Source organism: Collinsella sp. TF05-9AC, from assembly GCF_003438495.1.
Classification (GTDB): domain Bacteria; phylum Actinomycetota; class Coriobacteriia; order Coriobacteriales; family Coriobacteriaceae; genus Collinsella.
Window position 1 is genome coordinate 1 of record NZ_QSSH01000018.1, and the last position, 47,321, is coordinate 47,321.

47 protein-coding genes and 1 tRNA gene are annotated in these 47,321 nt (G+C 59.7%); 20 read left to right on the forward strand and 28 right to left on the reverse strand.

Features of this window, described 5'->3' with window-relative positions; translation table 11 throughout:
* Positions 1 to 203 precede the first annotated feature (203 nt).
* The 15 genes from DXC52_RS06110 to hflX all read left to right on the forward strand — a co-directional run bounded on the left by DXC52_RS06110 (position 204) and on the right by hflX (position 18,304).
* Positions 204 to 1,874 (forward strand): ribonuclease J, encoded by a 1,671-nt coding sequence (locus tag DXC52_RS06110; RefSeq protein ID WP_117746567.1) that lies wholly within the window; start codon positions 204 to 206, stop codon positions 1,872 to 1,874.
* A 1-nt stretch (position 1,875) separates the two neighbouring features.
* Positions 1,876 to 4,656 (forward strand): DNA translocase FtsK, encoded by a 2,781-nt coding sequence (locus DXC52_RS06115; protein WP_233504885.1) that lies wholly within the window; start codon positions 1,876 to 1,878, stop codon positions 4,654 to 4,656.
* On the forward strand, positions 4,656 to 6,143 hold the full coding sequence (locus DXC52_RS06120; RefSeq protein ID WP_117746568.1) for a RodZ family helix-turn-helix domain-containing protein: 1,488 nt from the start codon (positions 4,656 to 4,658) through the stop codon (positions 6,141 to 6,143). The genes DXC52_RS06115 and DXC52_RS06120 overlap by 1 nt, the downstream gene beginning before the upstream one ends.
* 52 nt (positions 6,144 to 6,195) lie before the next feature.
* Positions 6,196 to 6,693, forward strand: a complete 498-nt coding sequence (locus DXC52_RS06125) for a YajQ family cyclic di-GMP-binding protein (RefSeq protein ID WP_117746569.1) — start codon at positions 6,196 to 6,198, stop codon at positions 6,691 to 6,693.
* A gap of 26 nt (positions 6,694 to 6,719) precedes the next feature.
* Positions 6,720 to 8,069 carry a 30S ribosomal protein S12 methylthiotransferase RimO gene (rimO, locus tag DXC52_RS06130; protein WP_117746570.1) on the forward strand — a complete coding sequence of 450 codons (1,350 nt, stop codon included), beginning with the start codon at positions 6,720 to 6,722 and terminating at the stop codon, positions 8,067 to 8,069.
* A 99-nt stretch (positions 8,070 to 8,168) separates the two neighbouring features.
* Positions 8,169 to 8,717, forward strand: coding sequence for a CDP-diacylglycerol--glycerol-3-phosphate 3-phosphatidyltransferase (pgsA, locus tag DXC52_RS06135; RefSeq protein ID WP_233504893.1), 549 nt, complete (start codon positions 8,169 to 8,171; stop codon positions 8,715 to 8,717).
* 27 nt (positions 8,718 to 8,744) lie between these two features.
* Positions 8,745 to 9,260: a CinA family protein gene (locus DXC52_RS06140; RefSeq protein WP_233504886.1), complete on the forward strand. Its 516-nt coding sequence runs from the start codon at positions 8,745 to 8,747 to the stop codon at positions 9,258 to 9,260.
* Between the two features lie 257 nt (positions 9,261 to 9,517).
* Positions 9,518 to 10,666, forward strand: a complete 1,149-nt coding sequence (gene recA, locus DXC52_RS06145) for a recombinase RecA (protein WP_117746573.1) — start codon at positions 9,518 to 9,520, stop codon at positions 10,664 to 10,666.
* Positions 10,667 to 10,677: 11 nt separating this feature from the next.
* Positions 10,678 to 11,370, forward strand: a complete 693-nt coding sequence (locus DXC52_RS06150; RefSeq protein WP_117746574.1) for a regulatory protein RecX — start codon at positions 10,678 to 10,680, stop codon at positions 11,368 to 11,370.
* A 257-nt stretch (positions 11,371 to 11,627) separates the two neighbouring features.
* On the forward strand, positions 11,628 to 13,178 hold the full coding sequence (gene rny, locus DXC52_RS06155; RefSeq protein WP_115596193.1) for a ribonuclease Y: 1,551 nt from the start codon (positions 11,628 to 11,630) through the stop codon (positions 13,176 to 13,178).
* Position 13,179: 1 nt separating this feature from the next.
* Entirely contained in the window at positions 13,180 to 14,265 is a 1,086-nt protein-coding gene (locus DXC52_RS06160) for an ATP-binding protein (RefSeq protein WP_117746575.1), read from the forward strand.
* A 74-nt stretch (positions 14,266 to 14,339) separates the two neighbouring features.
* Positions 14,340 to 14,657 carry a stage V sporulation protein S gene (locus DXC52_RS06165; RefSeq protein ID WP_006235982.1) on the forward strand — a complete coding sequence of 106 codons (318 nt, stop codon included), beginning with the start codon at positions 14,340 to 14,342 and terminating at the stop codon, positions 14,655 to 14,657.
* Positions 14,658 to 14,706: 49 nt separating this feature from the next.
* Positions 14,707 to 16,077 carry a tRNA (N6-isopentenyl adenosine(37)-C2)-methylthiotransferase MiaB gene (gene miaB, locus DXC52_RS06170; protein WP_117746576.1) on the forward strand — a complete coding sequence of 457 codons (1,371 nt, stop codon included), beginning with the start codon at positions 14,707 to 14,709 and terminating at the stop codon, positions 16,075 to 16,077.
* Positions 16,077 to 17,015: a tRNA (adenosine(37)-N6)-dimethylallyltransferase MiaA gene (gene miaA, locus DXC52_RS06175; protein WP_117746577.1), complete on the forward strand. Its 939-nt coding sequence runs from the start codon at positions 16,077 to 16,079 to the stop codon at positions 17,013 to 17,015. Before miaB ends, miaA begins: the two co-directional genes overlap by 1 nt.
* Positions 17,015 to 18,304, forward strand: coding sequence for a GTPase HflX (gene hflX, locus DXC52_RS06180; protein ID WP_117746578.1), 1,290 nt, complete (start codon positions 17,015 to 17,017; stop codon positions 18,302 to 18,304). Before miaA ends, hflX begins: the two co-directional genes overlap by 1 nt.
* Here the strand turns inward: hflX and DXC52_RS06185 are convergent.
* Positions 18,289 to 18,993 carry a heparan-alpha-glucosaminide N-acetyltransferase gene (locus DXC52_RS06185; protein ID WP_117746579.1) on the reverse strand — a complete coding sequence of 235 codons (705 nt, stop codon included), beginning with the start codon at positions 18,991 to 18,993 and terminating at the stop codon, positions 18,289 to 18,291. The two genes, hflX and DXC52_RS06185, sit on opposite strands and share 16 nt — an antisense overlap.
* On the reverse strand, positions 18,993 to 19,637 hold the full coding sequence (gene lexA, locus DXC52_RS06190; protein WP_040359862.1) for a transcriptional repressor LexA: 645 nt from the start codon (positions 19,635 to 19,637) through the stop codon (positions 18,993 to 18,995). The genes DXC52_RS06185 and lexA overlap by 1 nt, the downstream gene beginning before the upstream one ends.
* Positions 19,638 to 19,800: 163 nt before the next feature.
* On the opposite strand from lexA, the gene DXC52_RS06195 reads away from it, so the two are divergent.
* The 3 genes from DXC52_RS06195 to dut are packed head-to-tail and all read left to right on the forward strand — an operon-like array spanning position 19,801 to position 21,193.
* The gene (locus tag DXC52_RS06195; protein WP_158554603.1) at positions 19,801 to 20,250 is read left to right on the forward strand and encodes a LysM peptidoglycan-binding domain-containing protein; all 450 of its coding nucleotides are present in this window, start codon (positions 19,801 to 19,803) and stop codon (positions 20,248 to 20,250) included.
* 51 nt (positions 20,251 to 20,301) lie between these two features.
* Positions 20,302 to 20,745: a transcriptional regulator NrdR gene (gene nrdR / locus DXC52_RS06200; protein WP_022093781.1), complete on the forward strand. Its 444-nt coding sequence runs from the start codon at positions 20,302 to 20,304 to the stop codon at positions 20,743 to 20,745.
* Between the two features lie 4 nt (positions 20,746 to 20,749).
* Positions 20,750 to 21,193, forward strand: a complete 444-nt coding sequence (gene dut / locus DXC52_RS06205; protein WP_117746581.1) for a dUTP diphosphatase — start codon at positions 20,750 to 20,752, stop codon at positions 21,191 to 21,193.
* A 467-nt stretch (positions 21,194 to 21,660) separates the two neighbouring features.
* On the opposite strand, the gene DXC52_RS06210 is transcribed toward dut, so the two are convergent.
* The gene (locus DXC52_RS06210) at positions 21,661 to 22,857 is read right to left on the reverse strand and encodes a glycosyltransferase (protein ID WP_233504888.1); all 1,197 of its coding nucleotides are present in this window, start codon (positions 22,855 to 22,857) and stop codon (positions 21,661 to 21,663) included.
* 222 nt (positions 22,858 to 23,079) lie between these two features.
* Here DXC52_RS06210 and DXC52_RS06215 point away from each other — a divergent pair, with 222 nt between their 5' ends.
* Both DXC52_RS06215 and DXC52_RS06220 read left to right on the forward strand, forming a co-directional pair.
* Positions 23,080 to 24,018 carry an NAD(P)/FAD-dependent oxidoreductase gene (locus DXC52_RS06215; RefSeq protein ID WP_117746582.1) on the forward strand — a complete coding sequence of 313 codons (939 nt, stop codon included), beginning with the start codon at positions 23,080 to 23,082 and terminating at the stop codon, positions 24,016 to 24,018.
* A gap of 156 nt (positions 24,019 to 24,174) precedes the next feature.
* Entirely contained in the window at positions 24,175 to 24,786 is a 612-nt protein-coding gene (locus DXC52_RS06220; protein ID WP_199409479.1) for a DUF1836 domain-containing protein, read from the forward strand.
* Between the two features lie 73 nt (positions 24,787 to 24,859).
* Here the strand turns inward: DXC52_RS06220 and DXC52_RS06225 are convergent, their stop codons facing one another.
* From DXC52_RS06225 to DXC52_RS06345, 25 genes are all read right to left on the reverse strand, one after another.
* Entirely contained in the window at positions 24,860 to 25,726 is an 867-nt protein-coding gene (locus DXC52_RS06225) for a DegV family protein (RefSeq protein WP_117746583.1), read from the reverse strand.
* A gap of 164 nt (positions 25,727 to 25,890) precedes the next feature.
* Positions 25,891 to 27,018 (reverse strand): NlpC/P60 family protein, encoded by a 1,128-nt coding sequence (locus tag DXC52_RS06230; protein ID WP_199409480.1) that lies wholly within the window; start codon positions 27,016 to 27,018, stop codon positions 25,891 to 25,893.
* A 30-nt stretch (positions 27,019 to 27,048) separates the two neighbouring features.
* Positions 27,049 to 27,579, reverse strand: a complete 531-nt coding sequence (locus DXC52_RS06235; protein ID WP_117746584.1) for an adenine phosphoribosyltransferase — start codon at positions 27,577 to 27,579, stop codon at positions 27,049 to 27,051.
* A gap of 39 nt (positions 27,580 to 27,618) precedes the next feature.
* Positions 27,619 to 28,503, reverse strand: a complete 885-nt coding sequence (locus tag DXC52_RS06240; protein ID WP_117746585.1) for a MerR family transcriptional regulator — start codon at positions 28,501 to 28,503, stop codon at positions 27,619 to 27,621.
* Between the two features lie 3 nt (positions 28,504 to 28,506).
* On the reverse strand, positions 28,507 to 28,941 hold the full coding sequence (locus DXC52_RS06245; protein ID WP_006236002.1) for an FHA domain-containing protein: 435 nt from the start codon (positions 28,939 to 28,941) through the stop codon (positions 28,507 to 28,509).
* Between the two features lie 66 nt (positions 28,942 to 29,007).
* Positions 29,008 to 29,712 (reverse strand): CDP-alcohol phosphatidyltransferase family protein, encoded by a 705-nt coding sequence (locus DXC52_RS06250; RefSeq protein WP_117746586.1) that lies wholly within the window; start codon positions 29,710 to 29,712, stop codon positions 29,008 to 29,010.
* Positions 29,713 to 29,997: 285 nt separating this feature from the next.
* Positions 29,998 to 30,074, reverse strand: a tRNA-Pro gene (locus DXC52_RS06255).
* Between the two features lie 80 nt (positions 30,075 to 30,154).
* Entirely contained in the window at positions 30,155 to 31,366 is a 1,212-nt protein-coding gene (coaBC, locus tag DXC52_RS06260; protein ID WP_233504890.1) for a bifunctional phosphopantothenoylcysteine decarboxylase/phosphopantothenate--cysteine ligase CoaBC, read from the reverse strand.
* A 3-nt stretch (positions 31,367 to 31,369) separates the two neighbouring features.
* Complete coding sequence (locus DXC52_RS06265; protein WP_117746587.1) at positions 31,370 to 32,089, reverse strand: zinc ribbon domain-containing protein; 720 nt, start codon at positions 32,087 to 32,089, stop codon at positions 31,370 to 31,372.
* Positions 32,086 to 32,895 carry a Nif3-like dinuclear metal center hexameric protein gene (locus DXC52_RS06270; protein ID WP_117746588.1) on the reverse strand — a complete coding sequence of 270 codons (810 nt, stop codon included), beginning with the start codon at positions 32,893 to 32,895 and terminating at the stop codon, positions 32,086 to 32,088. The genes DXC52_RS06265 and DXC52_RS06270 overlap by 4 nt, the downstream gene beginning before the upstream one ends.
* Positions 32,892 to 34,070 carry a cysteine desulfurase family protein gene (locus DXC52_RS06275; RefSeq protein WP_117746589.1) on the reverse strand — a complete coding sequence of 393 codons (1,179 nt, stop codon included), beginning with the start codon at positions 34,068 to 34,070 and terminating at the stop codon, positions 32,892 to 32,894. Before DXC52_RS06275 ends, DXC52_RS06270 begins: the two co-directional genes overlap by 4 nt.
* Positions 34,071 to 34,076: 6 nt before the next feature.
* Complete coding sequence (gene rpe, locus DXC52_RS06280) at positions 34,077 to 34,748, reverse strand: ribulose-phosphate 3-epimerase (protein WP_117746590.1); 672 nt, start codon at positions 34,746 to 34,748, stop codon at positions 34,077 to 34,079.
* A gap of 18 nt (positions 34,749 to 34,766) precedes the next feature.
* Complete coding sequence (locus DXC52_RS06285) at positions 34,767 to 35,774, reverse strand: NAD(P)H-dependent glycerol-3-phosphate dehydrogenase (RefSeq protein ID WP_117746591.1); 1,008 nt, start codon at positions 35,772 to 35,774, stop codon at positions 34,767 to 34,769.
* Between the two features lie 9 nt (positions 35,775 to 35,783).
* Positions 35,784 to 36,467 carry a glycerol-3-phosphate 1-O-acyltransferase PlsY gene (gene plsY, locus DXC52_RS06290; RefSeq protein ID WP_117746592.1) on the reverse strand — a complete coding sequence of 228 codons (684 nt, stop codon included), beginning with the start codon at positions 36,465 to 36,467 and terminating at the stop codon, positions 35,784 to 35,786.
* Complete coding sequence (gene der, locus DXC52_RS06295) at positions 36,460 to 37,794, reverse strand: ribosome biogenesis GTPase Der (RefSeq protein WP_117746593.1); 1,335 nt, start codon at positions 37,792 to 37,794, stop codon at positions 36,460 to 36,462. Before der ends, plsY begins: the two co-directional genes overlap by 8 nt.
* A 10-nt stretch (positions 37,795 to 37,804) precedes the next feature.
* Positions 37,805 to 39,247 carry a DUF512 domain-containing protein gene (locus DXC52_RS06300; RefSeq protein WP_117746594.1) on the reverse strand — a complete coding sequence of 481 codons (1,443 nt, stop codon included), beginning with the start codon at positions 39,245 to 39,247 and terminating at the stop codon, positions 37,805 to 37,807.
* 2 nt (positions 39,248 to 39,249) lie between these two features.
* Entirely contained in the window at positions 39,250 to 40,149 is a 900-nt protein-coding gene (locus tag DXC52_RS06305) for a 4-hydroxy-3-methylbut-2-enyl diphosphate reductase (RefSeq protein WP_117746595.1), read from the reverse strand.
* A gap of 2 nt (positions 40,150 to 40,151) precedes the next feature.
* A complete protein-coding gene (locus tag DXC52_RS06310; RefSeq protein WP_055309923.1) occupies positions 40,152 to 40,880 on the reverse strand; it encodes a lysophospholipid acyltransferase family protein in 729 nt (242 codons plus the stop codon).
* A gap of 3 nt (positions 40,881 to 40,883) precedes the next feature.
* Positions 40,884 to 41,570, reverse strand: coding sequence for a (d)CMP kinase (gene cmk, locus DXC52_RS06315; RefSeq protein ID WP_055309924.1), 687 nt, complete (start codon positions 41,568 to 41,570; stop codon positions 40,884 to 40,886).
* A 66-nt stretch (positions 41,571 to 41,636) separates the two neighbouring features.
* Positions 41,637 to 42,611, reverse strand: coding sequence for a pseudouridine synthase (locus DXC52_RS06320; RefSeq protein WP_370446175.1), 975 nt, complete (start codon positions 42,609 to 42,611; stop codon positions 41,637 to 41,639).
* Entirely contained in the window at positions 42,598 to 43,326 is a 729-nt protein-coding gene (gene scpB, locus DXC52_RS06325) for an SMC-Scp complex subunit ScpB (protein ID WP_055309926.1), read from the reverse strand. The genes DXC52_RS06320 and scpB overlap by 14 nt, the downstream gene beginning before the upstream one ends.
* 11 nt (positions 43,327 to 43,337) lie before the next feature.
* Positions 43,338 to 44,150, reverse strand: coding sequence for a ScpA family protein (locus DXC52_RS06330; RefSeq protein ID WP_055309927.1), 813 nt, complete (start codon positions 44,148 to 44,150; stop codon positions 43,338 to 43,340).
* A gap of 84 nt (positions 44,151 to 44,234) precedes the next feature.
* Positions 44,235 to 44,918: a site-2 protease family protein gene (locus DXC52_RS06335; RefSeq protein WP_117746596.1), complete on the reverse strand. Its 684-nt coding sequence runs from the start codon at positions 44,916 to 44,918 to the stop codon at positions 44,235 to 44,237.
* Between the two features lie 9 nt (positions 44,919 to 44,927).
* Entirely contained in the window at positions 44,928 to 45,224 is a 297-nt protein-coding gene (locus tag DXC52_RS06340; protein WP_233504892.1) for a hypothetical protein, read from the reverse strand.
* Positions 45,211 to 47,244: an ABC-F family ATP-binding cassette domain-containing protein gene (locus DXC52_RS06345; RefSeq protein WP_117746597.1), complete on the reverse strand. Its 2,034-nt coding sequence runs from the start codon at positions 47,242 to 47,244 to the stop codon at positions 45,211 to 45,213. The genes DXC52_RS06340 and DXC52_RS06345 overlap by 14 nt, the downstream gene beginning before the upstream one ends.
* Positions 47,245 to 47,321 lie beyond the last annotated feature (77 nt).

Here is a 47,321-nt window from a genome sequence, read left to right on the forward strand (position 1 = left end):
CGCTGAGCCCTGACCGGCGGGATACACAGGTTCAGATGGGGCTTTGATGCATGGGTGGTCTGTTGGTGGGCAAATGGGTATCATACTGTGGTTATTGCATCGACTCTGTGATGCTTTGTTGTACGTTCCCGGCGGTCGGTTTGCCAGAAGCGCCCCGTCGGTTGTTCCAGACCCGTTTCGAAGAAAGGAAACCACACGAACCTATGGCAGCTAAAAAATCATCTCCCTTGAAGATCATTCCGCTCGGCGGCCTTGACGGCATCGGCAAGAACATGACGGTCTTCGAGTGCGGCGACGACATGGTGCTCGTTGACGCCGGCCTCATGTTCCCCGACGACTCTCAGCCCGGTATCGACCTGGTGCTTCCCGACTACACCTATGTCCTGGAGAACGAGGAGAAGCTCCGCGGCATCATCGTCACCCACGGCCACGAGGACCACACTGGTTCGCTTCCGTACCTGCTGCAGGATCTCAACAACAAGGTGCCCATCTTCTCGAGCAAGCTGACGCTCGGTTTTATCGAGGGCAAGCTCTCCGAGTTCCGCATCCGCGCACCTAAGTTCCGCGAGGTCAAGGGCGGGAGCCATGTCAATCTCGGTGGCATCTCGCTCGATTTCTTCTCCATGACGCACTCCATTCCGGGTGCACTGGGCGTGTTCATTCGCACCAACCAGGGCACCGTTATGCACACGGGTGACTTTAAGCTCGATCAGACGCCCATCGACGGCGTCACGCCCGACTATGCCGCCATCAGCCGCTTTGCCAAGCAGGGCATCGACCTGTTGCTTTCCGACTCCACCAACGCCACGGTTCCGGGCTTTACCAAGTCCGAGGCCGAGGTTGGTCCCAACCTGCTGCATGCCATCAAGAACGCCCCGGGTCGCGTGTTCGTCGCGTCGTTCTCGAGCCACATCCATCGCCTGCAGCAGATCTGCGACGCCGCCCGCAAGTGCGGCCGCAAGGTCGTCGTGACTGGACGTTCCATGCTCACCAACACCCGCGTGGCGCGCGAGTTGGGCTACCTCAACATCGACGATGCCGATATCATTGATGCCTTCGATATCGATAACCTGCCCGACGACAAGATCGTCGTCATGTGCACCGGTTCGCAGGGCGAGCCGCTGTCGGCCCTGTCCCGCATGGCCAACGGCGAGCACAAGACGCTTTCTATCCACGAAGGCGATACCGTCATTCTCTCGGCAACTCCCGTTCCCGGCAACGAGAAGGCCGTTCAGCAGGTCGTCAACAGCCTGGCCAAGCTTGGCTGCGACGTCTGGGATAAGTCCCGCGCCCTCGTTCACGTCTCGGGGCACGGCAGCCAGGAGGAACTCAAGCTCCTCATGGCCATGGCCAAGCCCACCTACTTTATGCCGGTTCACGGCGAGGCCGTGCATCTGCGCGCCCATGCCCAGCTTGCTCGTAAGATGGGCATCAAGGATGATCACATCTTTATCCTCGATAACGGCGACACGCTCGAGATGCGTGGCGGTATCGTCAAGCGCGGTACGCCCGTCGAGTCCGGCGTCGTCTATGTTGACGGTCTGCGCATCGGCGACACCGACCCCATTGTCCTGCGCGATCGCCAAAAGCTCGCCAATGACGGTATGGTCACGGCCGTTGCCATCGTCTCGCTCAAGCATAAGAAGATCGAGGCTATCGAGTTCTCGGGCCGCGGTGTTTCGTTTGCCATCGACGACCAGTTCTCCGAGGATGCCTCAGCAGCCATCATGAAAACGATCGAGAAGGGTAAGTTTACCTTTACCAGCAGCGGCTCCGATGCCATTCGCAAAGCCGTGCGCGATTCGCTCTCCAACTTTATCTGGAGCCGTACGCGCACCCGTCCGATGATCATCCCGGTCGTCATGGAGGTTTAGTTTGGCGCGCGGATCTGCACAAAACGCCAAAGGCAACAAAGCCAACAACCAACCGGCATCTGCTAAGGGTGCCGGTTCCCATCTGCGTGCCAATAAGGGCCACGAGTCCGAGTTCGATGAGTTCGAGCCCCTGGTCGAGCCTTCGGCCAATCGCGATATCGCCGGCGTGGTCATTGCTGTTTTGGCGATTGCGTCCTTTATTGCCGTGATTTCCCCGGCAACGGCGCCCGTGACAGCTGCGGTTGCCGGTTTCTACCACCTTGGCTTTGGCCTGGGCGCCTACGTGCTGCCGATCGTCATCTTGCTGTTTGCCGCCACGCTCTTTTTGGGTGAGGACTCGCCGCTCAACATTCGCTCGGTCGCGGGTGGCGCCGTGGTGTTTGTGGCCATTGTCTCTATCCTGTCGCTGATGGTGCCGGGCACGAGCGATTCGTGCGACCTCATGTTTACGCCGCAAAACCTATCTGCGTCGGGCGGCTACATTGGCGCCTTTATCGCAAGTACCTTGCAAAACGCCCTGGGTAAACCTATTGCCATGGTTGTCTTGCTTGGGCTTGTCGTCGTTGGCCTGGTCATTATCGGCTTTTCGGTGGGCGGCGTTTTGCGCTCCGCACGCGATCGCGCCGCCGATTTTGCCGAGCGCCGTCGTGCCGATGTCAATGTGAGCCCGTGGGGCGACGAAGAGGCCCTGTCAGTTCCCGGCGTCGCCCGTCCGCACCTGAGCATTCTGCGCCAGAAGGGAACTGATGCCGCGGTGACCACGGTCATGGGAGGCGATGCCGACCCGGTTTTGGATGACGACGAGGACGATGACCCGTTTGTCGACGTGTCCGAGGCCGTGGAGGCCGAGCGCGCTAAGACCACGCTGCTGCCGCGTCGTCATGCCAAGAAGGGCAAGGCCGCGCTCAAGCTCAACACGAGCGAGCCCGATCCGTCTTGGTCCGATAGCGAAATCGAACTCACCGAGGGCGATGACGAGGACGACGAGACTCCGCTCGAGACCGCCAAGACAACCTTGCTGCCGCGTCGCCGTGCCAAGGCAGGACAGGTCACCGGACAGTTTTCGATAGAAGACGACCCGGACAATGCTGACGAGTCAGAACCGCCGTTTGCCGTGAATCCCGTTTCGGCAGCTCCGCAGATTCCCGACTTCCTAAAGCATCCCAAGGTTGCCGATGCCTCCAGCTCTACGACTTCAGCTGCTCCTGTTGCAGCCGGTGATGGGGGAGCGGACGGTACTGCTGCCGGTGTCGAGGGCGAACAAGAGGACGGCCTCAAGCTCCCGCCGCTCGAAATCCTGCACGCCAATCCGCAGTCGGCGTCCTCCGCGTCTTCTGATAAGGAACTGGAACAGACTGCCGAGTCGTTGCAGTCTACTCTGCTCGAGTTTGGCCGTAGCGCTCGCGTCGTCGGCTGGATTGCCGGCCCCACGGTCACGACCTTTAAGCTGCAGCCCGGCGAGGGCGAGCGCGTGAGCAAGATCTCGAGCCTCGAGGACGATATCGCGCTTTCGCTTGCCGCCCAGTCGGTGCGCATTTTCGCGCCGATTCCCGGCACCTCGCTCGTGGGCATCGAGATCCCCAATCGCAAGCGTCAGAACGTCAACCTGGGCGACGTGCTTCCCTATGTGAAGGGTGGCCCGCTCGAGCTGGCCATCGGTCGCGATGCCGAGGGCACTCCGGTTGTCGCCGACCTCGCTAAGATGCCCCACTTGCTGATTGCCGGTACCACCGGTTCCGGTAAGTCGGTCATGATCAACTCCATCATCACGACCTTGCTCATGCGCGCTCTTCCCGAGGACGTTCGCCTGATCATGGTCGATCCCAAGCGCGTCGAGCTTGCGGGCTATAACGGCCTGCCGCATCTCTACGTGCCCGTGGTGACCGAGCCCAAGCAGGCTGCCAGTGCACTTCAGTGGGCCGTGTCCGAGATGGAGCGTCGCCTGAAGGTGTTCGAGCGCCTCAACGTTCGCAAGATCTCGACGTATAACGAAAAGCAGGCCGCCGGCGAGTTTGAGCATTACGATAACCCACCGCAAAAGATGCCCTACCTGGTCATCATCATCGACGAGCTTTCGGACCTGATGATGGTCGCCGGCAAGGATGTCGAGGCCTCGATCGTCCGTATCGCCCAGCTGGGCCGCGCCGCCGGTATTCACCTTATCGTGGCTACGCAGCGCCCCAGCTCCAACGTGGTGACGGGCCTTATTAAGGCCAACATCACCAACCGTATTGCTTTTAACGTGGCTACGGGCATCGATTCCCGCGTCATTATCGACCAGATGGGCGCCGAAAAGCTTACTGGTTTGGGCGACATGCTGTTCTCCAAGGTCGACTGGGGCAAGCCCCGCCGTATCCAGGGCTGCTTTGTCTCGGACGATGAGATCAACGAGATCGTCGAGTTCGTTAAGTCGCAAAGCGAGCCCGACTATCACGAGGAGATTCTGTCTGCTGTGGCGCCCGCTTCCATGTCTGTGGCTGGTGGCGGCGGCATTGTTCGCACGGGCGTTGCCGAGCCGCAAGATGACGACCCGCTTATCTGGGAGGCCGCCCATATTGTGGTGGAATCGCAGCTTGGCTCCACATCTGGCCTGCAACGCCGCCTTAAGGTTGGTTATGCGCGTGCCGGGCGTATTATGGACATGCTGGAAGAGAAGGGTGTCGTCGGCCCACCCGACGGCTCTAAGCCGCGCGAGGTCCTGCTGGATGAGGAAGGGCTTGCCGCGCTGGAGTCTGTCGACGCCGAGATGGCACGTGAAGATCGTGAGTTTGGAGGATTCTGATGGCTGCACGCTTTGGTGACATGCTGCTCGAGCAGCGTCGCCGGATGGGCCTTTCCATCCAGCAGGTCGCCAACACCATCAAAATCAGGCCGCAGATCATCGAGTTTTTCGAGACCGGTAACTTTGCATCGATGCCCCCGCGTGGCTATGCGCAGGGCATGATTTCGAGCTACGCTCGTTTTTTGGGGCTTAACCCGCGCGAGGTCGTCAACGCTTATTTTGACGACCTCATGGCATATGAACGCGAGACCTCGCAGCAGGGCGGTCGTTTTCAGGATGCTGCCGGCTACGTTAACTCGCGTTCGTCGGTCGATAACGGACGCTTTCTGATGGTTCAGGGAGGACGCTCGACGCGGTACGGCCAGCGTCCTCCGCAGGCTGGTTATATCACCGAGACGGGCTCTAGCGAGGAGATTCGTTCTCAGCGAGATCGCTTTCGCAGTACGCCCATGCCGGATGACCGCGCGCTTCCCGCCACTCGCGGGTTGAGTCGCGATCCTCGCGCCGGTTACGGCGACGGTGGCTACTCCGGTCGTGGTTATCGCGGAGTTTCTGCCGGGCGTTCCCGCGGTGGATATGCCGACGCCGATACCACGCAGGTGACGCCGCGCCTCCGTTCCCAATCGCAGCCTTACGGTCAGCGCTCTTCGGCGCCTCGCTCTGACCAGCGTGGCTATCAGAACCGTGGTGAGCTTGCGCCGCGTTCGGGCCAGCGTGGCTCGCAGCGCCAGGGCGGCTATCGTGGTCGTCCCGATAGCGGTCGCGGCCGTATGCCGCAGGGGAATGGCCGTGGCGGCTCCAATCGCGGACGCGGCGGTGGACGTGCTCCTCAGAACAATGGTCTCGATCCGCGCATCATCTACGCCGGCATCGGTGCCGTGGCACTTTTGCTGATTTTGCTCATCGTGGTCCTCCTGCGTGGCTGCGGCTCTTCTGCACCCGAGCCGACGCCCGAGACGCCCGCGGCCACCAAGACGACGACCAAGAAGTCTTCCAAGAAGACCGAATCCGTTGATGAGGATAAAGGCACCGACGATGCGACGGATTCTGCCGATTCCGATGCCGCCAAGGCGACGGTAAAAAAGGAAGAGGACGAGGTCATCAAGGTCAAGGTTTCCGTTGCCAAGGGCAAGACCGCCTGGATTGAGGTCAAGGTCGACGGCAAATCGGTCTACGGCGCCCAGGCGACCGGTCCCTTTGAGCAGGAGTACACGCCCGAGTCCTCGATCGAGATCACCACGTCCAAGCCCTCCGATGTCACGGTTACCAAGAACGGTGAAAAGGTCCGCTATGACACCAAGACATCGGGCGTGGCGCGCGTGACCATTACCGTTCCCAAGAAGGAGTCCACAGACTCCAAGGACGGCGAGGGTACCGACGGCACCGATACTGCCGACGGCACCGACGCCCAGTCTGCCGACGGCGCCGATGCTCAGTCTGCCGACGGCACCGACACGGCATCCGACGGCCAGGCAGCAAACGATTAGTTGACTATTCGTACGACAGCTACTAAGGCTCCCCGTACCGAAAGGAAGAACCATGGCTAAAGATTCCAGCTTCGACGTTGTGTCCGAGGTCAATATGCAGGAGGTCGATAACGCTTTCCAGCAGACCACTCGCGAGATCTCTCAGCGCTATGACCTCAAGGACTCCGGCGCCTCCATCGAGCTTTCGAAGGGCGACAAGCTCTTTACGATCAATGCCCCGGCCGATTTCGTCTCCAAGCAGATCGTCGACGTGCTGAGCTCTAAGCTCATCAAGCGCGGCATCGACCTCAAGGCTGTCTCCTGGGACGCGCCGCAGGCGGCTTCGGGCGGTACCGTGCGCGTGCTCGGCCATATCGTCGAAGGCATCGACCAAGCGACCGCCAAGAAGATTAATAAGGACATCAAGGATCAAAAGCTCAAGGTCAAGGTGACCATCGAGGCCGATAAGCTGCGCGTTACCTCGGCCTCTAAGGACGCGCTTCAGACGGTGATCCAGTTCCTGCGCGACCAGGACTACGGCCAGCCGCTGCAGTTTACCAACTACCGCTAATTTACTCGAAAGGACCGTTCTCCAACATGGATACTCCGTTGGGTTCCGTACTCTACATCACGCTTGGCTGCGCTAAGAACGAGGTCGATACCGACCGCATGCGTTCGCTGCTGACCGCTGCGGGCTACGAGGAGGCATTCGATCCGCAGGATGCCGATATCGCTATCGTCAACACGTGCTCGTTTCTCGCCTCGGCGACGTCCGAGAGCATCGAGACCACGCTCGAGCTCGCCAACGAGGTGCAGGACGGCGTTCGCGCCTGCCCCATCGTCATGTGCGGTTGCGTGCCGTCTCGTTACGGCGACGACCTGCCCGACGAGCTTCCTGAGGTCGCTGCCTTTGTGAAGGCCGATGAGGAAGACGGTATCGTCTCTGTCATCGATGGCGTACTGGGCGTGGAGCGCGAGATCGCGGCCTATATCCCGCAGGTCAAGCGTACCGTTGAGGGTGCCGTTGCCTACGTCAAGATCTCCGATGGCTGTAATCGTTTTTGCAGCTTCTGCATGATCCCCTACATTCGCGGTCGCTATCATTCGCGAAATGCCGAGAGCATTATCTCCGAGGTTCGCGACCTGGTTGCCGGCGGTGTGCGCGAGATCGTGCTGATCGGCCAGGACACGGGCATTTGGGGTACCGACTTTGCCGACGAGGACGTCGCCGAGGGCTCGCCGCGCAATCTGGCGCAGCTGCTGCGTGCCGTCGCCGAGGCCGTGCGTCCGCACAACGTCTGGATCCGCGTGCTCTATCTGCAGCCCGAGGGTATGACCGACGAGCTTATCGAGACGATTCGCGATACGCCTGAGGTGCTGCCCTATATCGATATCCCCGTGCAGCACTGCGACGCCCGCATCCTCAAGGCCATGCGTCGCTCCGGTTCGCGCCAGGAGCTCGAAGATTTGTTCCGCGACCTTCGCGAGCGCATCCCCGGCATCGTGATTCGCTCTACGGCCATGGTCGGATTCCCGACCGAGACCGACGACGAGTTCCGCGACCTTATTGACTTTATGGACACCGTCGGCTTTGACTACACGAGCGTCTTTGCCTACTCGCGTGAGGAGGGCAGCCTGGCCGCCAAGATGGAGGGCCAGGTCGATGAGGAGGTCAAGCTCGAGCGCGCCCAGGAGGCCATGGATCTGGCCGAGTCGCTTGGTTTTGCCGCCACGGCAGCCCATGTGGGTGAGCGCGCCCAGGTGATCGTCGATGGCATCGAGGAGACCGAGGACGGCGCCGAGCTGATCGGTCACGCCTGGTTCCAGGCGCCCGATTCCGATGGCGCGGTGCATCTGGATGCCAGCGAGGCGTCCGTGGGCGATATTCTGACCGTCGAGTTTACCGATAGCTTCTGCTATGAGCTTATCGGTCATGTTGTGGAGTAGGAGAGCGTTGTGGCAAACGAGAGCAATAAGGAACTGACGAGTGTTTGGACGCCCGCCAACATCGTGACGTGCGTTCGCATCGTCTTTATCCCGGTGTTCATGATCGTCTCGGCCCTGTCTCACGCGAGCGTTGCCGGTACGGACTGGAGCACCTTTGACGGCCCGCTCGCCGCCGCTGCCTTCATTTTGTATGTGATCCTGTCGTGCACCGATAAGGTCGACGGCTATCTGGCGCGCTCGCGCAACGAGATCACCGATTTCGGCAAGTTCTTGGACCCCATCGCCGACAAGCTGCTGGTGTTCTCGGCCCTGCTGCTGTTCTTGGATTTTGGCGCGGTGACCGTGTGGTCCGTGTTCATCATCTTGTTCCGCGAGCTGCTGGTGAGTGCCCTTCGCATGGTCGCGAGCGCTGCCGGCGTGGTCGTTGCCGCCGATAAGCTCGGCAAGTATAAGACGGCGACCACGATGGTCTCCATCTGCGGCTATCTGTGCGTCTTTGCGATGGCCGGTCTCCAGCTGGGGTCGGTGTCGCTGCTGCTCGGTGTCTATTCGGTGTCGCGCTTCCTGTACGTCATCGCCGTGATTTTGACCATTGTCTCGGGCGCCCAGTACTTCTGGAACTGTCGCAAGATCGTCTTTTCGGTCTAGGTCCTGGTGGGTATGACGGAGTCTTATTTGCTAATCGCCGCAAACAACGAGGAACTGGCGCGCGATATTGTCGAGCGCGCGAGTGCCCGTGGTGTGACGGTCTCGACGGCGGAGTCGCTGACGGCGGGTATGATTGCCTCGACGATTGCCGATATCCCGGGTGCCTCGGCGGTGCTTCGTGGTGGCGCGGTGACCTACTGCGATGAGATCAAACATCGCGTGCTCGGCGTTAAACAGGAAACGCTCGATCGGTTTAGCGCCGTGTCGCACCAGACGGCTCGCGAGATGGCCGCAGGCTCGCTGGAGCTTTATCAGAGCGATATAGCCGTAAGCGCAACGGGCTACGCTGGGCCCTGTGGTGGCACCGAGCAAGACCCCGCCGGTACGTTCTATATTGGGTGGGCGTATCGCGCGGCCGATGGGGGAGCGCCGGTTGTCGAGTCTGCGCGCTGTCATTACGAGGGCGATCGGTCGTGCGTTCGTGCTCATGCGGTCGCGGAGGCTTTGGAGCGCATTGTTCGCGTGCTCAATTCTATGGAATAGACATGGTTTAAGGGGCCTTAGGGCCCCTTAATTGTGGAGATAGGGACCTTTGACGGAATTGGTGTTTGCGCTGGTATAAGGCCTAAATTTATTCGTGCACCTCTATTTGTGATTGGCGTGGTCAAGCGTTTGGTCGGTGATTGGTCGGCGTTTGGTCGGGTTTTGGAATGGTCGGGTACATATGATGAATCTGAACGGTTGACCACGAACAGCCGTTCGTTTATTATCGTTTCAGGTTGTTAAGAGGAGGGCTATTCATGGCCAAGAATTCAGGTCCCGTACGTACCGTTCATGCACGCACGACGGGTAAAGAGCGCGATGAGATGATCGCCACCACCAAGGCCGAGATTGAGAAGAAGTTCGGCCAGGGCTCTATTATGAGGTATGGCGACGGCGGTCCCGAGCTCGAGGTCGAGGCTATTCCGACGGGCTCTCTGGCGCTCGATGCCGCCTTGGGTATCGGCGGCGTGCCGCGCGGCCGTATCGTCGAGATTTATGGCCCCGAGTCCTCCGGTAAGACAACGCTTTCACTCGAGATCCTTGCAGAGGCGCAGGCCATGGGCGGCGTTGTTGCATTTATCGATGCCGAGCACGCGCTAGATCCTACCTATGCCGCGCGTATCGGTGTTGATATCGATGAGGTCCTCATTTCCCAGCCCGATACGGGCGAGCAGGCGCTCGAGATCGTCGATATGCTTGTGCGCTCCGGTGCCATCGACGCCATTGTTGTCGACTCTGTAGCCGCCTTGACTCCGCGTGCCGAGATCGAGGGCGAGATCGGTGACACGACGGTGGGTCTGCAGGCTCGCTTGATGAGCCAGGCGCTCCGCAAGCTCGCCGGCTCGCTTTCCAAGTCCAACACGACCTGCATCTTCATTAACCAGCTGCGCGAGAAAATCGGCGTCATGTTCGGCAACCCCGAGACCACCACGGGCGGCCGCGCACTCAAGTTTTTCTCTTCCGTGCGAATCGATATTCGCAAAATCGATACCATCAAGCTCAAGGACGAGGTTATCGGTAATCGCGTGCGTGCCAAGGTCGTTAAGAACAAGGTGGCGGCTCCGTTCCGTTCGGCCGAGTTTGACATCATGTACGGCACCGGCATCTCTAAAGAGGGCTCGATTCTGGATATGGCCGTCGAGTGCGGCATCTGCAAAAAGATGGGGTCCTGGTTTGCCTATGGCGAGGATAAGCTCGGCAACGGTCGCGAGGCCGCCAAGACATTCCTGCGGGAGCATCCCGATTGCGCCGACGAGATCGAGCACAAGGTTCGCCTTGCCTGCGGCCTTGAGTATGACGATGATGCCCCCTCCGAGGTTGAGTTGACCGACCAGCCCGCCCCCGAGGAGTTTGATGAGCTGTACGCCATCGATGGCTCCGCGATGCTCGACGATGACGATGAGTAGCGGATGCCGACATGTCGTATACGGTGACCGAGGCCACGGTCGTCTTTCCCGATAAGAAGGCGGCTTCCTCGTTCTCGAGCGGTTATGCGTCTAAAAAGCCCTGCGCGCATATCGATTGCGATCTTGAGGGCGGTTTCGAACGTTCCATTTGGATTCCCGTGCGCGTGGCGCGCCTGTACGTTAAGAACCGCCCCGACCTTCCCTATGATTGGGATGACTTTCGCGAGGCGGTGCAGCTTATCGAACGTAAATGTGCACTCACCATGGTGACCGAGATGCTTTCGCGCCGCGATCATGCCACGGGCGAGGTGCGCGATAAGTTGGCGCGCTATGGCTTTCGACAGCCTGCGATCGATTTTGCGGTTGCTCGAGCGACCGAGTATCGTTTTTTGGATGAGAACCGCTTTTGTTCGTACTTTATCGAAGAACGCAAACGTCGCGGCTGGGGACAGCGCAAGATCGAGGTTGAACTCAAGCGCCGTCATGTCGTACTTGACGATATCCCCGGGTATCCCGAGGCTTATTTTGCCGTGGATGATGACTTGGCCCGCGCTTCGGCTTTGCTCGCTAAACGTCGCGTTCCCGAAGTACGTGCATTCGAAAAGCTCGTCAGATTTTTGATGGGTAAAGGCTTCTCGTATCACATCGCCGCCGATGCCGTTAAGGCGCGCCTCGATGCCTCAAGCGAGGAATGCGCCGTGTAAGCGTTCACCCGTTACGCCCCTGCCGTTCACCGCTTGATTGGCGCCGTGCCGGGTGCGTTTATTTGACAGTTGTTGCGGTTCAACGTAGGATAATCACTGTCATTTGCTTTGTGATATGTGCTCATCTGTGATGAGTTTGTTTATATGTTTATCTGTATCCGACCCGCATAAGCTGCGCCCATATTACTCAAATGTCGCGAGCCGTTCGTAAGGACGGTTCGCTTTGCTGTGTAACGAATCCATAAAAAGGAGTGAGCATGCCTATCATTGCAGCGCTCGTTGGCATCGTTTTGGGTGCCATCGCCGCCATTGCCTACATGCGCACCGCCAAGCAGGGTAGTCTTCACGAGGCCGACGAAAAGATTCAGTCGGCACACGCGCAGGCAGAGTCCCTGATCGGTGATGCAAAGCGTCAGGCCGAGACCCTCAAAAAAGAGGCTCTGCTCGAGGCTAAGGAAGAGATCATTAAGAACAAGCAGGCCGCCGAGGCCGAGGACAAGCAGCGTAAGAGCGAGATTCGCACGCTCGAAAATCGCGTGATGCAGCGCGAAGAATCGCTCGATCGCCGCAACGATGCTCTTGATAAGCGCGAGCATCAGCTGTCCAGCCAGGCCGGTCAGGTCGAGAAGCGCTCTCGCGAGCTTGAGGAGCTCTGCGCCAAGCAGACTTCCGAGCTTGAGCGTATTGCCGACCTTACGCGCGAGGACGCTCACAAGGAGCTGCTCGACAAGGTCCGCGGCGAGGTTACCCACGAGGCGGCCACCATCATCCGCGAGTCCGAGCAGCAGGTCCGCGCCGAGTGCCACAAGACCGCTCAGGAGATTCTCTCCCTGGCGATTCAGCGTTGCGCCGCCGACCATACCGCCGAGGTCACCGTTACTTCCGTGCACATTCCCTCCGATGACCTCAAGGGTCGCATCATCGGTCGCGAGGGTCGCAACATCCGCACCTTTGAGCAGGTGTCTGGCGTCAACCTCGTGATTGACGACACCCCCGAGACCGTCGTGCTTTCGAGCTTCGATCCGGTCCGTCGTGAGACTGCCCGCGTGGCGCTCGAGAACCTTATTGCCGACGGCCGCATTCACCCCGCCCGCATCGAGGAGATGTATCACAAGGCTGCCGACTTGGTTCAGCAGCGTGTGCGCGAGGCCGGCGAGCAGGCCGCCTTCGATACCGGTATCCACGACCTGCACCCCGAGATCGTCAAGACCCTGGGCGCTCTGCGCTACCGCACCTCGTTTGGTCAGAACGTGCTGCAGCACTCGCTTGAGGTTTCCGACCTTTGCGGCGTGATGGCCTCCGAGCTTGGTTTGGATGTTGTGACCGCCAAGCGCGCCGGTCTTCTGCACGACCTGGGCAAGGCCATCGACCACGACGTTGAGGGCCCGCATGCTGTGATTGGCGCCGAGCTTGCCCGCCGTTATGGCGAGAAGCCCGTTATCGTTCACGCGATCGAGGCCCATCATGCCGATGTCGACCCCAACACGGTGCTCGACGTTCTGGTCCAGGCTGCCGATGCCGTCTCCGCTTCTCGTCCCGGTGCCCGCCGCGAGTCGGCCGAGAACTACATTAAGCGTCTTGAGAAGCTCGAGGAGATTGCCAACTCTCACGACGGCGTCGAGCGTACCTATGCCATGCAGGCCGGTCGCGAGGTTCATGTCATGGTTCAGCCGGACAAGATCTCCGATGCCCAGTCCACGGTGCTTGCGCACGATATCGCCCATCAGATCGAGGAAGAGATGGAGTATCCCGGTCAGGTGCGCGTTGTCGTGATTCGCGAGAGCCGTGCCGTCGATATCGCTAAATAACATGAACGACGCGAACGAGCTCATCTCATTTATCGCGTCGATGTCGGGGGAGGGCAACCTTCGCGTCGAGGAAAACCTTGGCGAGGGGTATGTCCGCCTCCGCGTTTCGGAGGCCGAGCGGCGCCAGGCAAAGCACGACATTCAGAATGTCGAGGATATCGTCATCGAAATGCTCCGTAATGCTCGCGATGCTGGCGCCGACAAGGTCTATCTCGCCACGACCAAGGAAGATGGCGTCCGCACGCTTGTCTTTCTGGATAACGGTTCGGGCGTTCCACAGGATATGCAAGAGCGAATCTTCGATGCCCGCGTCACCTCCAAGCTCGAGAGTATGAAGATGGACCGTTGGGGCGTTCACGGTCGTGGCATGGCATTGTTTTCGATCAAGCAGAACACCGATGAGGCCCGTGTGGTCACGTCAGGTGTCGATCTTGGCTCGGCCTTTAAGGTGAGCGTTGCGGCCGACCACCTCAGTGAGCGTGCCGATCAGTCCAGCTGGCCCCAGGCTGTCAAGGATGAGGACGGACGTTATGTCTGTGCTCGCGGTCCGCATAATATTATTCGCGCTGCTTGTGAGTTTGCGCTCGAGGAGTTGCGTGGTTGCGATGTCTATCTTGGTTCTCCGTCTGAGATTGCCGCGACCCTTTATGCTCAGGCGTCAAGTCGGCTCGATACGTCGCGTCTCCTGTTCATTGATGACGAGAGCGAGCTTCCAGTTGTCGATCGTTTAGGCCTTGCCTCTGATGCCGAGGACTTTATCCGTATCTGTTCGGGTTTGGGTCTTGAGATGTCTGAGCGCACGGCCCATCGCATTTTGGCAGGGCAGATTAAGCCCGTTCGCGGTGTGACTGCGCGTCTGCTGCGCGAGCGTGATTCGTCCTCGCATGCGCCGGCTCCTGTCGATCTCGCGAAGGATCGTCGCGGGCTACGTATTGCCAAGGATGACATAGCACAGTTTTCGCGTGCTGTGGAACGCGACTTTAATGACCTTGCCGCTCGGTACTATCTCAACCTTTGCGGCGACCCAAAGATTCGTGTTTCGCGTGATCGAATCACCGTGACCTTCGATCTTGCCAAAGAGGAATAGTGCCTTTACCGAGTCCACTCGGTACGATAAAGTTATTGCAGTTAAAACGTACTTTTAAACGCAGGAGTTTCTTCATGGATTGCCTGAAGGTATCAAGCAAATCATCGCCCGCGTCCGTTGCCGGCGCCATCGCCGGCATGGTCAAGGATGGTGTACCCGTCAACATCCAGTGTGTCGGCGCCGGTGCGGTCAACCAGGCTATTAAGGCCGTGGCTATCGCGCGCGGTTTTTTGATTCCAACCGGTTTTGATATTTCCTGCGCGCCCGTGTTCTCCGACATCCTCATTAACGGGGAGTCGCGCACGGCCATCCGCCTTTCTATCTACGTTCACCAGATCAATCGAGCTGCTATGGATAACGTCGTCATGGATGATGTTAAGCCTGTGGCATAGCTTCTGCTTGTCTCGATTCGCCTCCCTTCCATCGTTAGGACTTATGCACATGGACCAGCGTTCCGTACGCGATATTCTTGCCGGTAAAACCTACTTTATCCGCACCTTTGGCTGCCAGATGAATCAGCACGATTCCGAGCGCGTGAGCGGTCTGCTCGATTCGTATGGTTGCCTCATGGCGCTCGATCCCGAGCATGCCGATATCGTTGTCTTCATGACATGCTGTGTGCGTGAGGCCGCCGATACTCGCCTGTACGGTCAGTGCAATTCCTGCAAAAGCCTGCCGCCTTCGCCTTCGGGCAAGCGTGTGGTTGCCGTGGGCGGCTGCATTGCGCAGCGTGATGGCGAGGGCCTGCTCACCAACGTCGATAACGTCAATGTCATCTTTGGCACGCATTCTATCGCACATGTGGCCGAGCTCATTGCCGAGGCGTTCCTTGACGGCAAGCGTCATATCCGCACCAATGAGCATGAGGATACGGATGCCATGAGCATGCCGTGGCATCGCGAGACCCAGTATCACGCCTGGGTGCCCATCATGACGGGCTGCAATAATTTCTGCACCTATTGCATCGTGCCGTACGTGCGCGGTCGCGAAAAGAGCCGCCCCTTCGAGGAGATTGTCGACGAGGTGACCGGTTTGGTGCGCCAGGGCGTGCGTGAGATTACGCTGCTGGGCCAAAACGTTAACTCATATGGTCGCGATCTGTTTGGCAAGCCGCGTTTTGCCGATCTGCTGCGTGCCGTGGGCGATACGGGTGTGGAGCGCATCTTCTTTACGTCTTCGCATCCCAAGGACCTGCTGCCCGAGACCATCGACGCCATGGCCGAAACGCCTGCCGTTATGCCGCAGCTGCACTTGGCCGTCCAGTCAGGTTCGACGCGGATCCTCAAAGAGATGAATCGCCGTTATACACGCGAGGACTATCTGGGCCTGGTCGATCGCATCCGCAATCGCATGCCCGATATCGCGCTCTCGACTGACATTATCGTTGGCTTTCCGGGCGAGACTGAAGAAGACTTTGAGCAGACGCTCTCACTTGCCGAGATGGTCCGCTATGCTCAGGCCTATACCTTCATCTATTCCAAGCGCGCCGGTACCCCGGCCGCCGAGATTGACGATCCTACGCCGCATGAGGTTATTCTCGAGCGTTTCAACCGCCTGGTTAAGGTTATCGAGACCACGGCACATGAGTATAACCAGGGTGAGCTTCATACTGTGGTGCCGGCGCTCATTGAGGGCACGAGCAAGAAGAACGATGCGGTCCTGCTGGGCAAGAGTCCCAAGAATCAGACCGTGCATGCGCCTATCCCCGAGGGTTACAGCATCGATCAGCTTGTTGGCAAGATCGTTGATATTGACGTTGACGTTGCCAAGACCTGGTATTTGTCCGGCTCCGTTGTGGGCGAGCCGCGCTAATGGTTGCTCCAGGGGCAGGTTTTTCCGCCGTTGCGATCGTCGGTCCGACGGCGGTTGGTAAGAGTGATGTTGCCGACCGTTTGGCCGCTCGTCTTTCGTCCGAAGTGCTGTCGTGCGATGCGATGCAAATCTATCGCGGCATGGACATCGGTACCGCAAAGATGGCGCCCGATGAGTGTACGGCGCCGCTGCGTCTCGTCGACATTGTAGAGCCGGGTGTGGCATATTCTGCTGCGCTTTATCAGGCTGACGCTCGCGCGCATGTTGAGGGTTTGCTTGGCGAGGGCCGCCTACCGGTGTTTTGCGGGGGCACAGGCTTGTATCTCAAGGCCGCCCTGGATGAGATGGATTTTCCCTCGGGCGAGCTTGAGGACGATCGTCGCGCGGGGTATCAGGAACTTGCCGAGCGCATAGGCGAGGAAGCGCTGCACGCGCTGCTTGCCGAGCGTGACCCCGAGTCCGCTGCGGTCATCCACCCCCATAATGTTCGTCGCGTGATTCGCGCGCTCGAAATGAACGATGATGGTGTGTCCTACGCGCAGCAAAAGTCGCAGTTTAGTGTTCCGCGCGAGCATTATCATGCTCTATGGTTTGGTCTGACGCGTAATCGCGAGGTGCTCTACGAGCGCATTAATCTGCGCGTCGATCTGATGTTTGAGCAGGGTCTTGTCGATGAGGTGCGCGGTCTTATGGACCAGGGACTGGGAGATGCCCTGACGTCGATGCAGGCTATTGGCTATAAAGAGATCATTGATGCTTTCAATGGCGTGATTTCTATGGATGAGGCTCGCGAACTCATCAAGATGCGTTCGCGTCGCTATGCCAAACGTCAGCTTTCGTGGTTTAAACGCGATGATCGCATCGTGTGGTTCGATATGGATGAATGTACGATCGATGAGGTCGTTGAGGAAATCCTGCATCGTATTGAGGCTGCCTAATGGCCCGTTTCCCCCTTGTTCCCACGGCACCCGAGCCCGAGCGTGCCATATTAGTTGGTGTTGAGTGGCGCGACAATGCATGGCCACTCGATCGATCGCTCGATGAGCTGGAGCGCCTTGCCCACACGGCTGGTGCCCAGTGCGTGGCTCGCTTGTCTCAGCGTTTGGTAAAGCCGTATCCCAAATCATTTATCGGTTCCGGTAAGGTAGAGGAGCTGTGCGGTCTGGTACATCGCATGGATGCCGATGTCGTTATTTTTGACGACGACCTGACGCCCTCGCAGCAATCCTATTTGGAGAAAGCCGTGGGCGAGCCGGTAAAGATTATCGATCGTACGGCACTGATCTTGGATATCTTTGGGCTGCATGCTCAGACGCGTGAGGGACGCCTACAGGTACAGCTGGCGCAGCTTCAATATCTGTTGCCTCGTCTGCGCGGCATGTGGAGCCATCTCGCCAAGGAACAGACGCGCGGCGGCATCGGCTCACGCTTTGGTCAGGGCGAAAGTCAGCTCGAGGTCGACCGTCGCCTCATTCGTAATAAGATCGCTGCGCTTCGACGTGAGATCAAGCAGGTTGAACAGCGTCGTGATGTTCAATCCAAGAGTCGTATTGAGTCACCGGCGTTTCGCGTCGCGTTAGCCGGTTATACCAATGCCGGTAAATCGACGTTGCTCAATCGTCTGACCGGTTCTACGGTACTTTCGCAGGACAAGCTGTTTGCTACGCTCGACCCGACGACGCGTTCATATCGCCTGCCTGGCGGTCGCGGCATGACGATTACCGATACCGTCGGCTTTATTCAAAAGCTGCCGCATGGTCTGGTCGATGCCTTTAAATCGACGTTGTCCGAGGTGTTGGGTGCCGATTTAATTCTCAAAGTCGTGGATGCGTCTGATGAGGACTATGAGCGACAGCTTGAGGCTGTCGACCGCGTGCTTGATGAGATCGGTGCCGGAGAGCGTTTAACGCTTACGGTGTTCAATAAAATCGATCTTCTCGATAGCGTCGATCGATTGAGTTTCCGTCGTCGTTATCCGGAAGCTGTTCTGTTCTCGGCCCAAACGGGCGAGGGGCTCGACGATCTCGTCGATCGCATTGCTCGCGAGGCGGCCGCCACCGATGTGCTGCTTTCCGCCGACATTCCATATCGTGAAGGTGCACTCATCACAGTCGTGCATGAGCAGGGGACCCTTTTGCACGAGGAATATCTTGAGGATGGCGTTCGTATTGTGGCGAAACTGCCGGCTCGTATTGCACCGCGGCTCGAGCGTTATCGCACCGAGTAGGCGAGCTCCAAAATGCCCAGTATGATGGGCTGATGTAGCAGATAAAAGGGGAGTGCATGACGTCCAAGGCTGGCGAGCGCCGGCAGGGGGTTGGCGTAGGCCCAGCTTGGGGCGGGATGTTCGCATCTTTGAGCGGTGCGCGCAGCAAAGTATCCTGTGAGATACATGAATATGAACGGGATGATTGGATAATAGTCGCCTGAAACAAACCGGGGGCCGGGTAATCCTAGCCACGCCAAATAGGGGAATGAATAGGTCGATTTCGGGATGCCCCATGTCGCTGCAAAGAGAGCGAGGCATATCGCAATGCCCCACGTGCTGGGCACTTTCTTAAGCATCGGTCGTGCTACGGCTGTCACAGCGGTACACGCCGCCATGCAATAAATGATGCCAAAGTTCACTGAATCGTCGACCGATACGAGCGTTGTTGCGATCCAGACGACCAAAGCTGCGGCAGCGTACTTGGCCGCTCGTTTGGCATTGTTGCGTGAGAGCGTGCACATCCAACCCGCGATAAACAAAAATACCCAGCTGATGCTGGCGCGCCAGATGTCTTGAAAGACGGTCTGGGTAAACCAGGGCATATCCCAGTCGTACAGGTAGGCGAGATCGTAGCAAGCGTGAAAACCTGCCATTGAAATCATCGTAAACCCGCGGACGGTATCAAAGATGGTGATGCGTTTTTGCATTACGAGAACCGGCGCATCAAGCCGACGACTTTGCCCAAGATAACGGGATTCGTTGCATAGATAGGCTCCATGGTGTCATTCTCTGGCTGCAGGCGTACGCGTCCCTGCTCCTTGTAGAATGTCTTGACGGTCGCTGAACCATCAATCATGGCCACGACAATTTCGCCGTTCATGGCACTCTTTTGTTCACGGACGATGATGTAATCGCCATTGAAGATGCCGACATTGATCATTGAGCTCCCATGCACCTCAAGGATAAAGGAACCCTGATCAGTGGCGATTTCGGTCGGGATAGTAAAAGTGTCTTCTATATTCTGCTCGGCCAGAATGGGAATCCCAGCCGCGACGCGACCAACGAGCGGTAGCGAGACCGTTCCGCGAGGTGCGGTGGGTTCGTCAGATTTAGAAATTGAGACAGAGGAACCGTCCTCGTTAAAGAGTTCCAGGGCGCGCGGTTTGGTGGCATCGCGCTTGAGTAGCCCGCGCGCCTCCAGGGCAGATAGATGGGCGTGCACGGTGCTGGGGGAGGAAAGGCCCACGGCAGAAGCCATCTCGCGCACGCTGGGCGGATAACCTTTCTCCTGCTGATATTCCTTGATGAAGTCGTAAATTTGCTGCTGACGCTTGGTAATTTTGCGAGCCATCAGGGCATCCTCTCTACCCATGTCAAACAAATGTTCGGATTTTGCTTGACAGGAACAACTGTTCGAAGATAATAATAACCGAACATTCGTTCTCGCGCTATACATTTTTGTCCGCGCGGCTTGATAAAACTGTTCTCAGCAAAACACGCGAGAGGAGAACATGATGAACGCAACGAATATGGTCCAGGGAAACCTTGCCCTTAAACTCGAGACGCCTGCAGAACCCACTTTTACGGTTGTTCAGGGTGGCCGCTCCGGCTTTCAGCCTTTGACCGTAAAGCCTGCTCGCAATCAGCAGGCTGTAGTTGCGCCGGCCCGCGTTGCCCTGAAGGTTCCGACGATTGTCGCCGTTGCCGTTGCGCTTACGCTCTTCGTTGTCCTCGCTACGTCGGTCTTTAGCGCTCGTCACGCCGCGTATGCCGAGTCCGTTTCCAACGTTACCTACGAGACTATTCGCGTTCAGTCTGGTGATTCTCTTTGGTCGCTTGCCGAGGAATATCCTATCGAAGGCCTTTCCACGCAAGAGACTTCCGACATGATCCGTAACGTCAATCATCTGGAGCATGGTTCGCTCGCCGCCGGTGCGCATCTTAAGGTTCCTGCTCGTTCGTAATCATTATCGCGCTGCGCATGGTACCCTTGTTATCGTTTAAGAGGAGGTACCATGCGCTGTCCCAAATGTGGCAAGGCACATACCCGCGTCGTTGATTCCCGTATGCAGGAGTCAAATAACACCATTAAGCGCCGTCGCGAATGTTGCTCGTGTAACTATCGCTTTACAACGTTTGAGCGATGCGAAGACCCAATCGAGGTCATTAAGTCAGACGGAACTAAGCAGCGGTTCGATCGCAATAAGCTGCTCGTCGGCTTGATGCGCGCCACCATCAAGCGCGATATCGACACTAAGAAGCTCAATGAGATTATCGACGACATCGAGGTCGAGCTGCGCTCTCGCACACTGACGGCCGTCACGTCCCATGAGTTGGGTGACATGGTGCTCAAGCGTTTGGCCAAGATCGACAAGGTGGCGTACATCCGCTTTGCCTCGGTCTACCGCGATTTCAAAGACGTCGATGAGTTTCTGCAAGAGCTCGACAAGCTAAGGTGATTCCATGTCCAACATTACCGTCAACATAAAGCGTCTCGACCCCACCGTCGAGCTTCCCAAATACGCCCATCCCACCGATGCCGGCTTGGATTTGCGCTCCAACGAGGACTGCGTCCTGAAGCCCTTCGAACGTCGTCTGGTCTCTACTGGGCTGGCCATCGCCTTGCCCGATGGCTACGCCGGCTTCGTCCAGCCCCGCAGCGGCTTGGCCATCAAGCAGGGCCTGTCTATAGTCAACACGCCGGGCCTCATCGACGCCCACTACCGAGGAGAGCTCAAAGTCATCCTCATCAACCTAGACCCCACGAACAACATCCAAATCAACAAAGGCGACCGCATCGCCCAGCTCGTCATCCAAGAAGTCCCCACGGTCAACCTCGTAGAAGTAGAAGAACTAGATAAAACCGACCGAGGAGCCGGCGGTTTCGGTTCTAGCGGCGTCGCTTAGTCGTTTACGTACTGTCCGCTGACCGGCCCGACCCGCCTATATATCATCCCATGCTCAAACATTCTCGCGGGGGCGCTCGTATCCCTCCCGCCCGTCTCTCACACATATCATTCCATGCTCAAACATTCTCGCGTCGCTTCGCTCGCTGCGAAACTGCGCGTGGAACGATATGTGTGAGAGACGGGCGGGCGGTTACTCGCTTGAAAAATTAAAGCCTTTCTTTCTAGTAAGCCGATGCGATAAAGGAAAACCTCCTTTCTCGCATCGGCTTACTATATTTATATTTTTGGTTTTGCCTTTGCAGATTCTGATGGTGGGGAATCTGGTATAGCTGCAAGTACGTTAACGCAGCTTGCCTGTGGGAGGCCCCTATATATCGTCCCGCGCGCAGTTTCGCAGCGAAGCGAGAATGTTTGAGCATGGGATGATATATAGGGGCCTCCCGCAGGTAAGCGGGCAATCCAATGCTAGCGGATATGCGCTGGCTTGCCGCCCCAGTAGAAGCGGCAGAAGGCTCGTTTACGTTTTTGGGGTTTGCCTACGAGCTCCATGGTTGCGATGGCTATATCTTCGGCTGCGTGGGGGCGGCGTAGTACTTCGCCGTTGATGAGTAGGGCTTTGAGTGATTCGGGATGATCGTGCAGATGGCGCAGGGTTACGATGAGTTCTCGTGCGGTGGTGACATGCATGCTGGCGCCCATTCCGGTGAGCATGGTGGTGTTGGCCTTTTCTTGACCATATGATTTGCCCAGCAGAATCATCGGCAGATGCGCGCACAGGCACTCGGTGACGGTGAGTCCGCCCGATTTGAGGATTGCCAGGTCGCAGCCGTGCATGAGGGCCGCCATGTCGTCCACGTAGTCCAGAACTGTGACGTTTTCGAGCTTCATGGCGTCAAAGAGCGTCTTGAGGCGGGTGGCGTATTCCTCATCCTTGCCCGGCAAAAAGACAAAGTGCATGTCCTCGAAGCTGCGCAGGAAGGGGAGTGTGCGGTCCATCTCCGCGCGAAAGCGAACGTACGGTTGAGGCAAGCTGGCACCGGCCATCACCAACACAACGGTCTTGTCAGCGGGGAGATTGAACTTCTCGAGTTCTTCCTCGCGATTGTAGTCCGTATCAAACCCGGCGCGAATGGGGATGCCTGTAATGCGGATTTTGGTCTCGGGAACCTTACGGGGGCGAAGTGTCTCGGCCATAAATTCGTTGGCTACGCAGAACAGGTCGGTGTCCTTGTGGGGCCAAAAGCCTTCGACTTCATAGTCTGTTGGTACGCAGATGACCGGGTAATCGATACCCGTGATGACGCGGGCGCCCACAGCAACATTGGCTGCCGTAATGTGTGTTGCAACCACGGCCATGGGCCTGCGGGTGCGGACATAATCGTTGAAGGCGGGGAACATAATTCGCGACCATGCCGTGCCGCCACCCCAGAGCAGATGTCCCGTAAACGTATATCGCCAGGTTAGGTCATATATGGGGCGCGTGGCGCCGGTAAACGAAGCCGCTGTTTTATTACCATCGAACCTAATGCGTCCAAAATCGAGAATATCCAAGACTTCGATCTCAACATCCTCAGGGATTCCCTTGGTGCCGCGGATAAGATCAAATGCTTGTGCAATCGCGTTGGCGGCGGCTCTGTGGCCCGATCCAACCGATGCGTGCACAATGGTTACTAGGGGTTTTTGTGCAGGTGAAACGGTCATTTGCTCCGGTTGGGGAGTGCTTTGCGTTGGCAGGGGAGCGTCGTTGCTCGTCTGCGTTTGATCCATCGATAACTCCCCTTCAGCTTTGATACGCGGTTTATCATTGTAGTGCATGAGTGTCATGTTCACGTAAATTTGGGTATGAGCGCAAAGAACGCCAATCTTTCGACAGGAGGTCTCTTCATGACTACCGATCAGCCGATCGATGTTGCGATTATCGGTGGCGGCCCTGCGGGCTATGCTGCGGCCGTTTATGCGGCGCGCTCCAACCTAACGACGACCGTGTTTGAACAGGGCATGTCGGGCGGACAGATCGCCACGACCAATGAAGTCGAGAACTATCCGGGCATTCCGCTCTTGAGTGGCGCCGAACTCGGCGAGCGTTTTCAGCAGCATGCAGAGGGCCTGGGAGCGCAGGTCGCATGGAGCATGGTTACGGGTATCGATTACGATGCCGATGCAGCGCTGTTTACGGTGCATCACGACATGGGCGATACGCTGGCCTCGAGCGTTATCGCTTGCATGGGTGCCACGCCGCGTCCGGCAGGTTTCGCTGGCGAGGATACGTATCGCGGTCGTGGCGTTTCGTATTGCGCAACATGTGACGGCATGTTCTTCCGCGGCAAACAGGTCTTTGTAATCGGTGGTGGCAATTCGGCATGTGAAGAGGCGCTGTTCCTGTCAGACATTGCCAGCAGTGTGACCATTGTGCTGCGCCGCGACCAGTTCCGTGCGCCTGATGGTGTTGTTCAGAAAGTACTCGAAAAGGACAATATTACAGTTAGGTACCAAACTAGTATTGTGGAGCTCTCGGGCGAAGCCATGCCAACGACGATCGCCTTTAAGGACAATTCATCCGGGGAAATTCATACCAAGTCATTTGAGCCCGGCTCTTTCGGCATCTTTGTCTATACCGGGACGCAACCCCATACCGAACTTGTTGAGCATCTAGTCGATCTGGCGCCTGATGGCGGCATTCTGACTGATGAATCCATGGCGACCCGCACGCCAGGTCTATTTGCCGCTGGCGATATCCGTTCCAAGCGTTTACGCCAGGTTGTGACCGCCGTTTCTGACGGAGCCATAGCGGCAACCAGCGCATACGCGTTTCTCCGCGGATAAGTACGATAATATATCTTATGTAATGTTGCTATCTTTAATACAAAGTGGTTGGACGGTGCATCAATGTGCTGTCCAACCACTTTTACTTTCCTGCTATATAGTATGCAAAACTAGATAACCTAGAATACAATATAGCTTAATGAACGGAGGATCCTTATGAACCACGCCAAACGCGTTATCCCGATGTCCGATTCGTCGGTCAGCATTAAGCCTGAGGATATTCAGCCCACTGTGCTGCCCGATGCATTTATTCAGTCCGATATCGTGCGCAAACTTAATACGTTGAGTCTGCCGCGCTATAACCAGTTGCCCAATGTGACGCTCTACCGCGACCAGGTTATTGAGTATGTTACGCTGTGGATGGAGCCGCTGTCCATTTGCGTTGAGCAGCCTATCATTACGCCATCGATGATCAATAACTACGTAAAGGTCGGCCTAGTGCCTGCTCCGGTCAAAAAGCAATATGGCCGCGAGCAGATTGCCCGCCTGATCGCTATCTGCATCTTTAAGCAGGTGCTACCTATTGCTGCGGTGCAGGCACTCTTTAACATTCAGCGTTTGAGCTACGATGCCCCGACGGCCTTTGATTATGTGGTCGATCAGCTCGAGGCATCGATTCGTGCGGCGTTTTCCGTCGAGCAGACTCCCGTGCCCGATACGGCGCATCAGGTAACGCGTGAGTCGCTGCTTATGCGTAGCGCGGTATCGTCCTTCGTTTCGAAGGCGTACTTGATGAGCTATCTCAAGTTCAACGGGTTTAATAGCTAGCCGACGTATAAAACGGGCGGGACAAAGAGCCATCTGTCGCTTTGTCCCGCCCGTATTTTTGCTTGGTTGGACTTTATTTGCCCGAAGCTACGCCCATGCCGTAGCCGATGATGAGGCCGTGCATCTCGGCGTAATAGGAATCCAGGCCGTTGCAGGGCATGATGATGGTCTTGGAGCCGGGCCAATGCTCGACTATGCGGTCAGTGAGCGCCTGGGCTCCAGCTTCGTTCTCAACGTGATCTATGACGACCTCACCGCCCGTAAAGCCCTCGGCTTCCATAGTGTCGATGATCTTGTTGAGCATCTTTTTTTCGCCACGCGTGTGCCCGACGAGTTCGATTTTACCGGCCTCACTCGCCGTGCCCAAAATGCGGATATTGAGCTTGTTGGCAATGACGCCGGCTGCCTTAGGGATACGTCCGGCTTTGGCGAGGTTTTCGTAATTGCACAAACTGAAGAGGATTTTGCTGTTCTGTTCAAGGCTATCGAAGCATGCGCAAGCATCCTCGAATGAGACATTCGGATTGCTTGCAAGATAGCGGTCGAACAGCAAGAAAATGAGGTCCATTTTGCCGCCAGCTGCGCGTGAATTGACTAGATGAATCTGTCGGTCGGGCTCCTCGGCAAGAACCATATCGCGAGCCGTGGCTGCCGCGTTGTAGCTGCCCGACACGCCCTCAGAGATCGGCATGCAGATGGTCTTGTCTGCCAATTTGAAGAGCTCGGCCCACTCCCCTACGCTTGGACAAGCGCTCGAAGAAGCGTTCGTCTCCGCCTGAACAGCGCAGTTGAGCTCATGAACATCGAGCGAAAGGTCATCGACGAATTCATGCTCCCCCACTCGAATTTTGAGGGGCGCAAATGCAAAGGTGGTATGGGGCGCGGTCGGTTGCCAATCGCGGAGGTTGCAGCTTGAATCGGAGATAAGTGCCCAGCTCATAGAGGGTCCTTTCTAATCGTTCCCATTCAATTATAGCCATCTTGCAGACCGATTGGGCCGCTATCTAGTATTCAAAACTAGATAGCGGACTGCACTAAAGGCAAAAGAATGGACCCCATGACTCAAAGCCACGAGGTCCATATCCGTTTGCTTTATCTGAATACTTAGTAGCGCACGAAAATGTAGTTATTGTTCATGCCGGCGGCAACGGGGCTGATGATGACACCCGTGTTGTAGTCGGAAGCATGAATCATCTGACCACCACCGATGTAAATGCCGGTGTGGTACGAGTTGACCACAACGTCACCGGGCTGCGGATCGGACACACGCGTCCAGCCCATAAAGGTACCCGTGGTGCCCAGGCGGCAATAGCGACCAGTGAGGCAATAGCTAACAAAACCAGAGCAGTCGAAGCTGTTCGGGCCAATTCCGCCCCAGGAATAAGCGCAACCAAGCTTACTGTATGCACGCGAGACAACAGAACCGCCGTCGACGGACTGGCTCGGAGCAGAAGGCGTCGGAGCCGGAGCAGGCGTGGAGGGCTGCGGCGTCGGAGCAGGTGCCGGCGTAGGAGCCGGAGTGTTGCCGCCCTGGTTGTTGTTATTGCTGGTCTGGCCACCGTTGTTGGTGTTCTCGGTCGTACCGGCAGTCTCGTTGCTCACCGTGGCCTTCTCGGCGGTGCTGGCGTTGATGCCGGCCTGCAGCGCGGCGTTGGCCTCGGCCTCGGCGGCAAGCTCGGCCTGCAGCTGCGAATCCAGGGAGTTTACGACGCTCTGGGCTTCAGCCTGCTGGGCGTTAAGCTCGTCGACCTTCTTTTGCGTGGCGGCGACGTTCTTCTCCTGCTCGGCCTGCTTATCGGTGAGCTGCTGCTTAAGCTCCTTGACCTCTTGAATGGTCTGAGCTTGCTTATCGGAAACTTTGCCGTAGTAGAACAGACGGTTGAGCATATCGCTCAGGTCATCGACACCCGTCAGAACCTGAAGCAGGCTCAGATCGCCGGTTTTGTACTCGCCGGCGACATAGGTCGAGAGCTTGGCCTGGCCCTCGGCGATCTCTTGCTGCTTTTGCGTGATCTCGCCGGCGGTCTGGTCGAGCGCCTGGGTCTGAGCAGAAAGATCCTCATAGATCTGCTGCGTCTGAGTGCCGATCTGCTCGAGTTTGGTACGGGCAGCGGCAAGGTTGGATGCGGTATCGGCGTAGGCCGGAGCAGCGAGGCCCAGGCCCAAAACACAAGCGAGGGTTGCCGTAGCAGCGCAGCGTGCCATGTTTTTGTGCGTGATTGCTGTGCGCATGTAGCTTCCTTTCCAGTATGAGGGTGACAGCTAGTCCACTGTCACCAGGCTAAAGAGCTCAACATCGTCACCGGACGGCGTGAGCTTCTCGCGCGGGTTGAGAAACGCAAGCTCTAGGATACAACCGTAACCCACGAGCTTTGCGCCCATATCGCGCACCAGTTTACCTGTTGCCTCGACGGTTCCGCCCGTCGCGACCAAGTCGTCCAGAATCAACACGGTATCTTTAGAGCTAATGGCGTCGGCGTGAATCTCGATGGAATCGGTTCCGTACTCGAGCTCATAGCTCTGGCTCACGGTCTCGCGCGGCAGTTTACCCGGTTTACGTGCGGGAACAAATCCGGCGCCCAGTGCCACGGCGACGGGCACGCCCACCATAAAGCCGCGAGCCTCGGGGCCTACGACCTTGGTAATGCCCATGCCGGCAAAATGCTCGGCCAGCGCATCGACCATGGCCTTGAGGGCGTCGGGGTTACCGAACAGCGGCGTGATGTCCTTAAAGACGACTCCGGGCTCGGGATAGTCGGGGATGTCGACGATATGAGATTCGAAGTCGTACATGACATGACCTTTCATAAGGTGCCGGCGAGCCGGCATGGATTATATGCCCGCGGCAGCGGTACCAGAATGCGAGGGCGCGACAACCTTGAGGGGCTTTACGAGGGAGTCCTCGTGGTTGCCCGCCGCAGGCTTAGGTGCCTCTTCGTTTTTGGTCTTAGTAGATTCGGAGCGTGCGATCTCCTCGTCGAGCGCATCGATGTCTGCATCCTCGACCACGGCGTTAAGTGACTCAAAAACGCGGTTCTTGAGCAGCGCGGTATGCACACCTTCGGTAAGGTCGTGCAGTTTTTTAAACGCTCGCTCGAGCTTGGCGTCGCGCTCGTCGTCGGAGGTGTCCATGCCGAGCATACTCACCAGGACCTGCTCAAACATCGAAGACTCACGGTTGGCGGATGACACGTACTGGCGCAGGTTGCGCGGCTCGATGTGGAAGCGCGACAGCTCCGAGCAGTAGCGGATAATCGGGAAATCGCGACCATCGACCAGCTCGCGGTTCTGCGGGCTCTTGATGATACGGATGAGGTCGTTTTCGGCCAAAGAGCGGATAAACGAGATCTCGACGCCCAGCATATCGGGAATGGTCTCGATGGGATGCAGCTTTTGCTTGGTCTCCTTGGGCTCCGTCTTGAGCGGAACGTCGGACAGCAGGCCCACCTCGTAGGCGAGGGTGGACAGGTCCGTGGCGTTTTCCAGTCGCTGCTTAATCACGTTGAGCGGCATGTAGCGAGTCTTCTGCAAGTGCAGAATGACCTCCAGGCGATCAACGTCCTCCTTGGAGTACTGACGGTATCCCTTAGGCGTACGATGAGGGGTAATGAGCCCCTCATCCTCTAGAAATCTAATTTTTGAGTTCGAAAGATCGGGGTATGCGCCTCGAAGTAGGTTGACGACTTGGCCGATACTCAGATAGTTGCGTTCGGCCATGCCCTACTCACCGGTTTCGATGCGCTCCGGCGTGCTCTCGTGGTAGATGAGCGTAAACGTACCGATCTGGACGGAAGAACCGTCGTGCAGCGGGGCTGCATTGACGATGGCACCGTCGACCCAGGTGCCATTGAGCGAGCCCAAGTCCTCGATGCGAGCGCCGAGGCCCTCGCGAATAATGCGCGCGTGGCTGCGCGAAACGGTCATGTCATTGAGGAAGATGCCGTTTGCAGGATCGCGGCCGATGGTGGTCACGTCGTCCTCGAGCTCAAAAGCGGCACCAGTCTGCGGACCCTTGACGATGGACAGAACGGGGGCGGTGATGCGCACGTTGGCCATGAGGTCGGGAACGGTGACGTCGCTTGAAGGCACGCGGAATACGCAGGTAGCGTCAGCAGTCTTATCATTCTGAGGCATATTGTTAACCATGTTGTCCATGACAACCCCTAACTTATCGCGGACGTGCCGCAAATAATGAACCGTACGTAATCATACCCCAACGAATCAGTCTTCGATTTCAGGGTTCAGAAAGTCGATGTCCTCGTCTTCGGGATGCATGAGAGCCTGTTTAATGGCCGCTCCGCCCTTAATGGAGTAGATGACAGCCGTGAGCATGGAGAAGATCACGCCGCCGTACACAAAGAAGATGCCGAGGGGCACCGAGCTTCCGTTGAGGCCTGGGAAGGCCGTAAGGGCTGAAGGCAAAAGATGCAGGCCGTCAATAACGGGGAACCCGAGTAGCATGAGCGAGAAGCCGGTCATGAGCAGCGCTGTGGCAATCTTTCCGGGGAAGACGACATCGATGGGGCGACGGTGATAATGGCGCACGATAAGCGTGCCGATGCCCAGATAGATGTCGCGGCCAATAATGAGCACGCAGACCCAGATGGGCAGCTCTCCGCGAACCACCAGTCCCAGCACGCCGGTGAACAGCAGCGCACGGTCACAAATGGGATCCATGACCTTGCCGAGCCACGAGACCGTCTTAGTCATGCGGGCGATCTGACCGTCCATCCAGTCGGTGGAGGCGGCAACGGCGTAGATAACGATGGCGATGACGCGGTTGTTATCCGTCACAAACAGGTACAGAAATACCAGGGTGAGGATCAGGCGCGTAAAGGTGATGAAATTGGAGATCGTAAAGATCTTATTCGACGGGTAATCGGAAGTGCCGATAAGCTCCTTTTTGATCTTCTTTTTGATGCCCACAGGACTCCCCCGCTGGTTAACGACAAAACTTTCGATACTATACCCGTTCCGGCGATGTCTATCCAGCGCAGCCATAGAGAGTCCAGACATGTGGAAGGTGCTTTTAGGCGGCGGGGGATTTCGCATTCGTGTACATCAGCCTCCAAACATGTCGATTTTGGTGGCTGATGTACACGTTTTGATTCTGTGATTACATCGAGCGGGAATGTTGTTGCTTTAAGCAAAATAATCATGGTGATTAAAAACAAAAAAGGTCAGGCACTAGATGCCTGACCTGCAAACTTCTGGTCGGGACGACTGGATTCGAACCAGCGACCCCTTGACCCCCAGTCAAGTGCGCTACCAAGCTGCGCCACGTCCCGAAGCTTTTGTTTGTTGCTCTGCTCTCGCTCGCAACAAGGAGTATATTAACCCGAAACTTTAGACTTGTGCAAGAACTTTTTTATAAATTTTGAAGCAAGTCCAAAATTGTATCTGCGAGCTGGGGTTTTGTTAGAACGGGAAGTTCTTTCGTACCCGTTGTGCTCACAATCCAGGCCTTGTTGGTATCGGTTCCAAAGCCCGAATCGGCGCGTGAGACATCGTTGGCGATAATGGCATCGCAGCCTTTGCGTGCCAATTTGCGCTCGGCGTACTCGACGACGTTATCGGTCTCGGCAGCAAAGCCGATTACGAGGCGATCGCCCTTTTGGCGTGAGAGTTCGGCCAAGATGTCAACGGTCTCGACGAGCTCGATTCGATCCAGGCGCTCGTTGGCCTTTTTGAGCTTATGGTCCGCTGGGGCCGCTGGAGTGTAGTCGGCGACGGCGGCGGCGCAAATGGCCGCATCGGCCGTCTGAAAGGCGCTCAGAGCCGCCTGCAGCATCTCTGTGGCGGTTTGCACACGCACGCACTCCACGCCGCGGGGAACATCAAGCGATGTCGGTCCCAGCACAAGCGTGACCTCGGCACCGCGGCGAGTGGCCTCCCCCGCCAGGGCGATGCCCATCTTGCCCGACGACCGGTTGCCAATAAAGCGCACGGGATCGATCGGCTCGTGCGTGGGGCCGGCGGTGATTACGATGCGCTTGCCCGCAAGGTCCTGGGGCGCGGGATTGAGCACCTCGCAGACGGCCTTAACGATGTCCTCGGGCTCGCTCATACGTCCCGTGTCCACGTCGCCGCAGGCAAGGTAGCCGCTGCCGGGTCCCACCACATGCACGCCGCGGTCGCGCAGCGTGGCCATGTTGGCCAGCGTCGCCGGCGCCTTCCACATGCCGTTGTTCATAGCAGGTGCGATCACGATGGGTCGCGGCGTCGCAAGCAGCGTGGTGGAGATAAGGTCATCGGCGATGCCGTTGGCCATCTTGGCGATGATATTGGCCGTTGCGGGCGCCACGACAACCAAGTCGGGCTCCTGCGCCAACGAGATATGGTGGATGGGGTCGGAGGGGTCGTCGAACAGGCCCACAGCGACCGGCTCGCCCGTAAGCGCGCGGAAGGTGAGCGGCCCCACAAACTCCGTGGCATGCTCGCTCATAACGACTTTGACACGCGCGCCGCGCTTTTGCAGCAGGCGCACGATGTTACACGACTTATAGGCGGCGATCCCGCCGGTAATGCCCAGCAGGATCGTTTTTCCCTCAAGTTGCATTGAATTATTGGGCGCCGCCATCGTTTAAGCTTCCTTGCTCGGGAGCACCAGCAGGCGGTGGCAGTACGGGCAGTGCGTAATCTCGCTTCCGTCGTGGTTGAGGTCGCTCATGGATGACGCCTGCAGCGCGGTGTGGCAGACCGTGGGGATGTTGCCCTTGATGGTCTCGACGGCCAGGCCGCGGAACTGCTTGAGCAGACGCTCGTAATCGGTGAGCACGTCGGTCGGCAGCGTGGCGGCAAGCGCGGTGCGCTCCTTGGTGGCGGCATCAATCTGAGCCTGCAGATCGGCAGCCTTGGCGCGGGCAGCCTTGGTATCGGCCTTCACGCCCTCCTCGAACTTGGCGATGATGGCCTGCGCGCGAGCCTCGCGGTCAAGCGCTTCCTTATGGGCGACGACGACGTCCTTGCGGGTGTGCTCGATCTTATCCAGGCGCTTGGCCAGAGTGGCGAGCTCGTTTTCCAGATCCTGGACCTCACGATAGTCAGAGCCGTCGACGTGGCGCTTCTTGGCGGCCTCGATGGCGTTGTTGGTCTGGATCTCGGTGGTGTTGAGATCGTCCAGCTCAATATCCAGGTCCTTGCGCTGGGCGTAGAGCTTGGTCATCTCGGACTTAAGCTTTACATAGGTTTTGTGCTTTGAGGCGAGCTCCTTGAGCTCCGGCATATTGGCAAGTTCGCTCTTGTTGCGTGCGAGCTCCAAATCGATCTGTTGCAGCTTGAGTAGCGTAGCGCCGGCGCTCATAAGTTCTCTCCTTTTGTCACAGTCCACCATTGGCAAGGGTTCAGTATTTTAATCGCATGACGGGGGTCGACTCCGGCGTCAACTGCAGAGTTCATCAATATATCAACGAACGGCTCCTCGGAGCGGTCGTGTCCGAGCAAGATCACCGGCAGCCCGCGCAAGGCAAGGTCTTGCGCCACGTGGTAGCCCGCCTCGCCCGTCACGACAACATCTGCGCCCGCGGCGATGGCAAGTTCTCCAAAGTCGCCCTGGGAGCCACCCAAAATGGCAACGGTGCGGCACGGGCGATCAACTTCGCCCCACACACGCGGGTCGCTGCCGAAGGCTGTGGCAGCATGGGTGGCAAGGTCACGCAGGCTGCAGGGGTTGTTGAGCGTCGCAAAGGCGCCCAGACCACAGGCCTCGGGGTCGTCTACGTGCTCCAGCGAACTCACGGGTGCGGAATCCAACAGCGTACTTAGGCAGACGCGCGCCTCGTGCGAGCGGTCCAGGTTGGTATGAAGCGAAATAATGTTCACGCCACAGCGGGCAGCCTCGTACAGCGCAGCACTGCACTGGGGACGCGTCGCGCTGGGCGGGCAAAATGCCTCGGGCGCCTTGATGTAGACAGGGTGATGCGTGAGTAACACGTTGGCACCGGCCTCTAAGGCGCGGAGCACGTTGGCCCTGGTGGCGTCGAGCGCGCAGGCAACGCCGCGGATCTCGTCGTCGGGGTCGCCAACGGATAAGCCTACGTGGTCCCAGGGTTCGGCGTCCGCCTTAGGATAGCGTGCCAGCAGCGCGTGCTCAAGCTCGGCGACGATCATGCGGCACCCACGATCGTGAGCAGCGTCTGAGCGAACTCATCTAGATCGCCCGGGTTCACGCGGTCATCGAAGGAGATGCGCAGCGCACCCAGCGCCTGCTCACGACCGATGCCCATGGCGCTGAGCACGTGGCTCGGGTCCATGCTGCCGCTCGAGCACGCCGAACCGGCCGAAACCTCAAAGCCGGCGGCATCGAGCTTGACGATGAGCTCCTCGGAGTCCATGCCGTCGACGTAGATCGACACCATGCCCGGCAGGCGATCGGCCTGTGCGTAGTCGCCCATGGTGGCATGAATACGCGGATGGGCCGTAAGCGTGGCGTAGAGCTTGTCGGAAAGGGCTTGCAGCGTCGCACGCTCCTGGGCCACATGGGGCGCCAGCGTACGGGCGGCAGCGGCAAAAGCCAGCTGTGTACGCAGGTCCTGCGTGCCGGCACGACGACCGGCCTCCTGTCCGCCGCCAAAGATGCGCGGGCGCAGCGGCGTGCGGCTCTTAAGGTAGAGTGCGCCAGATGCCACGGGACCACCGATCTTGTGCGCGGCAACGGTCATGGCGTCAACTCCCAGCTCGGCGGCATCGAGCGGAATGTGCAGATACCCCTGAATGGCATCGGTGTGGAACAGGGCGCCCACGGTATGCGCGGCCGCGGCAAGCTCGCGGATGGGCTGCACCACGCCGGTCTCGTTGTTGGCAACCATGATGCTCACGAGCGCCACGTCGTCGCCTAGTAGCTCGACAAGCGCGACAGGCTCAATGTAGCCCGCGCGGCAAGGCGTCGCCAGGTCGACGGTAAAACCGGCGGCACGCAGCAGCGGCAGGTTGTCCAGAATCGAATCGTGCTCGATGGCAGATACGATCACGCGGTTACGCTTGCGATCGCGCTGACGGGCGCCCTCGGCAAGACCGAGCAGCGCCAGCTGGTTTGCCTCGGTGCCGCCGTTGGTCAGGATTATCTCTGATGGGCGGACGCGCGCGCCAAAGCTGCGGGCAATCTCTCGACGCGCCACTTCCAGGCGTGCGGCGGCCTTGCGGCCAAGCGAGTGCAGCGAGTTGGGGTTGACGCCGGCAAGCTCGCTCTCGTCGTACTCACGCTGCGCAAGGCGCGCCTCGGCGCGCATGGGCGTCGAGGCGGCATAGTCAAGATTCACGGGTATGCGGTTTTGACCTGCGGTCATAAGGGTTTATGCCTCCTGTGCGGCCTCGTTGCCCAGCTTTTGCAGCAGCGCAACCTCGGCGGCGGGATCTTCGGACTTAAATACGGCGGAGCCGGCCACGAGCACGTTGGCGCCGGCCTTGACGACATCGGCAATGTTCTTGGAAGAAATACCGCCGTCGACCTCGATCAGGGGCGACACGCCGTGACGCTCGCACATGGCCTTGAGCTCGTGCAGTTTGGCAATGGTACCGGGAATAAAGCTCTGGCCGCCAAAGCCTGGGTTCACGCTCATGAGCAGCACCATGTCGACAACGTCGATGATGCTCTCGAGCACGCACACGGGGGTGGCGGGGTTGAGCACGACGCCGGCCTTGACGCTGCGCTGCTGTAGATGGGTGAGCGTGCGGTGCAGGTGCGTGGAGGCCTCGTAGTGGACCGTGATCATATCGGCACCGGCGTCGGCGTACCAATCGACCGTCTCGTCGGGGTTCGACACCATGAGGTGCGCATCGACCGGCACGTTGGTGGAGCGCTTGACGGCCTTGAGGATGTCAACGCCAAAGGTGAGGTTGCCGGTAAAGTGGCCGTCCATGACGTCGAAGTGCACGTAGTCGGCGCCGGCGATCTTGTCGAGCTCTCCCTTGAGGTTGGCCATATCGGCCGAAAGGACGGACGGAGCGATTTTAATGGAACCCATGGTAGAAGCCTTTCTGCGCTAGTCGGTGAGTCCGTAGAACTCTTGAGAGGGGACGCGATCGGTAAGAATCTCGAGCGCCCTATCCAAAGTAACACCGTTGTAGAGCGTTTGCTCCACGGCAAAGGTGAGCGGAATGTCTACGCCCAGTGAACGGGCGAGCTCGCTGACGCTGCGGGCGGCGACGGCGCCTTCCACCACCATATGCGTGCGCGTCTGGTACTCGTCGAGCGACACGCCGTGGGCAAACTCGTAGCCAAAGGTACGGTTGCGCGAATGCTCCGAGGTGCAGGTGGCAATGAGGTCGCCCATGCCGGCAAGTCCCATGCAGGTCATAGCTTGACCGCCGCGGGCGTGCACCAGACGGCTGATCTCGGCCAAGCCGCGCGTCATGATGAGGGCAAGTGTGTTGTCGCCCGCGCCCGAGCCCGCGGAGATGCCGCATACGATGGCGATAACGTTCTTCATGGCGCCGCAAACCTCGACGCCAGTCATGTCCTGCGATAGGTAGATGCGGAAGGCCGTGGAAAGCAGCAGCTCCTTAAAGGTCTCCCCTATCTGCGGGTCTTCGCTGGCGATGACGGCGGCAGAAAGTCCGCCGCGGCAGATTTCCTCGGCATGGTTGGGGCCCGAGAGCGCCGCCACGCGCGACTCGTTGCCGATCTCGCTGGCGATGACCTCGCTCATGAGCAGGCCGGACTCGGGCTCAATGCCCTTGGTGAGGCAGAGCGCCAGGGTATCGGCGGCGATAAAGGGAGCGGCCTGGTGGCACACGCTGCGAAGGTGCGTCGAAGGAACGGCAAAGATGATGGCCTCGGCGCCGTCGAGCGCCTGCGACAGGTCCGTGGTGGCGACAACGTTGCCGGGCAGCTCGTAGTCCACCAGATACCGGGGATTGCGGTGCTCGCCATTGATGCCGGCGGCCGTCTGCTCGCTATGGGCCCACATGGTCACGCGCTCGGCTCGCGCTGCAGCAAGGCCCGCGACGGCGGTTCCCCAGGAGCCGGAGCCAATCAGTGCAACATTCATGACTCTCTCCTACTTATCGTCGGGCTCGGTGACGCGCTTGGTAAACGAGAGCTTGGACTCCTTACCCGTCATGAGCTTTTTGATGTTCGCACGATGGGCCCACACCACAGTAATGCCGATCAGCGCCATGCAAAACTTAAGGCCCAGACTGCTGTACGGAAAGACCGCGCAGGCAGCGATGGGAAGACCGATGGCCGCGGCAAGCGAGCCCACCGACACAAACTTGGTGATGGCGACGGCCACGATAAACATGCCCAGCAGCGACAGGCCAATAGGCCAGTACCAGGCGAGGATGACGCCCAGGCCAACTGCGATGCCCTTGCCGCCATGGAAGTTGAGGTAGGGCGAGAAGATATGGCCCCACACGGCTGCCAGGCAGATGACGCCGAGCATCCAGTCGCCGGCGGCACCGGGGGCCATAATGCTCACGGGGAAGCCATAGCCCAAGTCGGCAATGAGCGGACGCGCGATAAGGACGCAGATGGCGCCCTTAAGGCAGTCGAGCAGCAGCGTGAGCGCGGCCACCTTGGGGCCGGCCACGCGCAGGGCGTTGGTGGTGCCGATGTTGCCGGAGCCCGCCTTACGAATGTCCGTGTGGTTGAACACGCGGCCCAGGATCAGACCAAACGGAATCGCCCCGATAAAGAACGAGACCACGGCGCAGATGGCGGTCAGAAGAATCGGATTATGCATCCTTTTGCTCCTTCTTCCTAAAGAAGAGTCGAATGGGCGTGCCGGCAAAGTCGAAGGTCGAGCGCATGCGGTTCTCCACGTAGCGCTGGTAGGTGTCGTTGACCAGGTCACTGTGGTTGACGAAGAACGTGAACGTCGGCGGGTTGACGCCCGTCTGGGTCACGTAGTGCATACGCAGGCGGCGCTTGCCGTCCACCACGGTATGACCGAACTCGCGCAGGTCGGTGAGGAACGTGTTGAGGCGTGAGGTACTGATCTTTTGCGAGCGCGTCTTTTCGGCCGCGTCGACCATCGACCAGATCTTCTCGACGCTACGGCCGGTCAGGGCTGAGATGCGCAGGTACTGGGCCCAGGGAGCCATGACGCCCAGACGGCGGTTGACGGTCTCCATGCAGGCCTCGCGCTTGCGGTCATCGTCGAGCAGGTCCCACTTGTTGAGCAGCACCACGATGGCGCAGCCGCGCTCGATGGCAAGACCCATGACCTTCTGGTCCTGCTCGGTAACGCCCACGGAGGCGTCGACGACGAGCAGCGCCACGTCGGCGCGGTCGATGGCGCGCAGGCCGCGGACCATGGAGTAGTACTCGATGTTCTCGTACACGGTGCTCTTCTTGCGAATGCCCGCGGTGTCGACCATGCGGTAGTGCTTGCCGTTGCGCTCCACGACGGTGTCGATGGCGTCGCGCGTCGTGCCGGCAATGTTGGACACGATAGAGCGGTCGGCGCCCAGGATGCGGTTGAACAGCGACGACTTACCGGCGTTGGGACGGCCGATGATGGCGACGTTCAGCGCGTCGGGGAACTCGTCGGCGACTTCGTCCTCTTCCTCAGGAAGCAGGGCCACGATGTCGTCGAGCAGGTCGCCCGTGCCATGGCCATGCAGGGCCGAGAGCGGCGTGGGCTCGCCGATACCGAGCGAATAGAACTCCCAGATGCTGTCGTTTTCGCGATCGGGGTTGTCGAGCTTGTTCACCAGCAGAAAGACCGGCTTGTCGCAGCGCTTGAGCATGCGGGCGACCGACTCGTCCTCCTCGGTGACGCCGGTGCGGCCATCGACCACAAACAGGATGACTGCGGCTTCCTCGGCGGCGGCGAGCGCCTGGTCGCGGATGGACGTGGCAAAGACGTCGTCGCTCTTGAGCGGCTCGATACCGCCCGTGTCGACGATGGTGAACTCACGACCGTTCCAATCGGCCGTGTGATACGAGCGGTCGCGCGTGACGCCGCGGGACTCGTGGACGATGGCGTCCGAGGTCTGGGCCAGGCGGTTAACGAGCGTGGACTTGCCCACGTTGGGGCGTCCGACGACGGCGACGATAGGTTTCATCTGCTCTCCTTTAATGGGTAGGGTCAGTGGAAGTGTTAGAGTCGGCAGGCACAATGCCAAGGATGTGCTCCAGGGTATCGAGCAGCTCATGCGGCATGGTCGACACCACATGAACCTCGGCGCCGCGACTGGTAAGGCTTGCGAGTAAATCGTCACGATGATACTCGTCAAGCGTCATGCCGTCAGCGTTGAACATGAGCTTAGGCACAAAGAGCATAACCCCCGAGAGGTCCTGCGGCAGCTGTTCCAGAATGTCGCAGGCGACGATGAGGCCGGTCACGTCCACGTTGCCGCCAAAGTAGCGGTTCTTGATGGCTGTGACAGTGCCGGCGAGACCATGCGGCGACTCCACAAAGCGCGCCACGGTGTCGCGTGCGCTGGCGCCCGAGAGGCACAGCAGGTGCTGGTTGCGGGCGGCGATGCCAGTGCGGACGCGGGCCAGACGATCGGCGTCGGTAGCCAGCACGTCGTCGGTCTCGTCCAGATACGAGCGGATCATGCCAATGCCGTCGTAGTATTGCGGGTAACCGTCGTAAAAGTCTGCCTCGGGAGGATCGATGCCGGCGTCCAGATAGAACTCGTCGCTCATCTGGAAGGTGTGGCGGCCAAAGCGCTCATAGGCGCGGTCCTGGAACGGTCGGATCATGGCAATAGTCTCGCGCGCCAGCTCGGGCTTGTCGCTGTAGGACCAGCTAAAGCGATTCTGGTGCTTAGTAAAGCCCAGAGGCACAATGCCCAGGCTGGTGATTTGCTCGTGCTCCTCGCAAAAGCGCAGGGTCTTTTCCAGCTCCTCGCCGTCATTCATGCCGGGGCACAACACGATCTGCGCGTGAATCTCGATGCCGGCGGCCATGATGGCCTCGAGCACATCCATGCCGCGCTGGGCGTTGCGGCCCATCATGCGTCGGCGGACATCGGGGCTCACGGCGTGGACCGACACGTTCATGGGGCTCATGTTGCGTTGGATGACGTTTTGCACGTCCTCGTCGGTGAGGTTCGTGAGCGTGACAAAGTTGCCCTGCAAAAAGCTCAGACGATAGTCGTCGTCGCGGATGTAGAGCGTGGAGCGGCCGCCCTTGGGCAGCATGGTCATAAAGCAGAACACGCAGGCGTTCACACAGGTGCGCATACCATCGAAGATGGGGCCATCGAATTCAAGGCCCCAGTCCTCTCCCGGGAAGCGGTCGAGCTCGACGGGGGTGACGCTGTTGTCGCGCGGGTCGAAAACCTCGAGGTCGACGGTGTCGTCGTCGGCCTCCCAGAGCCACACGATCATGTCGGTGAGCGCCTCACCGTTGACCGTGAGCACGCGCATGCCCGGCTCGATACCCACATCCCACGCGGGCGATTCGGGACGCACGTTCTTTACGAGCGCGCCCTCACCCGGCTCGGGGTCGCGGCTGCGCCCGTAATCGGCCACCTCGGCGGCGTATGCGGGTACGGTCTGGTCCATGATTAGCGGCAAAGCTCCTTGATGCGCTCGACGGCGCGCTCGATGTGTTCTTGCGGGGTGGAGGCTCCGGCGGTGATGCCGATGTGGTGAGCGTCGGTAAACCAAGCGGTCTCAAGCTCTGAAGCTTCCTCGATGTGATGCGTGCGCTCGCAGGCGTCTGCGCAAATCTGCGCCAGGCGGCGGGTGTTGCCCGAGTTCTTGCCGCCCACGACGACCATGCAGTCGCAGCGGTTGGCAAGTGTGGCTGCTGCCTGTTGACGTTCACTTGTGGCAGCGCAAATGGTGTTGATCACACGCAGCTCCTGCACGCGCGGGGTGATAGCTGCCACGACCTCGGCGAGGTTCTGCGCGGTCTGGGTGGTCTGCACGACGAGGCCTACCTTGCCCTTGAGCGACAAGGCATTGGCGTCGGCGGCACAGCTCACGACCTGTGCATCTTTGCCGGCGTGGCCAAGAATGCCCTCGACCTCGGGGTGACCCGGCTCGCCTACGACCACCACGCGGTAGCCCTCGCGCACCAGGCGCTCGGCTGCCATATGGACTTTCTTCACGTAGGGGCAGGTGGCGTCGACCACGTTTAGGCCGCGCTTGCGGGCAGCATCGATTACCTGCGGCACCACGCCGTGGGCGCGGATGATCACGGTGCCGGTTGCGGCGTCGTCCAGGGTTTCGGCCAAGCCAACGCCTGCCTCAGCGAGCTCGCGTACCACGATGGGGTTATGGATGAGCGGACCCAAGGTATGAACCTGAGTGCACTCCCCTGCCTGCGGCGCGGCGGCCAGCGCCATATCGAGCGCACGCTGTACGCCGTAGCAAGTGCCGGCGTGTGCTGCGATCTCGATGGTAGTCGCTGTTGCCTGGTCGGACGCGGTCGCGGCAGTGTTCGCAACGTTCTCGCTCATGGCTAGAACCTGCCCGGATGCTCGGCGCACAGCTCGTCTCGCATAGCGTAGACGCGGTTCATGGCCTCGGACTCAAACCATTCCAGGCGCTCCGTGCGCTTAAGCCCAGCCGGTGCGTCGGAAAGCGAGACGGCCTTGCCGGCGCGGATCCAGCACTTCTTGGGACGCATGAGCTTTTTGCCTGCGGGCGTGATGTCGGACCAGCCGCAGATGGCGAGCGGGTTGACGGGCGCCTTGCCCATCTGGGCGATGAGCGCAAAGCCGCCGTGGACCTCGGGCTTGATCTCGCGCGAGCGGATGCGTGTGCCCTCGGGGAAGATCAGGACGTCCTCGCCGCGCTGCAGCGCATGCTGGGCGGCGCGCAGGCACTTCATATCGGCAGTACCACGCTCGACGGGGATGCCGCCAACGTGGCTAAAGGCCCAGCGCACAATCTTGCTCTTGGCGAACTCGGACTTAAAGATGGGACGAATGCGGCGGCCCCCAAAGAACAGCGCCGTCTCCACGGCCAAGAGCTCGGCCATCGAGGTGTGGTTGCAGATGACCACGCTGCCGCGGCCTTCCTGGCGCTCAAACAGAAGATCGGCGTCCTCGACCTTCCAGCGCCACATGAGCTTGGAGAAGGCCCAAAGGATGGCCATGACTACGACGACGGTGCCGCGGATGAGCGCTGGAAACTCGGCGTAGGGGGCGTTGTAATAGTCCTCGGGCGTCTGCTGAAACAGGCGCATGGGCTACCTCCTTTGGTTGATAAGGTCCTCGATTATCGAGACGACCTCGTCGATGGTGTGGGCGGTGGAGTCGACGTGCACGGCGTCCTCGGCGGGCACGAGCGGGGCGACCTCGCGGCTGCTGTCAAGCTTGTCGCGCTGCTTAAGGGCGTCGAGGGTCTCGTCGACCTCGGCCTCGAGCCGCGCTGTGCTGAGCGGCTGGGCGTCGTTTTGGTGACGCTGCAGCACGCGGCGGCGGGCGCGCTCACGCGGGTCGGCGGTCAGGAAGACCTTGACCTGCGCGTTAGGGAACACGACGGTGCCGATGTCGCGACCCTCGGCCACGATATCGCGGTCCTCGGCGGCGCGGCGCTGGTGGATGAGCATGGCGGCGCGCACGCCCGGATAGGCCGAGACCTTGGACACGTTGGCGTCGACCTGCGGGGTGCGGATGGCGGCCGAAGCGTCTTGGCCGTCGATGGTCAGGCGCGTGTCCTCGCCGGTGCCGTTGGTAAAGCGGATCTCAATCTGCTCGGCGAGAGCGTCGATGGCCGCCTCGTTATCCAGATCGATGCCGCGGTCGAGCGCGGCGAAGGTGACGGCGCGATACATGGCGCCCGTGTCGAGCTTGTTAAAGCCAAGCTGACGGGCAATCTCCTTGGCGATAGTGGACTTGCCGGATCCGGCGGGGCCGTCGATGGCGACGATCATGCAATGCTTCCTTTCGATGGTTGACGTGCTGGTATGGTTCGCGGGCGTTGGGGCGCGGCGGGTTGCCTAGCCCGTGTAGCGCTCGCGGTAGGTGTTGCGCTTGGGCGCGGAGCCGTGGCTGCCGTGGTGACGCGTGCGGCTGGCGGTGTTGGTCGCCGGCGCGGCGACGCGCTTGGAGCTGGCCTGCTTGGGCGGGATGCCACCGGCCTTGAGGATCTGTACCTCGCGGTCGGTGAGCTCGCGCCACGAGCCTTTGGCCACGTCCTTGAGCTCGAGGCCGGCAAAGTTGCAGCGATGCAGACGGATTACCGGGTGGTGGATCTTGCTCAGCATGCGCTTGACCTGGTTCTTGCGACCTTCGCGGATGATGACCTCCACGGCGGTGGTGCCGGGCTTGACGCCTTGGGGAGCTACGGCTTCGGCCTCGCGCGCGTTGATGACTCGGCAGATTGCCGGCTGGCAGAGGCCGTCGTCGAGGTCGATGCCGCGACGCAGCGGCTCAAGATCGCGGTCGGTCAGCTGCCCGTCCACGAGTGCCTGGTAAGTTTTATAGACATGCTTGCTGGGGTGCAGCAGGTCCTGTGACAGGTCGCCGTCGGTGGTAAAGAGCAAAAGGCCCGTGGTGTCACGGTCCAGGCGGCCCACCGGGAACAGTCCCGGAAAGCGGTCGCGGGGGACCAGATCGGCCACACAAGGGCGCTCCTGCGGGTCGCTCATGGTGGTGAGGTAGCCGGTCGGCTTGTAGAGCATCAAGTACACGGCGCCCTGGTTGAGTTTGACGGGCATGCCGTCGACCTCAATGTGATCGTGGTCGACATCGACCTTGGTGCCCAGCTCGGTCGCGACCTGGCCGTTGACGGTCACGCGGCCAGCGGTCATCAGGTCCTCTGAGCCGCGACGGCTCGCCACGCCCGCGCGTGCCAAAAAGCGCTGCAGGCGCATGGTGTGCGGATAGACGGGCTGGGCGTCGGACTTGTGCATATCCACGTTGGGAGCCGCAGCTCCGGCGCGCGTCTCCGCTGCTTCGTTAGTCCTCGTCATGCGTATCCTCCGCAGTGTCGCCGGTGGCTAGGATTTCCTCGCCGCCGACCGCCTCGACATCATCAATATCGGTATCGAGCAGTTCGCGCTCTTCGTCCAGGTCCTCGGCCTGCTCCTCGAGCGTGGACTGAATACTGCGGCCGCTCAGGCGCTCGCGGATAAACTGGCGCGACTGCTCGTCGGGGGCAAACTGCTCCAGATCGGGCAGGTCGCGGGTGGAGCGCAGGCCGAACTTTTCCAAGAAGGCGTTGGTCGTGCCGTAGATGATGGCCTGACCGCGCTGGGGGTCGCGGCCGAGCTCTCGCACCAGACCCTTGTCCACGAGCGACGCGATGACGCCGTCGGAATTGACGCCGCGGATGCCCTTGACCACCTCGCGCGTCACGGGCTGGTGGTATGCGATGACGGCCAGGGTTTCGAGCGCCGCCTGCGACAGCTTTTGCGTGTCCCAGCTCAGCACGTAGGCCTCGACCACGTCGTGGTATGCGGGGTGCGTAAACAGGCGCCAGCCGCCGGCGACCTCGCGCAGCTGAAAGCCGCGGTTGGCCTCCTCGTACTCAACCTTGAGCTCGGCGAGCAGCGACGCGCACTCACCGGGGGCGATATCCAGTGCGCCGGCCAGCGCGGGCGCACTCACCGGGTCGCTCGACACCAGCAGCAGCGCCTCGAGGGCGCCTTTGAGGCTGTTTGCCTCCAGCGTGGAAAGGGTTGACATGGTTGCGGCTCCTATTCGGTGAGCTCGGGGCCCTCGCCGGGCACATAGGCCTCGGCGCCCTCGACGCGGTTGATTTGAATGGTTCCAAAGATCTCGTCCTGGCTCAGCGTGAGCGAGCCGCGCTTGGCGAGCTCAAGCATGGCAAGGAAGGTGACGACGAGCTGCTCGGTGGTGGCATCGCCGTCCAGCAGCTCGCGGAAAGTGCAGGTTTGGTGCGCCATGGTAAAGCGGTCGACTGAGGCCACGGTCAGGTCGAGCGGCACGCGATGCGGAGCTACGTGCTCGGCCTCCAGCAGGAAGGTCTGTCGCTTGCCGTCCAGGTCGGCGCAGATGACGGCGAGGCCGCGCAGGGTAATGCCGGCCAGATAGTCGGGCATTAGGCCCAAGAACTCGGGGTCGGGGCCGGCCACGCGCGGATGCATGCGGCTTTCGGCCTGCATACGCGCACCGAGGGCCGCAGCCGCGCCTTTAAACTGCTTGTAGGCAATCAGGCGCTGGATCAGGACCTCACGCAGCGCGTCGCCGTCAAGCGTGCTGAGCTCCTCGAGGTCTTCGTCGAACTCGTCATCGTCGTCATCGACTTTGCGCGGGGCCTCCTGCGGCACCAGAGAGGCAGCCTTGATGTCCAAAAGGGTTGCCGCGACCAGCAAAAAGTCGCTTGCTACGTCCAGGTCCAGCGCCTCGATGCGCTCGGCCTCGGCAAGGTACTGCTCGGCCACCTCGCTGATCGAGATGGCACCGATATCTACTTTTTGGCGGGTTACCAGCTGCAGCAGCAGGTCGAACGGTCCGCTGTAGACCTGCGTCGACACGCGATACGACATCTTCGACCTCCTTTGACGGCGCCTTCGCGGCGCGGTTTGGGTGCATGCTGCGACCGTTTTACACGGACGACCTGTAAGTTTACCTTAGATGCCGGCGATTGCGAAGTTGAGCAGCTGCTCAGCAAGCGGATACACGGTAACGTCGAAATAGCGGCCGATTACATCGATGCCGGTCCACATAGGCAGCAGGTATAGAACCAGGATGAGTATGGGCATAGCGTATTGCTGCATGCGGTAATAGTTGTTGAGCGCCTTGCCCTTGAGGAAGGGCACGATGATCGACGAGCCATCAAGCGGCGGAATCGGAATGAGGTTAAAGAACGCGAGCGACAGGTTGACCACGATAAACGTGGCGCCGAAGTTCATAATTTGGGACGCCACGGCAAAGGACATGCTGGCGTAGAGATTGCCGTACGTTACGTGCATGAGGGCGGCCGCGAGGCACGCGAGTGCGATATTCGATGTGGGGCCGGCTACGCTCACCAGGACCTCGTCGCGCTTGGGGTGCTTGAGGTTGTTGAGATAGACGGGCACGGGCTTGGCGAAGGCGAACACGGGACCGCCTGCGGCGAGCATGAGCAGCGGCAAGATGATGGTGCCAAACGGGTCGATATGGTTGAGCGGGTTGAGCGATACGCGTCCGCGCGAGCGCGCCGTTTTGTCGCCGAGAGCCCAGGCCGCGGCGGCGTGCGCGCTCTCGTGAATGACGATGCCAACGATGACGGCGACGGCGCTGGCGAGCAGGTTCATGATGTAGCTGTTGGACATGGCGCTCTCCTAGCGGACGCGGCGCGAGGCGCGCGTGAGCAGGTAATCGGCCACAAACAGGATCACAGCGACGATGGCGTAATCCAGGCGGAACACGCCGCCAAAGGGCGACGTGATGACGCCGTAGCCGGCGATGGCGCTCGGCAGCGCGCGCGAAAGCTCAACGACAAAGCCCACGATCTGCAGCTTGGCGGTCAGGCCGCTAAAGCACAGCAGCACGGTCATCGCGCTGATAAAGATGCCGCAGATGCGACAAGCGATAGCGATGATGCTCATCGCCACAGCAGTGGCCTTACGAGAGTTCACGCGCGGTCTCCTCTTCGATCTGGGTGGAAAGCTCCAGCCATTCGTCCTCGAGCTTGGGAAGCTCTTGCTTAAGGCCGTTATATTCCCCCAGCGCCGCGTTGAACTTATCCTGATCGGCATAAAGCTCTTCGCTTGCCATCAATTCCATAAGCTCGTCATAGCGGGCGCGCTTTTTATCGAGCTCCGTCTCGATCTTCTTGAGCTGGTTGCGCACGCCCTTGAGCTTTTTGTTGAGTGCGGCGCGGGCCTGGGCCTCGGCGCGCTTTTGCTCCTTGGTCTTTTTGCCCTCGGCGGGCTTGGAGGCGGTGGCGGGGGTGTCGGGCTGGGCCGCGGTGACCTTAGCGGACTTGGTCGCGGCCGGTGCGCTCTCCCCTGCCGCCTCGGCGGCGGCGCGGGCTGCGAGGTCCTCGCGCTTGTAGAGGTAGTAGTCGTAGTCGCCGTCGTAGACCGTGACCTTGCCATCGCGGATGTCAATGATGCGGTTGGCCACAGCGCGTACCAGGTGCTCGTCGTGGCTGATCAGCACGATGGTGCCGGGGAAGTTTTGCAGGGCGTTCTCGAGCATGTCTACCGAGTCGATGTCCAGGTGGTTGGTGGGCTCGTCCAGGCACAGGAGCGCCTCGGGGGCCACGAGCATCTTGGCAAGCGCCAGACGCGCCTTTTCGCCGCCGGAGAGGACACGGACCTGCTTCTCGATGGAGTCGTTGTCGCTAAATAGGAAGGCGCCCAGCAGGCTGCGCTGCTGCGGCATGGTCCACTTGGGCGTGACGGTGTCGATCTCTTGCAGGACGGTGTTGGACTCGGTCATGCCCTCGAGCGCGTGCTGGGCGTAGTAGGCCACACCCACGTTGGTGCCCAGGTCGCGGGTGCCGGTGGTGGGCGGTTCCAGGCCGGCGAGGATCTTCATGAGGGTGGACTTGCCGGCGCCGTTGGGGCCGACGAGCGCCACATGCTCGCCGCGGTAGAGCTTGAGGTCGATGTCACTGTAGATGTGCTTGTCGCCGTATGACTTGGAGACGCCCTCGAGGCCCACGACCATATCGCCCGAGCGCGGCGGGTCGGGGAACTTAAAGTCGATATGCTTGTGGCCCTCGGGCAGGATGACGAGCTCCTTCTTGATCTGCTCGATCTTGCGGATACGCTCCTGGGCCTGGGCGGCCTTGGTGGGCTTGTAGCGGAACTTATCGACGAAGACCTGCATGTGGGCGATGTCGCGCTCCTGGGCGGCACGCTTGGCGCGCATCTGCTCAAGGTTGTCCTCGCGCTGCTTGAGGTAGCTGCTGTAGTTGCCGGTGTAGGTGGTCACGCGGCGGTTCTCGAGCGCGGCGACGTGGTCGACGCAGGCGTCCATGAAGGCGCGGTCGTGGCTGACGATGAGGACGGCGCCGTCGTAGCTGGCGATAAAGCCGCGCAGCCACTGGACACTCTCGAGATCCAGGTGGTTGGTGGGCTCGTCCAGGAGCAGCAGGTCGGGGTGGCGCAGGAAAAGCTTGGCGAGCGCGATGCGCATCTGCCAGCCGCCGGAAAACTCGGAGCAGGGACGCTCAAAGTCGGTGACCTTAAAGCCCAGACCGGACAGGATTTTGCGGGCGTTGCTTTCGAGCTCGTAGCCGCCTAGGTGCTCAAAGCGGTCCTGGACCTGGCCGTATTCGTTCAGGAGTGCGTCGACGTCCTTGCCCTGCTCGGAGAGCTCGGTGATTTGTGCCTGAAGCTCGTTGGCGCGCTCGCCCATGCGGCGGATTTCCTTAGCGGCCGCCATGACCTCGGCGAGGATGGTGGTGTCCTTATGCTCCAGGTTGGTTTCCTGCTCTAGGTAGCCCACCTGGCAGTCCTTGGCGTACTGGACCTGGCCGGCGTCGGGGCTGTCGATGCCCATGATGATCTTGAGCATGGTGGTTTTACCGGCGCCGTTGGGACCCACGAGGGCGAAACGCTCGCCGGGGTTGATCTGGAAGGACGCGCCGCTAAAGAGGACGCGTGCGCCGAAGCTTTTTTCGATCTTGTCGACCAGAAGGATCATGGTGCCGCCTTTGACCTTGTTTGCCTATATGAAAAAAGGCCCCAACTTGCGTTGGAGCCTCATTCAATGCTCGGGTG

Bases quoted from the DNA above. Each gene is read 5' to 3' on its own strand.
- DXC52_RS06330 (WP_055309927.1), bottom strand. From the start codon at position 44,150: ATGTCGTATCGCGTGTCGACGCAGGTCTACAGCGGACCGTTCGACCTG.
- rimO (WP_117746570.1), top strand. From the start codon at position 6,720: ATGGATACTCCGTTGGGTTCCGTACTCTACATCACGCTTGGCTGCGCT.
- DXC52_RS06240 (WP_117746585.1), bottom strand. From the start codon at position 28,503: ATGGCCGAACGCAACTATCTGAGTATCGGCCAAGTCGTCAACCTACTT.
- DXC52_RS06220 (WP_199409479.1), top strand. From the start codon at position 24,175: ATGAACCACGCCAAACGCGTTATCCCGATGTCCGATTCGTCGGTCAGC.
- DXC52_RS06275 (WP_117746589.1), bottom strand. From the start codon at position 34,070: ATGACCGCAGGTCAAAACCGCATACCCGTGAATCTTGACTATGCCGCC.
- DXC52_RS06285 (WP_117746591.1), bottom strand. From the start codon at position 35,774: ATGAATGTTGCACTGATTGGCTCCGGCTCCTGGGGAACCGCCGTCGCG.
- DXC52_RS06320 (WP_370446175.1), bottom strand. From the start codon at position 42,611: ATGACGAGGACTAACGAAGCAGCGGAGACGCGCGCCGGAGCTGCGGCT.
- DXC52_RS06110 (WP_117746567.1), top strand. From the start codon at position 204: ATGGCAGCTAAAAAATCATCTCCCTTGAAGATCATTCCGCTCGGCGGC.
- scpB (WP_055309926.1), bottom strand. From the start codon at position 43,326: ATGTCAACCCTTTCCACGCTGGAGGCAAACAGCCTCAAAGGCGCCCTC.
- coaBC (WP_233504890.1), bottom strand. From the start codon at position 31,366: ATGGCGGCGCCCAATAATTCAATGCAACTTGAGGGAAAAACGATCCTG.
- dut (WP_117746581.1), top strand. From the start codon at position 20,750: ATGTCCAACATTACCGTCAACATAAAGCGTCTCGACCCCACCGTCGAG.
- DXC52_RS06235 (WP_117746584.1), bottom strand. From the start codon at position 27,579: ATGTACGACTTCGAATCTCATATCGTCGACATCCCCGACTATCCCGAG.
- miaB (WP_117746576.1), top strand. From the start codon at position 14,707: ATGGACCAGCGTTCCGTACGCGATATTCTTGCCGGTAAAACCTACTTT.
- DXC52_RS06125 (WP_117746569.1), top strand. From the start codon at position 6,196: ATGGCTAAAGATTCCAGCTTCGACGTTGTGTCCGAGGTCAATATGCAG.
- miaA (WP_117746577.1), top strand. From the start codon at position 16,077: ATGGTTGCTCCAGGGGCAGGTTTTTCCGCCGTTGCGATCGTCGGTCCG.
- DXC52_RS06310 (WP_055309923.1), bottom strand. From the start codon at position 40,880: ATGCGCCTGTTTCAGCAGACGCCCGAGGACTATTACAACGCCCCCTAC.
- DXC52_RS06120 (WP_117746568.1), top strand. From the start codon at position 4,656: ATGGCTGCACGCTTTGGTGACATGCTGCTCGAGCAGCGTCGCCGGATG.
- rny (WP_115596193.1), top strand. From the start codon at position 11,628: ATGCCTATCATTGCAGCGCTCGTTGGCATCGTTTTGGGTGCCATCGCC.
- DXC52_RS06225 (WP_117746583.1), bottom strand. From the start codon at position 25,726: ATGAGCTGGGCACTTATCTCCGATTCAAGCTGCAACCTCCGCGATTGG.
- pgsA (WP_233504893.1), top strand. From the start codon at position 8,169: ATGATCGTCTCGGCCCTGTCTCACGCGAGCGTTGCCGGTACGGACTGG.
- DXC52_RS06165 (WP_006235982.1), top strand. From the start codon at position 14,340: ATGGATTGCCTGAAGGTATCAAGCAAATCATCGCCCGCGTCCGTTGCC.
- DXC52_RS06215 (WP_117746582.1), top strand. From the start codon at position 23,080: ATGACTACCGATCAGCCGATCGATGTTGCGATTATCGGTGGCGGCCCT.
- nrdR (WP_022093781.1), top strand. From the start codon at position 20,302: ATGCGCTGTCCCAAATGTGGCAAGGCACATACCCGCGTCGTTGATTCC.
- DXC52_RS06305 (WP_117746595.1), bottom strand. From the start codon at position 40,149: ATGAGCGAGAACGTTGCGAACACTGCCGCGACCGCGTCCGACCAGGCA.
- DXC52_RS06185 (WP_117746579.1), bottom strand. From the start codon at position 18,993: ATGCAAAAACGCATCACCATCTTTGATACCGTCCGCGGGTTTACGATG.
- DXC52_RS06265 (WP_117746587.1), bottom strand. From the start codon at position 32,089: ATGAGCGCCGGCGCTACGCTACTCAAGCTGCAACAGATCGATTTGGAG.
- recA (WP_117746573.1), top strand. From the start codon at position 9,518: ATGGCCAAGAATTCAGGTCCCGTACGTACCGTTCATGCACGCACGACG.
- DXC52_RS06245 (WP_006236002.1), bottom strand. From the start codon at position 28,941: ATGGACAACATGGTTAACAATATGCCTCAGAATGATAAGACTGCTGAC.
- der (WP_117746593.1), bottom strand. From the start codon at position 37,794: ATGAAACCTATCGTCGCCGTCGTCGGACGCCCCAACGTGGGCAAGTCC.
- DXC52_RS06150 (WP_117746574.1), top strand. From the start codon at position 10,678: ATGTCGTATACGGTGACCGAGGCCACGGTCGTCTTTCCCGATAAGAAG.
- DXC52_RS06160 (WP_117746575.1), top strand. From the start codon at position 13,180: ATGAACGACGCGAACGAGCTCATCTCATTTATCGCGTCGATGTCGGGG.
- DXC52_RS06270 (WP_117746588.1), bottom strand. From the start codon at position 32,895: ATGATCGTCGCCGAGCTTGAGCACGCGCTGCTGGCACGCTATCCTAAG.
- hflX (WP_117746578.1), top strand. From the start codon at position 17,015: ATGGCCCGTTTCCCCCTTGTTCCCACGGCACCCGAGCCCGAGCGTGCC.
- plsY (WP_117746592.1), bottom strand. From the start codon at position 36,467: ATGCATAATCCGATTCTTCTGACCGCCATCTGCGCCGTGGTCTCGTTC.
- DXC52_RS06335 (WP_117746596.1), bottom strand. From the start codon at position 44,918: ATGTCCAACAGCTACATCATGAACCTGCTCGCCAGCGCCGTCGCCGTC.
- rpe (WP_117746590.1), bottom strand. From the start codon at position 34,748: ATGGGTTCCATTAAAATCGCTCCGTCCGTCCTTTCGGCCGATATGGCC.
- DXC52_RS06195 (WP_158554603.1), top strand. From the start codon at position 19,801: ATGAACGCAACGAATATGGTCCAGGGAAACCTTGCCCTTAAACTCGAG.
- lexA (WP_040359862.1), bottom strand. From the start codon at position 19,637: ATGGCTCGCAAAATTACCAAGCGTCAGCAGCAAATTTACGACTTCATC.
- DXC52_RS06345 (WP_117746597.1), bottom strand. From the start codon at position 47,244: ATGATCCTTCTGGTCGACAAGATCGAAAAAAGCTTCGGCGCACGCGTC.
- DXC52_RS06300 (WP_117746594.1), bottom strand. From the start codon at position 39,247: ATGGACCAGACCGTACCCGCATACGCCGCCGAGGTGGCCGATTACGGG.
- DXC52_RS06230 (WP_199409480.1), bottom strand. From the start codon at position 27,018: ATGCGCACAGCAATCACGCACAAAAACATGGCACGCTGCGCTGCTACG.
- cmk (WP_055309924.1), bottom strand. From the start codon at position 41,570: ATGATCGTCGCCATCGACGGCCCCGCCGGATCCGGCAAGTCCACTATC.